The organism is Streptococcus sanguinis SK49 (genome assembly GCF_000212815.1).
In the GTDB taxonomy this organism is placed as follows: Bacteria; Bacillota; Bacilli; order Lactobacillales; family Streptococcaceae; genus Streptococcus; species Streptococcus sanguinis_C.
The window spans coordinates 1484253-1533341 of record NZ_GL890985.1; the positions used below are offsets into that span (position 1 = coordinate 1484253).

48 protein-coding genes, 1 pseudogene and 1 other annotated feature are annotated in these 49089 nt (G+C 42.8%); of the genes and pseudogenes, 4 read left to right on the forward strand and 45 right to left on the reverse strand.

The annotated features are described in order from the left end of the window. Positions 1-91: 91 nt before the first annotated feature. From HMPREF9380_RS03810 to HMPREF9380_RS03645, 36 genes and pseudogenes are all read right to left on the reverse strand, one after another. The gene (locus HMPREF9380_RS03810; protein ID WP_002934021.1) at positions 92-1489 is read right to left on the reverse strand and encodes a polysaccharide deacetylase family protein; all 1398 of its coding nucleotides are present in this window, start codon (positions 1487-1489) and stop codon (positions 92-94) included. 61 nt (positions 1490-1550) lie between these two features. Then, positions 1551-1937, reverse strand: a complete 387-nt coding sequence (gene gloA, locus HMPREF9380_RS03805) for a lactoylglutathione lyase (RefSeq protein ID WP_002895748.1) — start codon at positions 1935-1937, stop codon at positions 1551-1553. Positions 1938-2049: 112 nt separating this feature from the next. Further along, on the reverse strand, positions 2050-2988 hold the full coding sequence (locus tag HMPREF9380_RS03800) for a ketopantoate reductase family protein (protein ID WP_002934022.1): 939 nt from the start codon (positions 2986-2988) through the stop codon (positions 2050-2052). Positions 2989-3003: 15 nt separating this feature from the next. After that, positions 3004-4386: a sensor histidine kinase gene (locus HMPREF9380_RS03795; protein ID WP_002934023.1), complete on the reverse strand. Its 1383-nt coding sequence runs from the start codon at positions 4384-4386 to the stop codon at positions 3004-3006. Further along, positions 4376-5050 (reverse strand): response regulator transcription factor, encoded by a 675-nt coding sequence (locus HMPREF9380_RS03790; RefSeq protein WP_002934024.1) that lies wholly within the window; start codon positions 5048-5050, stop codon positions 4376-4378. Before HMPREF9380_RS03790 ends, HMPREF9380_RS03795 begins: the two co-directional genes overlap by 11 nt. 104 nt (positions 5051-5154) lie before the next feature. After that, positions 5155-5634 carry a hypothetical protein gene (locus tag HMPREF9380_RS03785; RefSeq protein WP_002934025.1) on the reverse strand — a complete coding sequence of 160 codons (480 nt, stop codon included), beginning with the start codon at positions 5632-5634 and terminating at the stop codon, positions 5155-5157. Between the two features lie 305 nt (positions 5635-5939). After that, entirely contained in the window at positions 5940-8480 is a 2541-nt protein-coding gene (locus HMPREF9380_RS03780; protein ID WP_002934026.1) for a M1 family metallopeptidase, read from the reverse strand. Positions 8481-8648: 168 nt separating this feature from the next. Next, positions 8649-8975: a hypothetical protein gene (locus tag HMPREF9380_RS03775; protein WP_002934028.1), complete on the reverse strand. Its 327-nt coding sequence runs from the start codon at positions 8973-8975 to the stop codon at positions 8649-8651. A gap of 8 nt (positions 8976-8983) precedes the next feature. Then, positions 8984-9280, reverse strand: coding sequence for a hypothetical protein (locus tag HMPREF9380_RS03770; protein WP_002934030.1), 297 nt, complete (start codon positions 9278-9280; stop codon positions 8984-8986). 10 nt (positions 9281-9290) lie between these two features. Further along, positions 9291-10628: pseudogene (locus HMPREF9380_RS12165) on the reverse strand (hypothetical protein). Positions 10629-10757: 129 nt separating this feature from the next. Continuing rightward, complete coding sequence (locus HMPREF9380_RS03765; protein ID WP_002934037.1) at positions 10758-11378, reverse strand: hypothetical protein; 621 nt, start codon at positions 11376-11378, stop codon at positions 10758-10760. A 129-nt stretch (positions 11379-11507) separates the two neighbouring features. After that, positions 11508-12104, reverse strand: a complete 597-nt coding sequence (locus HMPREF9380_RS03760; protein WP_002934040.1) for a hypothetical protein — start codon at positions 12102-12104, stop codon at positions 11508-11510. A gap of 153 nt (positions 12105-12257) precedes the next feature. Beyond that, entirely contained in the window at positions 12258-12911 is a 654-nt protein-coding gene (phoU, locus tag HMPREF9380_RS03755; protein WP_002895767.1) for a phosphate signaling complex protein PhoU, read from the reverse strand. A gap of 14 nt (positions 12912-12925) precedes the next feature. Then, the gene (gene pstB / locus HMPREF9380_RS03750) at positions 12926-13684 is read right to left on the reverse strand and encodes a phosphate ABC transporter ATP-binding protein PstB (RefSeq protein ID WP_032907437.1); all 759 of its coding nucleotides are present in this window, start codon (positions 13682-13684) and stop codon (positions 12926-12928) included. 75 nt (positions 13685-13759) lie between these two features. Continuing rightward, positions 13760-14563 carry a phosphate ABC transporter ATP-binding protein PstB gene (gene pstB, locus HMPREF9380_RS03745; protein ID WP_002895769.1) on the reverse strand — a complete coding sequence of 268 codons (804 nt, stop codon included), beginning with the start codon at positions 14561-14563 and terminating at the stop codon, positions 13760-13762. Positions 14564-14573: 10 nt separating this feature from the next. Beyond that, the gene (pstA, locus tag HMPREF9380_RS03740; RefSeq protein WP_002895770.1) at positions 14574-15458 is read right to left on the reverse strand and encodes a phosphate ABC transporter permease PstA; all 885 of its coding nucleotides are present in this window, start codon (positions 15456-15458) and stop codon (positions 14574-14576) included. After that, the gene (pstC, locus tag HMPREF9380_RS03735; protein WP_002895771.1) at positions 15448-16365 is read right to left on the reverse strand and encodes a phosphate ABC transporter permease subunit PstC; all 918 of its coding nucleotides are present in this window, start codon (positions 16363-16365) and stop codon (positions 15448-15450) included. Before pstC ends, pstA begins: the two co-directional genes overlap by 11 nt. Next, positions 16362-17243: a phosphate ABC transporter substrate-binding protein PstS family protein gene (locus HMPREF9380_RS03730; protein ID WP_002897767.1), complete on the reverse strand. Its 882-nt coding sequence runs from the start codon at positions 17241-17243 to the stop codon at positions 16362-16364. Before HMPREF9380_RS03730 ends, pstC begins: the two co-directional genes overlap by 4 nt. A 130-nt stretch (positions 17244-17373) precedes the next feature. Further along, complete coding sequence (locus HMPREF9380_RS03725) at positions 17374-18678, reverse strand: RsmF rRNA methyltransferase first C-terminal domain-containing protein (protein ID WP_002934049.1); 1305 nt, start codon at positions 18676-18678, stop codon at positions 17374-17376. Beyond that, complete coding sequence (locus HMPREF9380_RS03720; RefSeq protein WP_032907439.1) at positions 18679-19449, reverse strand: inositol monophosphatase family protein; 771 nt, start codon at positions 19447-19449, stop codon at positions 18679-18681. Beyond that, positions 19439-19717, reverse strand: coding sequence for a UPF0223 family protein (locus HMPREF9380_RS03715; RefSeq protein ID WP_002912219.1), 279 nt, complete (start codon positions 19715-19717; stop codon positions 19439-19441). The genes HMPREF9380_RS03720 and HMPREF9380_RS03715 overlap by 11 nt, the downstream gene beginning before the upstream one ends. Before the next feature lie 2 nt (positions 19718-19719). Next, positions 19720-20121 carry a Spx/MgsR family RNA polymerase-binding regulatory protein gene (locus HMPREF9380_RS0111085; protein ID WP_002906786.1) on the reverse strand — a complete coding sequence of 134 codons (402 nt, stop codon included), beginning with the start codon at positions 20119-20121 and terminating at the stop codon, positions 19720-19722. 111 nt (positions 20122-20232) lie between these two features. Then, a complete protein-coding gene (locus tag HMPREF9380_RS03710; protein WP_328270562.1) occupies positions 20233-21162 on the reverse strand; it encodes a bifunctional riboflavin kinase/FAD synthetase in 930 nt (309 codons plus the stop codon). Positions 21163-21411: 249 nt separating this feature from the next. Continuing rightward, a complete protein-coding gene (gene truB, locus HMPREF9380_RS03705; RefSeq protein ID WP_002934054.1) occupies positions 21412-22290 on the reverse strand; it encodes a tRNA pseudouridine(55) synthase TruB in 879 nt (292 codons plus the stop codon). Positions 22291-22467: 177 nt separating this feature from the next. Further along, complete coding sequence (locus HMPREF9380_RS03700) at positions 22468-23265, reverse strand: hypothetical protein (protein WP_032907442.1); 798 nt, start codon at positions 23263-23265, stop codon at positions 22468-22470. A 2-nt stretch (positions 23266-23267) separates the two neighbouring features. Further along, positions 23268-23690 (reverse strand): GNAT family N-acetyltransferase, encoded by a 423-nt coding sequence (locus tag HMPREF9380_RS03695; RefSeq protein WP_002934056.1) that lies wholly within the window; start codon positions 23688-23690, stop codon positions 23268-23270. Beyond that, complete coding sequence (locus HMPREF9380_RS03690; protein WP_002934057.1) at positions 23687-24073, reverse strand: hypothetical protein; 387 nt, start codon at positions 24071-24073, stop codon at positions 23687-23689. The genes HMPREF9380_RS03695 and HMPREF9380_RS03690 overlap by 4 nt, the downstream gene beginning before the upstream one ends. Before the next feature lie 5 nt (positions 24074-24078). After that, positions 24079-25347, reverse strand: a complete 1269-nt coding sequence (locus tag HMPREF9380_RS03685) for a DUF2130 domain-containing protein (protein WP_032907444.1) — start codon at positions 25345-25347, stop codon at positions 24079-24081. Between the two features lie 199 nt (positions 25348-25546). Further along, the gene (locus HMPREF9380_RS03680; protein WP_002934059.1) at positions 25547-26521 is read right to left on the reverse strand and encodes a hypothetical protein; all 975 of its coding nucleotides are present in this window, start codon (positions 26519-26521) and stop codon (positions 25547-25549) included. A gap of 98 nt (positions 26522-26619) precedes the next feature. Then, complete coding sequence (locus HMPREF9380_RS03675) at positions 26620-28365, reverse strand: ABC transporter ATP-binding protein (RefSeq protein ID WP_002934060.1); 1746 nt, start codon at positions 28363-28365, stop codon at positions 26620-26622. Further along, the gene (locus tag HMPREF9380_RS03670) at positions 28358-30124 is read right to left on the reverse strand and encodes an ABC transporter ATP-binding protein (protein ID WP_002934065.1); all 1767 of its coding nucleotides are present in this window, start codon (positions 30122-30124) and stop codon (positions 28358-28360) included. The genes HMPREF9380_RS03675 and HMPREF9380_RS03670 overlap by 8 nt, the downstream gene beginning before the upstream one ends. 18 nt (positions 30125-30142) lie before the next feature. After that, positions 30143-30754, reverse strand: coding sequence for a TetR/AcrR family transcriptional regulator (locus tag HMPREF9380_RS03665; protein ID WP_002934066.1), 612 nt, complete (start codon positions 30752-30754; stop codon positions 30143-30145). A gap of 175 nt (positions 30755-30929) precedes the next feature. Next, positions 30930-31346, reverse strand: coding sequence for a GNAT family N-acetyltransferase (locus HMPREF9380_RS03660; RefSeq protein ID WP_002934067.1), 417 nt, complete (start codon positions 31344-31346; stop codon positions 30930-30932). Between the two features lie 50 nt (positions 31347-31396). Continuing rightward, positions 31397-32062: an ABC transporter ATP-binding protein gene (locus HMPREF9380_RS03655; RefSeq protein WP_002904288.1), complete on the reverse strand. Its 666-nt coding sequence runs from the start codon at positions 32060-32062 to the stop codon at positions 31397-31399. Beyond that, positions 32063-33124, reverse strand: coding sequence for an ABC transporter permease (locus tag HMPREF9380_RS03650; protein WP_002934068.1), 1062 nt, complete (start codon positions 33122-33124; stop codon positions 32063-32065). It abuts the gene before it with no gap. A 67-nt stretch (positions 33125-33191) separates the two neighbouring features. After that, positions 33192-33800 (reverse strand): TetR/AcrR family transcriptional regulator, encoded by a 609-nt coding sequence (locus HMPREF9380_RS03645; protein ID WP_002934071.1) that lies wholly within the window; start codon positions 33798-33800, stop codon positions 33192-33194. A gap of 108 nt (positions 33801-33908) precedes the next feature. Here HMPREF9380_RS03645 and HMPREF9380_RS03640 point away from each other — a divergent pair, with 108 nt between their 5' ends. After that, on the forward strand, positions 33909-34634 hold the full coding sequence (locus HMPREF9380_RS03640) for a hypothetical protein (RefSeq protein WP_002934073.1): 726 nt from the start codon (positions 33909-33911) through the stop codon (positions 34632-34634). A gap of 90 nt (positions 34635-34724) precedes the next feature. On the opposite strand, the gene HMPREF9380_RS03635 is transcribed toward HMPREF9380_RS03640, so the two are convergent. Together HMPREF9380_RS03635 and HMPREF9380_RS03630 are read right to left on the reverse strand one after the other, a co-directional pair. Continuing rightward, complete coding sequence (locus HMPREF9380_RS03635) at positions 34725-35762, reverse strand: zinc-binding dehydrogenase (protein WP_002934087.1); 1038 nt, start codon at positions 35760-35762, stop codon at positions 34725-34727. 181 nt (positions 35763-35943) lie between these two features. Then, entirely contained in the window at positions 35944-36414 is a 471-nt protein-coding gene (locus HMPREF9380_RS03630; protein WP_002934089.1) for an SP_0198 family lipoprotein, read from the reverse strand. Positions 36415-36649: 235 nt separating this feature from the next. On the opposite strand from HMPREF9380_RS03630, the gene HMPREF9380_RS03625 reads away from it, so the two are divergent. Both HMPREF9380_RS03625 and HMPREF9380_RS03620 read left to right on the forward strand, forming a co-directional pair. After that, the gene (locus HMPREF9380_RS03625; protein WP_002934091.1) at positions 36650-37117 is read left to right on the forward strand and encodes a GNAT family N-acetyltransferase; all 468 of its coding nucleotides are present in this window, start codon (positions 36650-36652) and stop codon (positions 37115-37117) included. Positions 37118-37249: 132 nt separating this feature from the next. Further along, positions 37250-38395 carry a cobalamin-independent methionine synthase II family protein gene (locus HMPREF9380_RS03620; RefSeq protein ID WP_032907446.1) on the forward strand — a complete coding sequence of 382 codons (1146 nt, stop codon included), beginning with the start codon at positions 37250-37252 and terminating at the stop codon, positions 38393-38395. A 122-nt stretch (positions 38396-38517) separates the two neighbouring features. On the opposite strand, the gene HMPREF9380_RS03615 is transcribed toward HMPREF9380_RS03620, so the two are convergent. From HMPREF9380_RS03615 to trpX, 6 genes are all read right to left on the reverse strand, one after another. Continuing rightward, positions 38518-39345, reverse strand: coding sequence for an alpha/beta fold hydrolase (locus HMPREF9380_RS03615; protein WP_002934103.1), 828 nt, complete (start codon positions 39343-39345; stop codon positions 38518-38520). 144 nt (positions 39346-39489) lie between these two features. Beyond that, on the reverse strand, positions 39490-39882 hold the full coding sequence (locus HMPREF9380_RS03610; RefSeq protein WP_002934105.1) for a YbgA family protein: 393 nt from the start codon (positions 39880-39882) through the stop codon (positions 39490-39492). 184 nt (positions 39883-40066) lie between these two features. Then, the gene (pheT, locus tag HMPREF9380_RS03605) at positions 40067-42472 is read right to left on the reverse strand and encodes a phenylalanine--tRNA ligase subunit beta (RefSeq protein WP_032907534.1); all 2406 of its coding nucleotides are present in this window, start codon (positions 42470-42472) and stop codon (positions 40067-40069) included. Between the two features lie 247 nt (positions 42473-42719). Continuing rightward, positions 42720-43229: a GNAT family N-acetyltransferase gene (locus HMPREF9380_RS03600; RefSeq protein WP_002934107.1), complete on the reverse strand. Its 510-nt coding sequence runs from the start codon at positions 43227-43229 to the stop codon at positions 42720-42722. 45 nt (positions 43230-43274) lie between these two features. Beyond that, positions 43275-44324: a phenylalanine--tRNA ligase subunit alpha gene (gene pheS, locus HMPREF9380_RS03595; protein WP_002904274.1), complete on the reverse strand. Its 1050-nt coding sequence runs from the start codon at positions 44322-44324 to the stop codon at positions 43275-43277. Between the two features lie 318 nt (positions 44325-44642). After that, complete coding sequence (gene trpX, locus HMPREF9380_RS03590; RefSeq protein WP_002934108.1) at positions 44643-45650, reverse strand: tryptophan ABC transporter substrate-binding protein; 1008 nt, start codon at positions 45648-45650, stop codon at positions 44643-44645. A 124-nt stretch (positions 45651-45774) separates the two neighbouring features. After that, positions 45775-46008, reverse strand: a binding site (T-box leader). 172 nt (positions 46009-46180) lie between these two features. On the opposite strand from trpX, the gene fbpA reads away from it, so the two are divergent. Next, positions 46181-47830, forward strand: coding sequence for an Rqc2 family fibronectin-binding protein FbpA (gene fbpA, locus HMPREF9380_RS03585; protein ID WP_002934109.1), 1650 nt, complete (start codon positions 46181-46183; stop codon positions 47828-47830). A gap of 184 nt (positions 47831-48014) precedes the next feature. Here the strand turns inward: fbpA and HMPREF9380_RS03580 are convergent. Continuing rightward, the coding region (locus HMPREF9380_RS03580; RefSeq protein ID WP_002934110.1) for an LPXTG cell wall anchor domain-containing protein at positions 48015-49089 on the reverse strand (1075 nt) is incomplete at its 5' end.

The following is a 49089-nucleotide window of genomic DNA, read 5'->3' on the forward strand; positions in this document are numbered from 1 at the left end:
AAAAAGCTTTGGAAACATTAGATTTCCAAAGCTTTTTTTGCTTTTACTCATTACCAACAATGATTTCCAAAATCTAAACCCAAGGACCGTCTTAGTCTCTGCCGTAATAAATACGATGGGGCTCTAGCTGACCTTCCAGAAGCTCATCGACCGTTACCAAAGTATAGCCGTTACTCTTCAGATACTCGAGGACACTTGGTAGGGCGTCAATACTGGTCTGGTGAATATCATGCATGAGGATAATCGAACCTGGCTGGGTTTTGGCAATCTCTTGCATAATGGCTTTAGTATTGCGTGTCTTCCAGTCTAGACTGTCCACATTCCACATGATAAAGGACTGGTCAACCGAATTTTGGATTGTAGCATTAATAGCTCCATAAGGAGGCCGCGTAATCGTTGGCTTGATGCCTATGACATTGTTAATAGCGGTCTGGGTATCAAGGATTTCTTTTTGGGCTGACTCCAGAGGTAGTTTGGTTAAGACTGGATGGTCCCATGTATGAATCCCAATCTGATGACCTTCATTGTGCACGCGCTTGACGATCGCTTCATTACCAGCAATGTTTTGACCAACCATAAAGAAGGTCGCCTTGGCACCATATTTCTTAAGGATATCCAGAGCCTGCGGTGTTGTCTTAGGATCTGGACCGTCATCAAAGGTCAGAGCAACCATCTTCACATGCTTCTTAGCTTCAAAACTCTGATAAGCTGCCAAGTCATCGCCAGTCAGATAGTCCGCATTGATCTGGTCATAAAAGCTAGACAAAGGAACATCAATGCTGGTTAAGCCTTGCACTTCCTTACTCAGCTTAATAGAAAAATGGCTGTATTCATAGCGGAAGGACCACTGACCCAACTCCGTTCCATTGAGGGTGTTGAGAATTTCTGTCTGCACCGCCTCATCGGCCTGTCTAAAGGTCAGCTGGCTGGATATTTCGTTGATGAAGATTTCCTTAGCTGCATCGGGATCCTGAAAGAGCTTATCCAGAGTGAAACGGCTGCCGTCTGCACCGAGATAGCTGTCAGCAACTTCCCGCTCTTCTCCTTTACTGATTTTCATCTCTTTGACATGATAGTCCTTGCGATGCACCAGTACTTCTTTGACATCCTTCAGGCTCGCTTCTTTTTCCTCAGCATAGTAGAAGGTCAATTCCTCAATCTTATCGCCCTTCTTCTGATTATCCTTAATCGTCTGGCTATCTGCGTCCATCTGCTCCTTGACGCTTGCCATAACCTGACCATCCAGCAGAGGATAGAAGGACTCCACATAGTGGCTGCCAATCATCTTGCTCTGCTTTTCAGTTTTTTCAGCGTGGTATGTCTCTTCTTGAGCAATCAAGACACTAACTTTCTCTTGAAGTTCTTTTTCTTGGAAAATAGCGTAAATTTTTACAGCACCCAGAAATAGAGCAGCAACAAAAGCTAAAGCTAGCAAGCTGAGAACAATGAGTGTTTTCTTACCGTGTTTCTTGTTATTTTGTCTTTTCATACACCTGTCCTAAATGAATAAAAATCATCATTTATCTTGCAAAATTAACTGCAGCTAGATGTTAGAGACTCTTCTCACGAATGACTTCCACCTTGTAGCCATCAGGATCTTTTACAAAATAATAATTAGGCGGGTTGCCAGGAAGACCCTTTGGATCTGTCACTTCATAGCCTTTAGCCTTGTGCTCAGCGTGCAGACCTTCCAAGTCTGGCGTGCTAAGTGCCACATGAGCAAAACCGTCCCCAATCACATAAGGACCATGGTCATAGTTATAGGTCAGTTCCAGCTCATAATCATCACCTTCCAAACCTAGATAAACGATAGTAAACTGATAATCTGGAAAATCCTTGCGGCGCAGCTCTTTAAAACCAAAAGCCTCTGCATAAAAAGCGATAGACGCTTCCAAATTCTCCACACGCAAACAAGTATGTAACATTTTTGATGCCATAATTTCACCTTATTCTTTCTTGTTTATTATTATACCCTATTTTGGGAAAAACTTATATTAAATTTTTAAAAAAGTAAATGAAAGTATATAAAAAGCAAGCCATTAAGACCTGCTAAGAATTGTTTTTCAAAAACTGTTCGATAAAGTCGCTATACGAATTCCATTGAGGCATGGGAATGCTTTCTTTCTCAGCACTTCTTTTGATTTCAAAATATTGATCAACCCACTCGGCATAGCCTGAATGCATGTGATTTGTGACCATTTCGGAAACCAAAGGCTGACTCAACATGAACTTCATTACTGGAACCAAGAGAAATAGGGGCAGGGATAGATATTTAGTAGGTTTATAACGATGTTTAGGAATTCCATATCGCTGACAGAGTTCTAAACCTTCTCGCCAAGCGCAAATCATCTTTCGAATTGCTTTTTTATCTTTCAAGAGTGCATCAAAACTCCCCGCTTCTGCAACTGCACCTGCCATTACCGCCTCCTGAAGGCAGTGAACCTTCATCCAAGAAGCCAAGTCAGGCATAGCATCAATGTCTATCCCACTAGCTGTGAAGATAGGAGACAACTCTGATGTGTAAGAATCATCATCAAGTAAGGTAGCTTCTTTGAAAATGATAGCTTGGATCCGACCATCACTCTTTCGCCCTCCTCCAACAGAAGAAGGAAAAGCTAACGACACCTGCTTTCTGTCCAAATAAGAAGGAATCTTGGAGTTGATATTCCAGTTATTCTGTAAAATAAGTAAATGAGCTTTTTCCTTTATAGCCGCTAAATGATTCAATGCCTGCTCTAGTTGCAAACTATTTACCGTTAAGAGAATCAGGTCATAGTCTTGATCAATACTCGTCACCAATGGCGGCTGGAAATGATGTTCTTTATAGACCTGTTCGTCTTTCCTTAAATCTTTAATAGAAAGTGTGAAGCCTTGCTCTAAAGTCGACAGCTTATGCTCTCTAACTAAGACAGTAACTTGATGTTGATTAGACAGTAACCAAGCGTATGTCAAACCGATTGTGCCAGCACCATAAACCAAAATATTCATATTAGGCCTCTCCCGCTATTTAACAGAACGCTTTTTCGTTTCTTTCAGTAGCAGTTTAACTTCAAAGACCGTACCTTTTGGTTTGTTGTCCTTGACATAAATAGAGCCCTTGAAAGCATCGACAATCTGCTTGGCTAGAGAAAGTCCCAGACCAAAGCCACCTTTTTGACGGGTCCGAGCCTTATCTACCCGATAAAAGCGATCAAAAATCTTCTTCTTATCTTCATCGCTGATACCAGGACCATTGTCCGCCACTCGGAAAATAAGGTAACGATCTGTCGAAGTAGCCATGACACTGATTACGCCATCATCATCTGTATACTTGATAGCATTGTCAAATAGAATGGTCATCAGTTGTTTGAGAAAAATTTGATCGGTCACAATAGGGTGCTTGATCATATTTTCTGAATGAAAGGCTTTTTTATTCTCCCTTGCGATAATGCAGTAATTAGCAAAGGTGGTATCAAAAAATTCTGGTTCAACTTCACCATATTGTGGCTTAATGCCATCATCGCGACGGGCCAGGTTGAGCAGATTGGTTGTCAGCAAGCGCATATTCCGTACTTCATCCAAGCTAGAAGCAATATTTTCACTGCTCTGCATAATTGTAGCTTCAGGCTTACGAAAGAGCGTTTCTAAGCGGCTCTGCAATACTGCCAGAGGAGTCCGTAGTTCGTGACTTGCATTTTCCACGAAAGCCTTCTGCTTCTGGATACTTTCCAGCAGAGGCTTGACACTCATCCGAGCCAGATAAATACTGGCAATCAGGGAAATTCCCCAAAAGCTGACCATGACCATGGCAATTAATTTCTCGTGCTTCTCACTAGTTTGCTCTAATTGACTAGTACTAGTCATAACTACTGCATATTTTATATCAGGATATTCATCATCAGGATCAATATCAAATAAATATGCTCGATAACTTTCTGACTGACCAAAACTATTGCTTATTGAAATTTCTTTAATTTTGTTCAAATAAGATTTATTAAATTCTAGCGAGTTAAAATCTAAGAAACCATCGCTCTTACTAGTCGAAATATTCTTATAATCATCATCCAAGAGTAAGGCAAAAGTATTCGAACTTACATTAGCTAGCTCAGGATTAACAGGTTCTTTATCGTGCTCTGGTTCTCCAGAATCATTTTTACCATTCCTACTATTCGGCTTATTCGATGGATTAGACTGCTGCCCCGTTGTTCTATAAGCGATGTCAGCAACTGAGCTAGGACTCTTACCCAACATTCTTAAATTATCATCGACCGTTGTATAAAGAATGGAGCGCATGACTTGAATAATAATCAAGGTCATGGCCGAGAAGATTAATGTGAACAACCCAAAATAGCGAATGAAATAAGAGAAATCATCCGCATAAAAGGTCTTCTTGATTTTATTCAGCATCTTTTAAAATGTAACCGACACTACGAAGCGTATGCAAATTTTTCGCAAATGCCGTTCCTTTCAGTTTTTTACGTATCTTAGAAACGTACACTTCAACAACGGAAACAGTAGTATCGCTATCAAACCCCCACAAACGGTCAAAAATTTGAGTCTTTGGCAAAATTACATTTTGATTTTGTAGGAAATAAACTAAGAGATCAAACTCTTTACCCAACAATTCCACTTCTTTATCTGCTACTAAGGTAGAATTAGTAGATAAATTAACAGAAACTTCACCATAAGAAAGAGTATTCTCGTTGAATTTACCAGCGCGTTTCAAGAGAGCTTGGATCCGCATTTTCAGTTCTTCTAAATAAAAAGGTTTTGTCAGATAGTCATCAGCCCCAAGTTCAAAGCCATGCCCTTTGTCATCTAAGCTTTCCTTAGCTGTCATGATAAGAACAGGTGTTGCGACTCCTTTGGCTCGAAGATCTTTAAGCACTTGGAAACCATCCTTTTCAGGCAACATGAGATCCAGTAAGATGAGGTCATAAACACCGCTTTCTGCTTCATAAAGACCTTCTTCGCCATCAAAAACTTGCATTACATCAGCAAAATCATCTAAGAAATCAAAAACTGAGTTTGACAGTCCAAGATCGTCTTCTACCAACAGAATTTTAATCATTTTTCTTTCCTCCAATAAAACTTACCAAGATTATGTCTTTTGGTTTTTGTTTTATTTGCTATTCTTATTATATCATGACTTGGGTCAAAATCAGTAAGTTTTTTCTACGACTGCGACGTTTTATTTTCTTTTGTAGACTTATTATTCTTGTCCGATTGTTCATTTGTGTTCGTTGAAGACTTTTTCTTATTTTTCTTCCCGTTGTCATTTTGCTGAGCAGAAGAATTCTTGCTCTTGTCATTGTCAGACTGCTGGCCGTCTTGAGGCGGCATTCCTTGGTCTTGACCGTTCTGTCCTGGACCACCATCCTGCGGCGGCATTCCATTGCCTGGTCCACCATTTTGACTATTCTGACCTGGTTGTGGTGGCATTCCATTTCCTGCATCCTGGCCATTCTGACCCTGCTCCGGTGCTCCAGGCATAGCAGCTGGCTGTTGAATAGCTGATTGCTGATTGTTTGTTCCGTGAATAGCTGTCGCTAGACCATAGCCACCTAGAAGTCCGACTGCTAGAGCACCACCCGTCGCAACCGTCAGCCACCATTTAGTACTTTTTTCTACAACAATCATTTTTTCCATATCCATTTAATACGTTCCCTCTTTCTTTTGTTAATTTATCAATCTGTTTCTATCAAACAAGAAGCTAATGCAGCTTACAAGTCATCCCATACACATCCTTTCACTTGAATAGCATTATCATATAGATTTTTACTTAAACAGGACTGAATTTTTTCTTAAAAAAGGCTGAAAGATAGGGAAAATGGATATAAAGTTCTTTATTGTCATTCATAAAAAGTAATAAATTGAACTTTCATTTTCGAAATTTTATAAAACAAAAAGCCTGAGATAATATAATATCTCAGACTTTCTTCTCAATTTAATTAAAACTATCAGATCGCAGCTCGAATTGCTTTTTCTACTGCTTCTTTCTCACGCTTCACCAATTCAACACGCGCAGCGATTTCCTTGATTCCCATGCTGATATTCCGGCTAATCGCCATATCATCCAACTGAGGCTCAAAGAAGGCTTTGTATTCTGCCAATCTCTTCTCTGTCTTGAAGACCACTGCTGGGCTAATGACAAAGCTATCAAAGCTCATGTCGCCACCTAATGCAGCCTTAATCCAGTCCCAATTCTCACGCGCCCAAGTCCACACCGCTTCTTGAGTAAAATCCCGGCTGAGGAAACGGGCATACCAAGCTGACAAATCCTGCGGTTTCACAGTAAATTTGTCCTTCCAAGTCGCTAACAGTTCATCCAAGGTTTCCTTGTTCTTCGTATAAGAAAGAGCTGTAGAAAGAGCATTTTTGAAGCTTCCATCATTTGAAGCGACATAGAGTTCCAGATAAAGCTTAGTCAGCTCCTTGCTTTCATGATGCTTGATTTGGTTGACCAATACCTGCAGACGAATAGCGGCAGGGAGTTTTTCCAAATTATCACGATAGCGGTCAAAAATCTGGCTAGCTTGAGCTTTAGCCGTTTCATCGTCAGCCTTAATCATATTACTCACAATGAGCTGACGAACCATCTCATCCTCATCACTTTCGCCTGCCTGTTTTTCAAAACCAAGACGGTCGAAATTACTTTGACTGAGAATTTTCAGCAAGGCTTTGTAATCTTCTTCTGTCTGACTGCCTTCATCCACAAAACGATTCAATCCTTCCAGAACTTGGGAAACAGCTGAAACTACCATATAAGAAGTTTCGTTTGCCAGCTTACTGATGACTGGCAGCAGGTCCGCATAAGAAATCTTACCTGACTCTGCTAGAAGTCGGCGCTCCTGCACGATTTGCAGTTTACTAATATTGTCCAAAGAGCTGAGATTATTCAGAAGAGCATCCAGCAACTCACCCTGATAATCTGTAATATAGTGGGCAGTATTTTCTGTATTGAGGCGCAGGGCTCCTTCATTTTGCGCTGCCAAGGCTGCATAATTAGGAATTTCCAGTCTTTCTGTCGTCAGAGTATCAGGAAGTCCTTGCCAGTTACTGTTAAGAGGCACTGGCCATAGACGACCTTTGTCTTCGTGCTCTCCAATGAAAAACTGCTTCTGGGTCAAAATCAAGCAGTCATTTTCGACCTTTGCAGTGACAACTGGATACCCCGGCTGCTCTAGCCAAGCATCCATAAAGGCTGCTACATCACGGCCAGAAGCTTGAGAAAGAGCATCCCAAAGGTCACGACCGATGGTATTTCCATACTGATGCTTCTCAAAGTAGGCGCCTAGCCCCTTACGGAAGGCATCGTCTCCCAGCCAACGACGCAGCATGTGCATGAGACGGCTACCCTTGGCATAGACAATGGCTCCATCAAAAAGAGTATTGATTTCATCAGGATGCTTGACCTCTACATGGACTGACTGGACGCCATCAGTCGCGTCACGCTTGAGGGCATAAGGAGCTCCACTGGTCTGGAAATCTTCAAAAATCTTCCAGCTAGGCTCAATCGCATCAACTGAGACATACTCCATCATATTGGCAAAGCTTTCATTGAGCCAGAGGTCGTCCCACCACTTCATTGTCACTAGATTTCCGAACCATTGGTGAGCTAGTTCGTGTGCAACAACCAAGGCAACTGTCTGACGGCTCAAGGCTGTTGAATTTTCATCCACCAGCAGATAGATTTCCCGATACGTTACCAAGCCCCAATTTTCCATAGCCCCAGCAGAAAAGTCTGGCAGGGCCACATGGAGGGACTGAGGAATAGGGTACTTGACTCCGTAGTATTCCTCGTAAAATTCAATACAGCGAACCGCAATGTCCAAAGCAAACTCTAGATTGCTGGCTGGGTGGGCCTTGGTCGCATAGACTCCTACCAAGGTTCCATTCTTGGTTTTAGCAGTAATTCCTTGCATATCACCTGCAGCAAAAGCCAAGAGATAGGAAGACATACGTGGAGTCGTTTCAAACTTCCAAACGCCAGTCGCTTTGCGGTTTTCAACATCAATTTCTGGCATATTAGACAGAGCCAACTCACCCTCTGCTTGGTCAAATTTCAAAGCTAAATCAAAAGTTGCCTTAGCCTCTGGCTCATCCACACTCGGAAAGGCTTCGCGGGCAAAGTGACTCTCAAACTGCGTAGAAATAATCTCTTTTTTCACACCATCAACCGTATAGTAAGATGGGTAAATCCCAGTCATATTGTCCGTAATCTTACCAGTATAAGTTATTGTCACCACTACAGGCCCAACCGCTTCCAGCTCGATATAAAGAGCTTCATTGTCCTTATCAAGAGTGAAAGGACGAGCTTGGCCAGCTACCTCTACAGCTTCAACTGTCAAATCTTTTTGATGTAGGGAAATCTTACTCGTCTTAGCTTCCCCGGTAATGGTCACTTTGCCTGAAAAAGTCTTGTCAGCACGATTCAGATCCAAAAAGAGATCATAGTGCTCAGGAACAAAAGTTTCAATAAAATGTTTAACTGCTTGCATAAGCTTCTCCTCATCTAACGAACATCATGGCAAGATTACTCCGCCATACTTGTCCGCTTATAATCTGTTATTATTGTATCATATTTAAAAGATTTCGTTGCAAAATAAATGCAAGCAAAAAGACAGGGGAATAACCTGTCTATGTAGTTTATGAAAATGGAAGAAAGGTCAAGAGTTCTTCTTTTCTTTCTCAAGTTCCTCTAATTTTTTATTATAGATTCGATTTTCTTCGTGATAAGTTTTGTTTAGCCGTTCTTCATAACGCTGAATTTTTCTCTCAAAAATTTCTCTATTTTCTTCTATTTGTCTTAATTCATATGAGGGCACGGTATCAGGACTATTACGACAAAAAGATAATATCCATTCGCTCATTTGCTCTGAAACATTTTTAGCCTCTCGTCTCATATCTTGGTAATCCCATTCATACTCACTAACTTTCTTACGAAAGGCTATGTGATCATCATCAAGACGATCAATCTTTTTTTGAATTTCCATAGAGCCTCCTATAAGATAGGGCTGGTCAAACTAGGCTTAGGAACAGCACCTAGTACCTCCTTGATTGAATCTGCTGCTCCACCTGTGAAAGCTCCTGATAAGTCAGCAGGTACTTGAGTGGAGGCAAAAGTTTTCATAGCCTCAGCTTGACTATCTAGCCAACTCTGCAAAGCTTGACTTTCTTCAAGAAGGACAGCTCTTTTAGCTGAAATCAAAGCGCGAATGGCAGTACGTTCCTGAATCTTTAAATATTCTTTTTTTATACGTTCGGCTTCAGCTCGATCTTCTGTATTTGGTTCAATCATGCATTTCCTCCTATTTATTTGTAAAAATCTGGACACCCTTTTGATCAATCGCTACGATATTATCAGCTGCCTTGTTTAAATTACCAGCAATCTCCGTCATTTTAGTCGTATATGCACTTGCTGAGGCGAGAGTTGAGGCTGCTGTCCCCCCATTCCAAGCTTTGGATAAGGTCAGTTCAGACAAGAGATCTTCCACTTCACCAGATGAAAGGTTGTGAGCAAGGGTATGAGCTGCATTACTTAATTCAGATATATGTTCCTCTACTTTTGATTTTGCACTTGCTAACTTATCTTTAATCTCTTGCTCATAGACCTCAGCTTGAAGCAGAGCAGTTTGAGCACTTGTGCGAACGAGTTCCTCTCTTAAACTAATTTTTTTGTCGCCAGAACTAATTCTTAAAGAAGCATGCAATTCATCAATGTATCTCCTATTTATGGAGATTAAATCCTGCTTAGAAGGCTCAGGAGCGAAGCCTCCATATTCTTTTAGATACTCAAGAACATAATGTTCAGGATCTTTTTTAGCATAGTCTAATCCAAAATTTGCGGTTACTGGATTTATTTCGTACATTTTTGCTTTATGTTTTGCAATCTTTCTGACTTGCTTTTCGGTCATACCTGAGCAAAAGAGACCATTTTTTCATACCATTCAAGATCTGGGCTATTCCTTTAATCTTTGGCAACCCAGCATTATGATGTTTTCCCTCTACGGTAAATACTTTTCCATACGTAATGATCCCACCATGGCCATCCCAACTTGTTAAATCCTTCCCCTGATCACTGTATGAATGTAAGTGTTTATTAAGATAATCAAATTCTTCATCACTAATACCTCTATAATCAGTCGTATTTTTTGTCAACGAATTCCACGCACCCCAGTCCATGAAATTTGTAATCTTCTGGACTTTCATTTCCGCAGCTACTTTAGCAACTGCTGGTCCAGCTTGACTGAATCCCGACATATTACTAATATCAACTTTTTGTCCTTCTCCAGCCATTTTTTTAGCCTTAGATAATGATTGGTTATAAAACTCACGAACGTCCTTTGTCTGTTCTGTTAATTGATTTCTAGCTAGTACCGCATTAAATACTGATTCTGTAACATGGTTATTATTTTCATTATTAGGTGATTGAGTACCAGCAACAACTATGGTAGTTTGAGTGTAATCAACATTCCCATTAATAATTGGAGCTACTGTTACAGCTTGTGTAGTTTTGTTGATTTCCTTTATTACTTTATATTCAATACCACTCTTATCAGTAGTATAAGTCTGACCTTCATTTTTTCATTAATTATGTCAAGAACTTGAGTTTGCAGTTCCTGAATTTCCTCGTCTGTTAACGCCATTTGAAATGATCTCCTTTCCTAATTTGAGTATTAAATTTCACTTCAGCATTAGGACTTCCGCTTTCATTCTTTACCTCTTTCTTAAGATCTAACTACATTCTTCAAACCTCTTGATCAGACAAAGCCATATCATCCTTCCTCTTTACTTAGCTTAACATTGTAAAAGATTTTAGCTTCTGGGCTTCCCTTTTCATCCTTAATAACATCCTTTAACTGACCGTATTCAACTAATAATTCCATATTCAAATCAATCCCTTTAGCTCTTGTGAGTTTAGCTTCATCAGGTAAATGTTGCGCGTTAGAAACATCAATGTTATTCCCGTTTGAGTCCTTTAAATCTATAGCTTCATTTCCACCTCCATCAAAATTAAGAATTATATGTGAGACGATACCAAAGCTACTTGGATACACATTATTAACTTTAGTGCCAAGAGTGGCTTTATTTCCATGCTTATCATAAATAGTTGGACGGATATAGACATTTGAGAAAGTTGACCCTTCCTCAGTAACGTAGATTGGGGAAAACTCAATCTTTTCAACCCCTGAGTAATGCTCTTTTATATAAGTTCCTAGTTGCTCTTCCAGAAGTCGAAAGCCATGCTGATAGAGTTTGGCTGTTTTGGAACCTAAGTTAGGTTTTGTTAGTTTGTTGTATATATAGATTCCGCCTGAAATTACAATGAATAGAATTGTTAAAACAATAATAATCTTCTTTTTCACTAATATACCTCCATTATAACGCGTTTTCATAGTTCTTTTCTAATAGAATAGTATAATATATTGGTATTGTCATATAAAATATTTTTCATTATTTTTGGCAAACTTCTATCCTCAACTACCTAAGAAAATAGTTGTCTTTGTCGCTTAGTTCACGCCACATCATCCTTCCTCTTTGCTTAGTTTAACATTGTAAATAATCTGTGCTTCTGGGCTTCCTTTTTCATCCTTGACAACATCTTTTAGCTGACCGTCTTCTACTAACATTTGAATATTTATATCTATACTTTTTGCATCTGTTAATTTAGCTTCTTCAGGGAGTTCTTTAGCATTTGAGACATCAATACTATTATCTTCTGAATCTAACAACTCAATTACTTCATTACCACTCCAATCAAAATCAAGAACAAGATCCGCTTCAATCCCAAAACTATTTGGGACATATTTTTTTATTTGTGTACCCAAAGTAGCTTTATTCCCGTATTTATCATATATAGTCGGACGTACATAGGCGTTCAACATAGAAGAATCCTCATCTCCAGTCACATAAATTGGAGAAAATTCAATTTTTTCAATACCTGAATATTTTTCCTTAATATAAGTGCCAATTTGCTCTTCTAAGAGTCGAAAACCTCGCTGATAGAGCTTGGTTGTTTTGGGACCTAAGTTAGGTTTGGTTACTTTGTTGTATATATAGATTCCGCCTGATACCAAAACAAGAATAAGAGCAAGTGTCGTAAAAATTTTTTTCTTCATCATTTTCTCCTAAATTATTCATTATGAAAATACATTACATTTTTTATATTCTTATAGTGTAACATAGTCGGACTCAAGTTCCAATGAAAAACAGGATACTTCAGTATAGTCATGAATATACAAAAAAGACACGAAAGAAATCGTATCTTTTGTTCATTACAACTCAATAATTTTACCTGTTTCAAAGTAAACAACCCATTCACAGATATTCTTGGCATAGTCGCCGATTCGTTCCAAGTAAGAAATAACTTGGAAATAATCGCGGCCAGTCACAATCAGTTCTGGATTTTGTTTGATTTCCTCTGTAGCAAGATCGCGAATATCATCGAAGTATTGGTTGATTTTCTCATCCATAGCTGCTACGGCATAAGCTTGGTCTACATTTCCATTGAGGTAGACGTTCAGGGTTTCTTCGACGAAATTCTTAACATCGCGCCCCATCTTGCTGATGGCATCTTCTACAGACTCGATGCGAACTTCTCCCTTCATCCGAACAGTGGCTTTGGCGATAGATACAGCGTGGTCACCCATCCGTTCCAAGTCACTGCTGGCCTTCAACACGGTGATAACGGTCCGCAAATCCTGAGAAACAGGTTGCTGAAGGGCAATGATTTCTAAAGATTTCTTCTCCAGTTTCACTTCGTATTCATTGACTTCAGCGTCGTCTTCAATTACCTGACGAGCCAGTTCACGGTCATGCGTGACAAAGGCACGAACCGTCCGGTTAATCTGCGATAGGACTTCGTTTCCCATCGCGTAGAATTGATTATGAAGTTTTTCTAAATCTTCTTCAAATTGTACTCTAAGCATAAGATTCCTTTCTGTTATCCGAATTTACCAGTAATGTAATCTTCGGTCTCTTTATGGGCTGGATTGAGGAACATCTTCTTGGTTTCATTAAATTCAATCAAGTCTCCACCAAGGAAGAAGCCGGTCTTTTCAGAAATCCGAGACGCCTGCTGCATGGAGCGAGTGACCAAAAGCATGGTATATTTGTCTTTCAGGCTGTAGAGGGTTTCCTCGATTTTCCCAGCAGAGATTGGATCCAAGGCTGAAGTCGGCTCGTCCAAAAGAATAATCTTAGGACTAGTGGCAAGCACACGAGCCACACAGATTCGTTGCTGCTGACCACCGGAAAGACCGATAGCGGAATCATGCAGACGGTCCTTGACCTCGTCCCAGATAGAAGCACCAATAAGGGAACGCTCTACTGCTTCGTCTAAAACTGCCTTGTCCTTAACACCATTAATCCGAAGTCCATAGACCACATTTTCATAGATAGTCATAGGGAAAGGATTGGGCTGCTGGAAGACCATTCCGATTTCCTTGCGAAGCTCCACTGTATCTGTCCTCGGACCATAGATATTGTGACTGTTATAAATGACCGTTCCTGTAGTTGTTACTTCCGGATTCAGGTCGCCCATTCGGTTGATGGCCTTAAGCAAGGTTGACTTACCTGAGCCTGACGGTCCAATCAAAGCCGTAATCTCATTTGGCATGAAATCAAGTGAAACACTATTAAGGGCTTTCTTTTTATTATAATAAACCGACAAGTCCTTGACTTGCAAAATAGGTTCTGTCATACGTTTTTCCTTCATTTTATTTTACATTCAACCAAAGACTAAGCTTGTTGAATCGTGATGAATACGGACAGCTGCTTAACCAAAATGACCTGAAACATAGTCATTAGTGGACTGAAGCTTAGCGTTTTGGAAAATATTAGCCGTCTTATCATACTCAATCAAGTCGCCCAGATAGAAGAATCCAGTGTAGTCACTAGCACGGGCAGCCTGCTGCATATTGTGGGTCACAATGATAATGGTATAGTTATTCTTAAGCTCAAACATGGTTTCTTCCAGCTGCATGGTCGCAATCGGATCCAAGGCTGACGCTGGCTCATCCATGAGGAGAATGTTTGGTTTGACTGAGATAGCACGGGCAATGCAGAGCCGCTGCTGCTGACCGCCAGAGAGTGTCAGGGCTGACTTGTGCAAATCATCTTTGACCTGATCCCAAAGAGCTGCTTGCTTAAGCGAGGTCTCCACAATCTCATCCAAAACCTTTCTATCTCTGACACCAGCCCGTTCATGAGCAAAGGTAATATTTCGATAGATGGACTTGGCAAAAGGATTTGGCCGTTGGAAAACCATGCCAATATGCTTACGCATTTCATAAACATTGATTTCAGGCCGGTTGACATCAATCCCCTCGTAGAGAATCTCTCCAGTCACATTGGCAATATCAATGGTATCGTTCATGCGGTTAAGGCTGCGAAGATAGGTTGATTTCCCTGATCCAGACGGGCCAATCAAAGCAGTGATTTTGTTTTTTTCAAACTGCATATCAATGCCCTTGATGGATTCCTTTTTACCGTAGTAAACATGCAAATCCTTGGTCGACAGGGCTACCTTTTCTTCAGGAAAAGTAATGATATGTTTTTCATTCCAATTATATTCTGTCATTTCTTCTCCTTTAAGCAGAGGTTAATTTCTTATGCAGATAGCTGCCCAGTTTGCGGGCTCCCAGATTGAAAATCAAAATAAAAATCAGGAGAACTGCTGCTGAACCAGCAGAAACAGCCGTTCCATCAGGAATAGTTCCTTCACTGTTGACCTTCCAGATATGGACAGCCAAGGTTTCAGCCTGACGGAAGATAGAGATAGGACTAGTGACGCTGAAAATATTCCAGTTGGACCAGTCAAGAGCTGGAGCTGATTGACCTGCTGTATAAATCAAGGCCGCTGCTTCACCAAAGATACGACCAGAAGCCAGTACAATCCCTGTTACAATACTAGGCAAAGCTTCCGGGATGACCACATGCAGGACCGTTTCCCAGCGGGAAATTCCCAAGGCTAAACCAGCTTCACGTTGCGTATGATGGACATGGCGCAGGCTATCTTCGACGTTCCGCGTCATCTGAGGCAGATTAAAGACGGTCAAGGCCAAGGCACCAGAAATGATTGAGAAGCCATACTCAAACTGGACAACAAAAATCAAATAACCAAAGAGCCCAACTACTACCGAAGGAAGTGAAGACAGAATTTCAATACAGGTACGGACAAAGTTTGTCACTGGGCCTTTCTTAGCATACTCTGACAGATAAACCCCAGCCCCCATAGAAAGAGGCACAGAGATAATCAGAGTAATCACTAGCAGGAAGAAGGAATTGTATAGCTGAATCCCAATGCCACCGCCAGCTTGGTAAGAAGAGGATTTCCCTGTCAAGAAAGACCAGGAAACATGCGGCAGACCTCTAACTAAGATATAAAGTATGAGAGAGGCAAGGATGGCAACAATGATACTCGCTATTGTATAGAGAACACCAGTCGCCAATTTATCTAATTTCTTAGCGTGCATAGTTTTTCTTACCTCTTTCTTTTGTAATTAGTTTAATCACACTGTTAAAGGCTAAGCTCATCATCAAGAGCACCAGAGCCAGTGACCAGAGAACGTTATTGTCCACTGTTCCCATAACGGTATTTCCGATTCCCATGGTCAAGACAGAGGTCAGTGTAGCTGCTGGTGTTGTCAAAGAGGTTGGAATCACCGCAGAGTTACCAACGACCATCTGGATAGCCAGAGCTTCACCGAAGGCACGCGCCATTCCAAAGACTACAGCTGTAAAAATACCTGATCGAGCAGCCTTGAGTGTTACCCGCCAAATGGTCTGCCAGCGCGTTGCGCCCATAGCTAGACTAGCTTCACGGTAGTGACGTGGCACAGCACGCAGACTGTCCGTCGTCATAAAGGTTACTGTCGGTAAAATCATGACAAAGAGCACAAAAATACCAGACAAAATTCCAAAACCAGTACCGCCAAAGACTGTACGGACAAAAGGAACCACGATTTGCAGACCGATAAATCCATAAACAACAGACGGAATACCAACTAAAAGTTCAATCGCTGGTTGCAGTATCTTTGCTCCTTTTGGAGAAACTTCTGTCATAAAGACAGCTGCACCAATCGCAAAGGGAGTTGCTATCAGAGCAGACAGAATGGTAACGATAAAGGAGCCTAAAATCATTGGCAGGGCACCAAATTCCTTACCAGAAGGATTCCAGACACCACCAAAAAGAAAATCAAAAACATTAACTCCGTTGACAAAGAAAGTAGATAGACCTTTCTGAGCAACGAAGATTAGAATCATAGCCACAATCACCACAATCAGTGACAGACAGGCAAAAGTCAGATAGCGGCCAAACTTCTCCAAGCGAGAATTTTTAGAAGGCGATAACAACTTTTTGGTTAATTCCTCATTTTTCATTTTGAATCTCCTTCTATTGCTGTGACATTCCCATCAGCGTCCTTGCTGACTTTCATATCGTTGATTGAGATATAGCCCATGCTGGTAACAACGCCTTTTTGAACATCATCAGACAACATATAGTCTAGAAACTCAGCTGCTAAACCAGTCGGCTTGCCCAGTGTATACATATGCTCATAAGACCAGAGCGACCAATTATTAGTAGCAACATTTTCTGCTGTTGGTTCGTAGTTATTGAGTTTCAAGGTTTTTACAGACTCATCAACATAAGCAAAGGCTAGGTAAGAAATCGCACCAGGAGTTTGCGAAACGATATTTTTGACCATACCGTTGGAATCCTGCTCTTGACTCTGCACAGCTGATTTCCCATCCATGATGACACTGTCAAAGGTTGCGCGGGACCCAGAGCTAGCCGCACGATTGATAATCGAAATCTCCAAGTCCTTACCGCCCAGCTCTTTCCAGTTGGTGATTTCACCAGTGAAAATTTTCTGCAGCTGCTCGGACGTTAGATTATCCACATCAACTTCTTTATTGACAATCACAGCAATACCAGCCACAGCGACCTTATGGTCCACCAAGTCAGACGCTTTTATTCCTTCCTTCTCTTCAGCGAAAACATCAGAGTTCCCGATTTCAACAGCTCCTGACTGCACTTGAGATAGACCTGTACCAGATCCACCACCCTGAACATTGACTGTTTTACCGATGTTGTTAGAGCCAAAGTCATCAGCTGCCGCTTCAACTAAAGGCTGCAAAGCAGTTGACCCTACTGCTGTCATAGATTCACCACGGTCAATCCATGATGAACAAGCTGATAAGGTGAGTCCTAAGCCCAGAGCCGTCAGCGCTAAAGCAAATTTTTTCAATTTGTTCAAAAGATTTCTCCTTTAATAAAATCAAGAGGATGGGAAGTATCTTTAGTATTTCTTACTTAGCAGAAAGAAGCTTTTTTCAATACATTCACATCTTCAACTATATCATATAATACCAGCTTTTCCTAATATTTTATCTAAATCTCAGGCCTTTTGGGAAATAATTTTTCAGGGTTTGTCCAGTGACTTTTGCAAAGCCCAAACCATTACCGCCAAGGACTAGTTGGTACCAGCCGTTTAGCCGCGGTTCTGCCAGTTCAATCGTCTCTCCTGCCGCATATTTCTTGAAGTCCTGATTATTTATTTCAACTCTATTTAGAACTTCGCTGGGCTTTATAGCCAAGCCTAGGGCAAAGCTAGGCTCAAAGCGATTCTTCTTAAACGTTCCTAGATGCAAACCGTTACGGGCAATCTTTAGCTTGGAGAGGTCTGGCAATCCAGCTGGCAACAAATAAAGATTGTCCCCAAAGGTCTGCAAGTCTCCAGTCAAGACTGTTTTTAAATGCTTTGTCTCGAAATCCTGCCAGAGTTTTCTTTGCTCGCTCGTCAAGCGATGCTTAGCTGATTTAATCTTCTTGCAGCTATTCTCACCAGTAAAGCGAAAATGGGCTGCAAACTGACCTTCACCTTTGAAGCGATGCGGATACATCCGAGCTGTCTCAGGAAAGCCAATTCCTTCAGTCATCCCGTTTATCTTAGAAATATCAATCAGTTCAAGTGGAAATTCTTCCAGCAACCAAGCAACGATGTCTTCATTTTCCTCAGGAGCCCAAGTACAGGTCGAATAAACCAGACGACCATCCTTAGCAAGCATGCTCATAGCAGCTGTTAAAATCTCTCGCTGGAGCTGGGCGCATTGGGCTGGATAATCCGGAGTCCAATACTGGGTAGCATCCGGCTGCTTACGAAACATGCCCTCGCCCGAGCAAGGTGCATCTAAAACAATCAAGTCAAAATATCCGCTGAAAACCTGAGCCAGACGGTCAGCAGATTCATTGGTAACAAGCACATTTCTAGCACCAAAGCGCTCAATATTCTCCACTAAGATTTTAGAGCGTTTGCTGTTGATTTCATTGGAGACCAGTAGGCCTGTATTGTCCAAAAAAGATAAAAGATGAGTTGACTTGCCACCTGGTGCTGCCGCCAAATCTAAGACTTTCATCCCCTTAGATGGTGCTGCTATCTGAGCCACCATCTGAGCTGCTGGCTCCTGCGAATAAACCAGACCAGTCACATGCTCAGCAGACTTGCCAGACACCTTGCCATAAAAGCCCCAGTCTGTCTGAGGAATGGCATCTGAGAAATTCTGCTGGCCTTCTTTCAGAGGATTGCTGCGAAAGGCCGAAATCGGCTCCTCGTCAAAGGTCGCAAAAAAGTCCGCCGCTTCCGCGCCTAAAATCTGCTCATATTTTTCTTTAAAACCTTTAGGAAAGTCCATCTACTGCTTCCCCTTTTCTAAATAAGGCTTCAGAGCCGATATTTTGCACTTAGGCGCCATCATGACAGGCTGCCGAGTCTGGAAATTTAGCTGACTGTCATCCAAGGTCTGGACGATAAAGCCTAGCTTCTCCGCCATAATCGAAGCCGCCGCATAATCCCAAGGCCAGTTGTAGGAAAAATAAGCCAAGAGGCCGCCAGACATCACCTTGCTAAAGCTAATCCCAGCACTGCCATAAACCCGAACCCCTAAACATTCCCGGGCCAAGTCTGCCAAGCCCCAATCATTGGCTTGCAGAATACCGGCATTAGAAGCCATGAGAAAATCTTGAAAAGGCCGGTCCTCAAAAGCAGGAAGTTTCCGGTCATTACAATAGACGTCAAAGTCTCCGCCACCATGATAGAGCTGGTCTCTAGTCACATCATAAATCAAGCCAAAACGACCAATGCCCTCTTCAAAATAGGCAATCATAACGGCAAAATCAGCCTTCTGAGTAATAAAGTTGGTGGTTCCGTCTATTGGATCAATCACCCAGACATTACCATCAGTAATATCATGTCGGAGTCCATTTTCCTCCGCTAAAATAGCATCCTGCGGATAGCGGGCAAGAATCTTAGCCACCAAATCATCCTGAACCTTCCGGTCCATCTGGGTGACCAAGTCAGTGGCACTGGTCTTTTGACTCACATCCAAATCATCATAGAGATGTTCCCTCAAAAAAGCACCAGCTTGGTAGATGATTTCTTTAGCAAAATGAAATTTATTTTCCAAGAGAAATGCTTCCTTTACCTTTACTTTTTGCCTCTTGAACAGCATGATAAAGCGAATAACCGCTGACGTTTTCAAACTCACGGCCGATTCGCTTCTCTTGGCCCTTGCTAGGAACAACTTGCTTGAAAGCCGCATAGGACTTCAAGAGCTTTTCCGCTTGGACTTTCTGCTCATAAGCTGCTTCTACATCATTAAAAAAAGAGAGCACCGAAGCAAGCTCTTCAGTGCTCCACGATAAATCTAGTGGGTAACTATAATTTTTGTTCATCTTTACTGAATATCTGCCCGCATGGTTGCGGATCTTAACTCTTCCTTACGATAACTACGAGGTAGGAAAGCACGAATTTCATCCTCGTTAAAGCCGATTTGCATCCGTTTGCCGTCTAAAATAATTGGGCGTCGCAAAAGACTGGGATTTTCCTCAATCAACTGAATCAAGGTTGAAATGGACAAATCCTCCACATCCAAATCTAATTTCTGAAAAATTTTTGAGCGAGTTGAAATAATGTCGTCTGTACCGTTCTCTGTCAAAGAAAGAATGTGTTGCAATTCGGGAGCTGACAGAGGGCTCGTCATGATATTATGTTCCTGAAAGGGCACTTCATGATTTAGCAGCCAAGCACGCGCCTTACGGCAAGAAGTACAACTCGGCGATAAAAATAATGTAATCATGCGTTTCTCTTCTAATTCTGTATAATAACTACCTCTATTATACTAAATTTTATTTGGCTTGACTATATTTTTTTGAAAATTACTGCCGAATGTCATGAAAATATAAATTTTTCAACTATTTCGATAACCAGTCCAACTTCTAGCGATCCGTTCATCACTCTGCAGCTGAGCAATCAAGCTGTCAATACCATCAAACTTAACCATCTCGCGAATCTTATCCAGCCAGAAAATCCGAATGGTATCGCCATAGATGTCCTGAGAAAAATCAAAGATATTGACCTCAAAACGGAGTTCATCACCGTCAAAAGTTACATTTTTCCCAACACTAGCCATACCACGATAGCGCTGACCATTGTGCTCAACGTCTGCTACATAGACGCCATCTCCTGGAAGAAGGACTCGATCCAAGGGAGCTAGATTGGCTGTTGGATAGCCAATCGTCCGTCCTCTGGCATTGCCATGAACCACAATGCCACGAGTAGACAGAGGGTAGCCAAGCAGCTCATGTGTTTTCAGCATATCTCCGACAGCAATCGTCTCCCGAATCCGAGTGGAAGAAATCTTCCGATTATCCAGATTAACCGAGGGAACGATAACAATCTTGCCATTAAAATAATCTCTCAGCTCATGTGACTCTTTGCGGTCTGAGCCAAAATGATAGTCGAAGCCAGCTACCACGGCTTTGGCACGCAGACGAGACACGTACTTCTCAAAAAAGTCCCGAGCTGTATTCCCCGCAAAATGGCTAGTAAAATCAATCAGGTAAAGATAGTCAACACCCAGACTTTCCAGCTGTGCCATTCGGTCTTCAGGACTAGCCAGATGCAGAATGAGCTCAGGCTGATAGCGGACAAAGGCCAGCTTAGGAGACTCTGGGAAAGTCATCACGGCAATCTTTAGACCTTGCTTATCGGCAATCTCTCTCGCTTTCTCAAAGAGTGCCTGATGGCCCTTATGCAGCCCATCGAAATAGCCTAGAACAAGGACCGTATCTTCTGTCTGATCAATCCCTTTTTCATCTATAATTCTCTTGGTTATCATCATTTCTCTATTTTACTACGCATTTGCTATTTTTACAATATCCGTTCCGCTCGAAACCGCAAAATATTCAAAAAGATTTTTACCGTTCTAATGCAGGACGTTTGTCAAAAGCTGAAAAATGTAAAACAAAAGGACAGCAGTTGTGCAGTTGCTGTCCTTTTGTGAGGTTTAATGAAATTATTATAACATGCAAGCGCACATTTCATATTACAAAAGAATAACAATCTTTTGACAATTCTACTGTTAATATTAAAGGAAGACTTTGCGGGGCTTGTAGGCTGCTTCCCGCTTTTCCAAAACGACTACTAACTTCTCCTTATAAAAGCCAGCTAGCTCAGCTTCATCTGACATCAAGCTGATAAAACGACCGTTTCTCACATCCTCGACCTGCTCGTCTGAGAGCTCAACTCTCACTAAATCTCCGATTCCTAATTCGAGTGGTTGGAGGAAGGAGAAATCATCTACTGCTACTCGCTCTGCTATTTCATCCAAGGTCAAGGCATCATCTAAGCTCATACCTGCTGAGGAAGTCCGTGTCAGCTGGGACATATGACTGGCAAAGCCAAATTTGGCTCCCAAGTCAACAGACAGGGTTCGGACATAGGTCCCCTTGCTACATTTGACTCGAAAACAAAAGCGGGCTTGTTCATCTTCGTAGGAAATCGGACTGGTGCGCTCGAAACTATAGATGGTCACCTGTCGCTCTGGCCGCTCCACTTCTTGACCCGCTCTTGCATACTCATAAAGCTTGCGGCCATTGACCTTGACTGCAGAGTACATGGGCGGAATCTGGCGAATCTCACCAGTCATAGACTCCATCACTTCATCGATAAGGGCTTCTTCTAAAAGCTCTGTCACCGGCGTCCGCTCTAGGATGTCTCCACTGGCATCCTCTGTGGTTGTTGAGCAGCCCAGGGTAATCTCCCCCTCGTAGACCTTGCCTTCCTCCTGCATAAACTCGACCAAGCGTGTCGCCTTGCCGACTGCAATCGGAAGCACCCCTACTACATCTGGATCCAAGGTTCCCCCATGACCGATTTTCTTGATTTTTAAAATCTTGCGCAGCTTAAATACCGCATCATGCGAGGTCATGCCCGCTTCTTTTCTTAAGTTGATAATTCCGTTCATTGATTAACTTTCTAAAAATACTAAAACTCTCTTTTGGAAATCCTTGTCTGCTCTTGCATCATATTCTTGACAGGTCTGAGCCTTAATCAGCAGTCACTTTCTGTTCTTGATTTTCTCCAAAAATTCCATCAGTTTATATGAATGCTAATGATTGACTAGAAAGACATAACGAAACAGTCACACTTCTATCCGACTTTCAAAAATCTGATAAAGCTGTTCAAGGCGGTAGTCCTCAGTAGTCACCATTTCTTCCTCCGATAGGAGAACATTTTCCAATATCGGAAAAAAACCTTGAGCCAGTTCCCGACTGTTCAGCCAATCTGTCATCTGATGGTTAAAGGCAGGATTGTCCGAAAAAATATAGTTAAAGCGGGCATAATCCTTGGTGTAATAGTAGTAAATCTCGTCCAGAGCAAGTAGTGCCTTGATGGGATCAGCTTCCTCCAGCCAAAGACTCTTATCTAGCAAATGGCTGGTTTCAAGGCCAGCCAGATCAAACATAACCAAATAAACCGCTACACCATCAGCTTGACTGGGTCTAAAATTAATCGTATCAAGGATAAACTGACGTGAGAAGCGCCGCATAAAATCTAACTCCTGTGGCTTCCAACTGTCACTTTCAAAGTGACACCGATCCAGATTAAGAGAGTCATCGACTCTGATTTCAATGTAGTGAGCAATCATCTCTAAAATCCGAGGCAGAAAATGCCTGATTTGGTAGTCGTCATCACTCTTATTAACCACCGCATTGAGGTATTCATAGATTAACGCCTCACTCAGTTCCCTGACAGGTGTGGTTTGCAAAGCTCTGAGATTCTCCTCGGAGAGGCAGACAGGGCAGGTACAAAGGGTCAGAGGAAAGTGCAATTCGCACTTAAACAGGGTATAAGCCTCTTCTAAAAGGGCCTGCATAGCAGGGCTGAGGTCGGGCTTCTTCGGTATTTCCGGTCTAGTCTTAGCTTTTTTCTTTCCCATGCTCATCCTCCTCTACGTTCCTCGCAAAAAGCTAGGCTAGTCTGACGAAAGACATAATTTTGGTAAAAAGCATACGCAGCTAACCGTTCATCATTGGCACCATCTTGACTAGCTATCTTCTTGACCTTGTCCATCAGAGATGTCGCAATTCCTTGCCGCCTGGGATTTCGACTGACCGCCAGAGCTAAGATCTGATAGTAGAAAGCTGTGGACACGAAAAAGTAAAGCTTGGCATAGCCAATAAAGCCAAGAATCTGAGATTCTTTCTCAGCAACTAAACAACCGTAAGCTGGATTAACAAGAATATCCCTGAGTCTGCTTTGCAATTCATCTTTTTCTGCTGAATAGCCCAATACTTTATACAGGGGCGGCAGAACTTTTGTGTCTTCTTTCTGATATTCTTGAACAGTCAATTGATCTATCATTTTTCTATTTTTCTTTCAAAATACTGCTTATAAATAGTTACCGCTATCTGACGTTTTTTCTTAATAACCAAGTCAGTCGGCTCTTCATCGTCCATAAATCCAATCCCTGAAAAAACTAACAAACCCAGTCCAAGATAAGGTAAATCCTTAACAGATAAGGACATCCCTTGAAAAAAGACTAAATAGCAAAGTACTAAAAAATAAACTACATTAGCTAACAGTACTTGTTTGCCTCGTTCAATCCAAATTTCTTTACGTAATTCTGAAGAAGCAGCCTGCCATTGCTGATAAAAAATTTCCTTCCCTTCTTGTGGCAGTCTTTCTATAATTCGATCAATCTCAGCAAATTTGGTTGATTGTATCCAACGGGTTGTTAAGTCCATTTTTCTCACTCTTTCAAAGCTTCAAACTTAGCTTTCATGGTAGGGTTTTTACGTGTCAATTTTTTGACAGAGACATCGTCCAGTTTGTTGTTTGCCAATCGTAGCTGGTTTTCAGAGGTCGTCAGGAATTTCTTGATTTCTTCCATCCGGCGGATGGCCTTATCAATCTCCTCGATAGCCTTGCCAAAGTTGGTCGAAGCGGACTGATAGTTCTTGGCGAAAGCTACTTTAAAGGCATCCAAATCTTCCTCAAAATGTGTAATATCAATATTCTGCTCCCGCACCAAGGCCAGTTCCTGCTTATACTGGAGCGAGTTGAGCGCAGCATTACGCAGGAGGGTAATCATGGGCAGAAAGAACTGAGGCCGGATAACATACATCTTCTCATAGGCATAGGATACATCGACAATACCCGAATTGTAGAGCTCGCTGTCAGTCTCAAGAAGTGTCACCAAAATGGCATACTCACAGCCTTTCTCCCGCCGATCCTTATCCAACTCTTTGAAGAAATGCTCGTTTTTCTTCTTGGTCGCTGTCTCATCGCCTTCATTTTTCATCTCAAACATGATGGAGAGGATTTCTACACCATTTTCATCCACCTCACGGTAAATGTAGTCACCCTTGCTACCGGTTCTGGCATCATTGTCCTTGCCAAACTCAGCTCGTGGGAACATAGCCATGCGGTTCTTGTTAAACTCGTACTCGCAGTGCTGTTCCAAACTCTCGCCAATCATCTTAGTAGATTGCTTGGCTTTGAAATCCTTGTAAAACTCTATGGTCTCATCTTTCTGCCGTAGCTCTACCTCATAGCGCTCTTTGAGGGAGGTCTGAGCCAGCGCTGCTTCCTTTTCTTGTAAGACTAGCTGATTCTTAACCTCGTCTCGCTCTTTTTCCAGCGCAGATAAGGTCTTTTGCAGTTGATTTTCATGCTCCAAGCGCAGAGTAGTCAACTGACTTTCCAATTGCTGAACTTCCTTTTCCTTCTCCTGCAATTGAAGACTAGCTGCCTGCTCCGCCTCTTTCTTTGCCAATTCCTGCTGGGTCTCAAACTGAGCAATTTGACTTTGAAGGTTGCTAATTTCCTGCTCTTTCTGCGATAGCAGAGCTTGTTGGGCATTCTGGGATTTTTGCTCTGCTAAAGCCAGTTCCTGCTCAATCCGAGCATGAATCTCCTTGTCAAACTCTGCAGTCCGAACCTGCGACAAAAGCTCACTGTACTGGCTATCATTAACAGTAAAAACCTCCCCGCAGTTGGGGCATTTGATTTCATTCATGGGGTACCTCTTCATTTAAAATTAAAAATTTTATTCCTTTTCTTTTCCAAGTTGATAGATTATATCGCTATCATTTATTCTTTGTTATTCTTTTTTCAATATTCTCCCAAATACACTAATCTACTTCTCACAACTATCAACTATTATACCATTCCTGCCAATAAATGAAAAACAGCAAGCCAAACGGCTTGCTCGATTTTCACGGAATTAAAATGCTATGTCCATGATCCTCTGGGAGGTAATAAGATATGTTCCCTGCACTGCTTCCTAGTCTACTCTTACTAAAAATGGAATATAGCTTTGAATCATTCTCAGAATCAATGACAAAACGTCCATTGTCAAAACTTATAGATGCAGACGCTGAAGAATCTTGAAAGATAGATTGTTCACTCTGAGAACGAACCACTCCTTTTATGGTTGCAACTTCTTCAGGGTATTTTTCAAAGGATATATCAAAACTAAGTTCTCTAGAAGAAGATGGAAAATAGGCTTGATATTCACTCAGACGAATACTTTGAATCTCTCCCAATGATTGTTCGAGTTCTGGAAGTTCCCTATACAGTTCTGATTGAATCGCTGATTTGAAATTTTCCTGATGTACTTGCAGCCATTCATTAAAGAAACGAGTCGCCCTTTCTTTTTGAACTCGATACACGATATTCTCTCCTGAGTCAGCAAGAGCATTCGAAAAATTATACACGGCTTCCTTTGCCTCATCCTGCTCTCGCTTCCAATCCCAAGAAGAGTCTTCCGATATTTCAATTTCGCCCATATACCAGGTACTCATATCCTGACTTTTGTCTTTATAAGGGTTAGGATGGATAAAAGTAAAGGGTGCAATGCCAGCATCTGGAAAAGACAATTCAGTTCTTAATGATTGTTCTTTATTATCATTGACATAGGCTGAAAAATAGATATGATAATTCCCACTCACGTCACCGCCATTGTCATACTCTCCGCTAGCAGAACCTGGCAAAAGTGTCACAGATTTTATGCGTTTCTTTTCGAAATCCAAGTTTTCGATAATTTCTTTTTTGATAGAATCTTGATGTTCAAGAATAAACTTACCATCGTTACTATATTGAGGCTTAGTCAAAAATGGTAGATTTATAATAAGAATCGGAAGGGCAATAACAATGAAAAGAATAAAAATCCACTTTTTCGATTTAAACATGGGTCCCCCTCTTATTTTGATTAGCAAAGATAGTTTTATTATACCATTCTTTTCTCAGATGAAAAACAGCAAGCCAAACGGCCTGCTGTTTCAGGTTATCACTCCTCCATCTCAATCCGCCAGCTGGCGGCTGTTTTTCTTTCTTGGATAAACTTACTGTAAATGCCTTGTTTGACTAGTAAGTCTTGGTGTTTCCCTTGCTCGACAATGCGGCCTTGATCCAGCACCAAAATCTGGTCTGCATGCTCAACCGTCTTGAGTCGGTGGGCAATCATGATAATGGTCTTATCGCGAGTCAGAGCCTGAATAGCCTGCATGAGGGCTTCTTCGTTTTCTGGGTCAACATTGGCTGTTGCTTCATCCAGAATGATAATAGGCGCCTCCTTGATAATAGCCCGAGCAATGGAAATGCGCTGACGCTCACCTCCAGAAAGACTAGCACCTCCTTCACCTATCTTGGTATCATAGCCATCAGGCAGTGAGAGGATAAAGTCATGACAGGCTGCTTTCTTGGCAGCCTCTATCACTTCTTCCTGACTGGCCTCCGGCTTGCCAAAACGAATGTTATTAGCAATGGTATCCTCAAGGAGATAGACGCTTTGAAAGACAAAGCTGAAATTACGAATCAGGCTGTCATAGCTGTATTCCCTAACATCATGCCCGTCTAGACTAATACTTCCCTGGTCCACATCCCAGAAGCGGGCAATGAGGTTGCAAAGCGTTGTTTTGCCTGATCCAGATGGTCCGACCAAGGCAGTTGTCGTTTTTTCTGGAATGGTGAGGGAAACTCGGTCAATGATTTTCTTATTTCCATAAGAGAAGCTAACATCTCTCAGCTCAATACGACTGCTCTTAGGCTCAATATCCTGACCACTGATGTCCATCGGCTGGATAGCCAAGACTTGATTGACCATATCAACCGACAAATCAACAATGCGCAGGAGAGAAGAGAAAGAGCCAACGCCGTCTAGATTTTCATAAATCATAAAACCACTGACAATCATCATAATGGTTACCAGAAGCTCCATACTGCCATTGAGATAAAAGTAGATAGAGAAAAGCCCCATAAAGAGACCGGTCAGCTTAGTCACCATGCCCTGGAGGGCAATGTAAGGTGAGGTCACAAGTGTCATTTTGGTATCTAGCTGACTCTTGCCTTCAATAGCCTTGGACAGCTTCTTGGCAGAACGGTTGACCAGATTGTAGTTCTTTACTTCAGCAATTCCTTGGCTGTACTCCAAAACAACGGCTACTAGGTCCATATCCGCCTGATACTTGGCATCAGAAACCTTGCCAACTTGCCAACGCATGAGGGTATTGGGCAGGAGAAAGAGGACAAGACCCACCAAAAGAACTAGTCCAACCCGCCAGTCATAGAGAAAGACCAAAACGGTTATGAGCCCAGTCGTCAGAAAGCCCTGCACAGTCATCATAACCACTCGCGTAGCTACATCAGACAACCCTTCCAGCGTATTGGTCGTAACACTGGTAATCTTGCCCAAGCTATTTTGATTAAAGTAACCTATGGGTAGATAGCGCATGTGCTCGGCAATTTCAATCCGCTTCTGAGCACAGGTATGATAGCCCGCCTCCGTCTGCAGCATGGTGATTTTCAGGGTAATCCAGACGTTTAGAACAGTGGATACCAACATGATACCCAGAGCCAGCCAGAAAGTCTGCATAGAGAGATTCTTCTCAATCAGTCCCATAACGACTAGGCCGATTGCTGGAATACGCAGAGCAATGATAAAGGACTTGATGATGCCCAGATAAATGGATTGATAAAATTTCCTACGGTCCTCGGCCGTACAGAAATCAAAGAATTTCTTCAGTATATTAAGCATGAGTCAGCCCTCCTTCCATCTCATCACTATCCCTAGTAGCTATATGGGCCTGCCACATAGAAGCATAAAGCGGACTGGCTGCCAGCAATTCTTCATGCCGACCTCTAGCTTCAATCCGACCATCATTGACCAAGACTATCTGGTCTGCACTCATAATAGTAGACAGCCTGTGGGCAATGACAATCAAGGTCCGTCCCTCAATCAAACGAGCTAGACTGGACTGGATCCGTGCTTCATTTTCCGGATCTGTATAAGCAGTCGCTTCATCCAAAATAAGAATCGGCGCATCCTTAAGCATGGCACGGGCGATGGCAATCCGCTGACGCTCCCCACCAGATAGATGACTGCCGCCAGAGCCTACTTGAGTTCCAAAGCCGTCTTCTAAGTTCATGATAAAGTCATAACAGCCACAGCGACGGGCAATTTCTATGACCTCTTCATCAGAAGCTGCTGGATTTCCCATCCGGATATTTTCCATAATAGTCTCGTCAAAGAGATAGTTATCCTGGGTCACGTAAGCAATCTGCCGACTGTAATAGTCTAGCGGAAGCTGACGAATGTCCAAGCCACCATAGGTAATCTGACCAGAACTGACATCCCAGAAAGAAGCTAGAAGCTTGGCAATTGTAGACTTACCTGAGCCTGATGGGCCGACTAAAGCATTGATGCTGCCAGCCTTAATATCTAGCGAAATACCATGCAGTACTTCCTCTTCATCTGTATAGCCAAAGCTGACATCTGTCATGACCAGATCCCTTCCTTTTGGAAGTTCTCGCAGCTCCTGAGGCCTTTTCAAATCAGGCTTTTCCAAAATATCAATGACTTGCCCAAAAATAGTGCTGATTTTCCGTAAATCGTCCATGTAACTAGCCACTAAAATCAGAGGAGTCAGAAGACTGAGCGAAAGAATAATCATCAGAATAAAATTGCTGGCAGTCAAACTGCCTTGCAGATAGAAATAACAGCCAGCCGGCAGCAGAAAGAGCAAGCCTGATGGCAGAAAAGCAGTCACAATGCCCATCTCCAGATTGAACTTGCGCATCCACTCAATAAAGCAGTCTGCTCCTTCTCTAGCAGCCGTAACAAACTTATCATAAGAAAATTTTTCCTTGCCAAAAACCTTGATAACCTCAATCCCATTGATGTATTCCACCGCTGTATCATTGAGTTTTTTGGTCTTGACCAGAGTATTTTGATAGTCTGCTTCGCTATTGACAGCCATCCGCATATAGGCCAGCGCCACGATGGGAATAGTCAGGAGAGACAGCAAGGTCAGCCGCCAATCGATGACCAGCATGGCAATGAGAACAATAATCGGACCAAAAATCCCAGCAGTAAACTCTGGAATCAGGTGAGCCAAGGTCGTTTCGGTCGCATCCACCCGCTCAACGATAATGTTTTTATAACTGCCTGATGACTGACTAAGCACTGTACCTAGAGGCAGCCTAGCTAGCTTGTCTGTCAGGCGGCGCCGCATTTCCGCTAGAATCTTAAAAGTAGCCGTATGCGACAGCATGGTGGAAATACCGTGAAATCCCCAGTAGCCAATCCAGGCCAGACCTGCCCAAACTGACTGCTGCAAGTAGAAATTCCAGTTTTTATTGCCAGCCAAGAGCTGATTAATCATTCCACCAATAAAGAAATAAGGTAGAAATCCTGAAATCACAGAAGCAAAGGCAAAGATCAGACTGAGCACAAAATATGTCTTATGAAGGGAAACAAAGTCCCAGATCCAAGTAAGAACAGATTTTTTCTTCATAGAACTTCCTTCTTTCTATCAAAAACCTAGCAAACCTCCCCAGTCAAACAAGTCCATGATGGAATGGCAAAATTCCAGCGCCTGCTCTTGGGGCCAGTCTTGAGCCAAGGGCTCAAATACAGCTGTGTAATAAGCTGTCATGCACGATCGCAGAAACTCGTGTTTGACCAAATGATTGATCTTCCCCTCTTTGTAAGCTAGCTCCAAATAGCGATAAGTCTCGTCTGCTGCCAAATGAGGCAGACGCATCCTGAAGTCCGCTTGCGAAGAACCCTGAGATTTAAAGAGCAAGAGCTGCATAATATCCTTATGCTCATAGAGAATCCTCATCAGGGACTGGAGATCTTCCAAGCGATGGGCCCACATATCAGACAGGTGTCCCTCTTCTAGGAAAGCATAGTCACGTCGCTTCTGCTCTTGTCCATACTGATCTAAGGCTGTCAGAGTAGGATCAAGCAGAGCTGTAAAGAGACTGTCCTTACCCTCATAGCGCTTATAAAGAGCCCCAGTCGTCAAGCCAGCAGCGCGACAAATTCTCCGCAGTGAAGCATTCTGATAGCCATAAGCTAAGAACTCACTCCTCGCGCTTTCCAAGATTTTTTCGTTTAACTCATCTGTTTCTTTTTTCATGGTTTTTTAATTTGATAACACTGTTATCATCTTTCTTCTTTTATTATAAATTCTGACAATTTAACTGTCAAGGAAAAACAAAAGAGATCGAGAAATATTTTCATCGGTCTAGTTCTATTCCTTTTCCTCCTGTAAACATGGCAAAAGGAGCTTGCGAACAAGCTCCTCTAGAATTTTATTTTTTATTGGGTGCATAAATCATGCCAGTACAGTCGAAATCTTCCTGTCGGCGAAAGCCGAGCTCTCGATAAAAAGCTAGATTTTTATCTGACTGCTCCGTTGCCAACTGGATTTGGTAAACATTCTTAAATCTTTCCAACGTCTGCTGAAGAAGGCTCCGGCCAATCCCCTGACGCTGGTACTGCGGATACACCAACAAATCCTGAATAAAGACAATGGTAAGCCCATCTCCGACCACTCGGATCAAAGCAACCAACTTGTCTTCGTCATAGGCCGCCATCACAGACAAGGACTGATGGAAAGCCTGCTCTAACTGCTGAGGACGATTGGTGTAATTGCTCCAACCCACCGAAGCGTAGAGGTCTAGCACTGCCGCAAAATCTAGCTGAGGATTTATTTTATAATGAATCATGGCTATCTCCTTGTTTTTTTTCTGTTTGATTGCCTAAAGCTTCTAACGCTTTATCGAACTTGAGTCAGTACTCCGTCTTGCATCTCATAGACCTTGTCAACCTCGTCCAGCAAGCGGGTATCATGAGTAATCATGACCACACTCTTATGGAATTTCTGGGTCACCTCTTTGAGCAAATGGACCACGCGCTTGGCCCGCTCCGTATCCAGACTAGCTGTCGGCTCATCAGCCAAGATAATATCTGGGCTATTGTAAAGTGCTCGAGCAATAGCAGCCCGCTGCCGTTCCCCGCCGGACAATTCTTTCGGATACTGCTTGAGAGTTCCTTTAAGATCCAGCAACTCAATCAGACTGTCTAGATCTGTTCTTTCCTTTTTAGATAAGCGGTCAATCAGCTGGAACTGGTCTTCAATTTTCAAAAAAGGAATGAGATTGGAAGCCTGCAAAATAAAGCCAAAATCATTGAAGCGTAGAGCAGCTCGTTCCTTTTCCTTGAGCTGGGAAGTATCTTTCCCATGCAGCAGAATCTGTCCTTTTGAGGGAGTTTGCAAATGCCCTAGCAAAGTAAGAAAGGTTGTTTTACCCGAGCCTGACGGCCCAATAATAGCTACAAACTGCCCCGCTTCCAATCGGAAATCAGTTGGTTTCAGGGCTTGGACCAGCGTATGCCCCTGACCATATTCTTTTGTAACCCCTTTTAGTTCTATGATTGACATTTACTCACCTCCAATCGCTGTGATAGGGTCAATTTTCAGAACCCGATGAATGGACAAAAGTCCGCCAGCCAGTGACATGAAAATAATGAGGATAATTAAACCAGCATAAGCTCGCCAGTCACTGTAAAAAGGCATAGAAGCCGGCAAGACTAGCTGGGTTCCCAAGAGAGCCAAGACAGCTAAACTGATTCCCAGAGTGGACAGGATGAAAATCTGCCAAAAAATAGAGGCAATAATCTTCCCACTCGCAATTCCTTGGGCGCGCATAATACCGTAAAGATGCGTCTTTTGGATGGTAATGATGTACATGAAAATTCCCAATACCAAAAATGTAATCAGAACCATGGCCCCAATCATAAAGGAAAAAGTCAGTACCTGAGGCTGATAACCAGGGATATTTTCTATAAAATCACTCATAGGGAGCTGACTAAGTCCTGCTTCTTCAATCTTCTGACCATCCTTGACCACAAGTGCGCTGATATTCTTAACCTGACTTGAGCCGTACTTTAATTCCCTGAAATCATCTAGATCCATAAAAATTACAGGTTGCGTAAAGAAGCTATTATCCTCTGTGAAACCAACAACCTGATAGAGGCGCTCACTGCCATTGAGCTGAAGCTGGTCGCCTAGTTTGACACCTTTTTGCTGGAGACGCTTATCCACAATGACTTCATAAGCATTCTCCGCAGGACGTCCCTCAATAATGTCAGGCGCTAGAAAACTATCCCAAGAGAGACCAAAAACCTGAGCATTGAGTTTATCAGCCCCATCTTCATAATTGGCCACTGCTGACGTCTGTCCCAAAGCCGCAATTGAGTCCCCTTGAAACAGGCGGCTATACTCTTCTTCCTTGAGAGTCGAAGCTATTAGATTCTTATTGGCGTACTCTGACAAAACGATCGACTCAGCCTGCCATTGGTCCAAAGCCAAGCGATTGAGCCTAGCCAAACCGACGGAAAGACTGGATAAAAAGAAAACCATATAGGTAATGAGAAAGACCACAGCAACCACTAAACGATAGCGTCCGCGACTGTAGACAATCTCTTTAAAAGCTAAAAACAAAGCTGTCCTCCTTTGAGATATTCGAGACTATTATACCATAAAGAAGCAAGCTGGAAAAACTATCCTGTCAATCCCCCTCCATATGCTCTCTGACAAAGCCCGCCAGACCGACAGCGGTCACCCTAGCATGAAAATCACTCATTTGCTGAGCCTTATAGCAAGGATGAGCCAGCCAGTAAGTCAGGGTTCCCATAAAGGACGCGGCTTGATGATTCAGGAGCAAGTCCACCTCAACCTCCTCTAAATGTGGATCAGCCAAGGAAATACTCTGCGAGAAAATCTCCCTCAAAGCTTCCTGCAACCGCAGCAAACTAGTTGGACTGCCATTTGGCCCCAAAAGAATGGCTAAGTCTTCCAAGTAAGGCTCAAAAAAATGAAAAAGATTTTGTTTCTCATGGATATAGTCTTCCACTTTAAAATCCTTTTCTAACTTGAACAAGCAGGCAGATTCTAGAGACTCTTGATAATAGACCTGCAAATCACCTAGCAAGCGATCTTCTATCTTCTCCAGTAGATCATATTTATCCAAATAATGCCGATAAAAAGTACTGCGATTCACCTCTACTAAGTCAATAAGCTGGCGAATACTGATAGTATCAAAAGTCTGCTCCTTCATCAGCTGCAGCAAGCTAGTCTCTATCTGCTTTTCTGTCTTTCTTCTTTTTTTCTCATACATGCCATTCACCTCAAAATGCAACAGTCTCTCTAAAATTGATGCTTGTCTACCATCCAGCTCCCACTATATAATAAATATAAGCAGAAGACAAGAACAAGAGGATTAAAAATGAAGATTATTATCAATCAAAAGGAAGTCAGTCAAGAAAGAATTGAGCACTGGCGGAAGCAGAGAATCCATAAAGCAGCTAAGATTCTTAATCTACAGCTACCTAATACTGACAACACGGAGATTTTAGACCAAGCCCTACTGGAAGCAAAAATGAAGCTGACATACGAAGAGCTAATCCAGCAAATCGGAACCAAACTCAAATGGAGCCAATATTTAATGAAATGGGCGGCCAAATGGTCCAAGAAACCACGAAAAAGAGCTGTTGTAACGATTTTTGCAAGTGGACTGACTGCCGCTTCTTTCAGTATAATGCTAGAAAAGTTGATGTTAGAAAAGACAAATGTTCATAAACGAGTCAATCTTGGTGCCTGTCCAGACCATTATGCCATGCAGCCACACGGGGACAAACTTGAAGTCATTGAGACGGCAGGAAACAGCCCGCTGCCGACACAGTTTTTTCTTGACCTTGGTGGTGAAGCTGAGATAGAGGAGCCTCGTGATGCGTCTTATCCCTTCCAAACTGTCGGTGCCGCCAGTCTAGCGAATGGTTGCAATATCGGTGGTATTCGCCATCAATTTCGCGACACAGAAAAAGGCTTAGAAGCCCGATTCTGCGTTGAATTCCCCAGCCTTTGTCCAGACAGCCTTATCAAAGAACACCAGCTCCATCTTGCCGCCGAATGGTCAAGATGGATAACTTGGTGCAAAGAGCATAAAGAATGAATTTCCTTTCATGAAAAGAACTACCAAGCCATGCAAAAACAGCCTACTGCCATCTTAAAGAGACCGCAGCAAGGCTGTTTTCTTCTTTACCTAATCAAAGACAATCATGGACTTAATGGTCTTGCGTTCATCCATATCTTTATAAGCTTGATCGATATCTTCCAGTTTGTAGCTTGAAGTAAAGACCTTGCCCGGATTAATATCGCCGTCAAGAACTGCCTTGAGCAAGATTTGCTTGTCGTAAGTCGTGACAGAGGCTGCTCCGCCTGCCACTGTAATATTTTGAGCAAAGGTAGAACCAAGTGCTCGGTTATTATAGTGTGGCACACCGACAAAGCCTAAGCGACCACCGTTGTGAAGAACTCCCAGAGCTTGATTAACAGCTGCTTCTGTTCCAACACATTCCAGAGCTGCATCTGCACCACCACCAAGGATTTCACGGACCTTGGCAATTCCGTCTTCGCCACGTTCTGCAACAACAGCTGTCGCACCGGATTCCAAGGCCATCTTTTGTCGATCTTCGTGACGGCTCATAAGAACGATTTGGGAAGCACCACGCATTTTAGCAGCGATAACAGCGCATTGTCCCACAGCCCCATCACCAATCACGACCACTTTATCACCAGGCTTGACGTCTGCCACTCGCGCAGCATGGTAGCCAGTTGGCATGACATCAGCCAGTGTCAAGAATGATTTGAGCATTCCTTCTGTATAATCAGAAGGCTGACCCGGAATTTTGATAAGTGCCCAGTTAGCAAATTCGAAGCGCATATATTCAGCTTGCACCCCATTTGACCAGTTATTCCCAATATGAGAATCACAAGTGCCATCAAATCCTGCCCGACAGGCATCACATTGCCCGCATCCATGAGTAAATGGAGTAATAACAAAATCGCCAGGTTTAACAGTCGTTACTGCATCCCCGATTTCTTCGACAATTCCAATCGCTTCATGCCCACTATTTTGATGGCCTGCTTCAATATCTGGACTGCGGTAGCGCCATAAGTCAGATCCACAGACACAGGTCCGAACAATCCGAATAATGGCATCATCTTCCTCAATAATTTGCGGACGATCAATGTCAGCGAGCCCAACTTGGCCCGCTTTTGTATAAACTGCCAATTTCATCGTTTCTTCTCCTTTGATATCTTTATTGCAACTATTATACAACTTAAAGCACCCTTCAAGTCAAATATTTGACATCATTTAAGATAAAATTTTTATAAAAAAAGGAAACTCCATTCTTAGAGTTTCCTAGTTTGATTCCCTCACTGCTCATCCTGTTGTCCTGAGCAGAATGAGAAGCGCTTTACTGCTTGGTAAAGGTCAGAGTATCTGGATCATCATCCAATTCGTCCACAATCAGCTGATTGCCATTTTGGCGATAGCTTTTAGCATCATCACCAACCATCAGTCTTTGGTTAGCAGCATCAACTTGTACCTGCTTGATTTCCTTACTGCCATCTACCTCGGTCTCAGTCCAAGTACCAGTCGTACCATTGATTTCTAGGACATGCTGGTCACCATCATGGTCGGTTGCTTGATAGCGCCCGTCTAGATTAGTAGCCTGCCCTGCATTTGATGATGATGAAGGCTGATTAGAGGATGATGCAGCTGATGACTGCGAAGTCTGATTTTGTGCAGATTGTGATGTTTGGCCTTGTGTATTCTGTGATGAACTAGTATTCCCTCCTTGGTTGGTATTGCCTGAGCAGGCAGCTAATAGGACTGCTGCTGTCAGAGATAGAATTCCGATAAAGGCTTTTTTTGTAATAGTCATATCGCTTTCTCCTTTTTTCTACATTTGTAGTTTATACTTATATTCTACACTTGTCTGTTTCATTTGTCAAGAAAAAGCAGTTTTTATTATAAGGAAAATACATATAAAGGAAATGACGCACTCTGATTGACATTTGCTATTTAGACGCTACTTGTTCTGTTAGTATTTCCGAGCTCGCTTGACAAAATGACCTTCGCTCGTATAATGATTCTATAAAAGATAAAAGGAGAAGATTATGCCAATCAGAAAAGCCCAAGTCAGCGATATTCCTGCACTCCAAGAACTCCTTCAGCAAATTCTGCTTGTCCATCATCAGGCTCGTCCGGACATTTTCAAGGCCAAGGGCAGCAAGTTTAGCAATGAAGAGCTAGAGAAGATTCTGAGTCAAGAGTCCACCCCTATTTTCGTCTTTGAAAGTGAATCCGGAGAAATCCTCGGTCATCTCTTTTGCTCCATCAAGGAACCTGTCAGTCCTGTACTCAATCCCATCAAGACACTTTTTATCGAGGACTTATGTGTAGATGAGAAAGCCAGAGGGCAAAAGGTCGGCGAGCAGCTTTATCGCTTTGCAGAAGACTATGCTCGGGAAATCGGTTGCTATAATCTGACTCTCAATGTTTGGAACGACAATGTTGGAGCCCTGCGTTTCTATGAGCGGTTAGGACTTCAACCTCAGGAAACAGTGATGGAGAAGATTCTTTGATCTTGAAAGACAAATTCCAGGAAGCGCTAGCAATAGTTTTCGGCTATACCCTACCGGTATAATTAACTATTTTATTTGCCGAGGAATTTTCGATACAATAGACCATAATCCCTAATGAAAGTGAGAAATCTTATGACAAAATCAAAATTTCAACTGGTTGGATCTCTTCTGCGCCCAGAAAATCTGCGCCAGTATAAAACAGAAATTGAGCACCACGATGATATTCAATACCCCTTCTACGACAGCTTCCCAGGCTACCATGAGACGGAGACAGCTGACATCAAGGAGATTATCGCTGAGCAAAAGGCTAAGGGTATTGACATCCTGACGGATGGAGAATACTCCAAGTCTATGTGGCATCTGGACTTTGTCTGGGGACTTAAGGGAATCGAGCGCTACATTGCTGACCACGGTTATACCTTCAAGGACCACGACGGTGGGCAATACGAGACCCGTAAGGATATTGGTATCCGTATCACAGGACCACTCTCTGGTAAAAATCACCACTTTATCGAGATTTATAAGCTAGTCAAGGAAGAGGCTGCTGGTGAAGATACCAAGCTGACTGTCTGGGGGCCTGCCCATGCTTATACTGAGTTAGCTGTCTTTGACCGCTTGGCGGGACCAGGACAAGTTTATGAGACCAATGAAGATTTGAAAAAAGGTTTGATTCAGGCCTATAAGGAATTTTTGGACGACTATAAGGCTGCTGGCGGACAGATTATCCAGTTTGACGACTGTCTCTGGGAGCTTTTTGACGAGTCCAATCCTGCCAGCTTCTTTGCTGAAGGCAATGCTAGTCTGGCTGACCTGGCAGACGAGTTTGTCGCTATTAATAACGAAGTTGTAGACTACGCTCATGAGCTAGGACTGACTGTCTGGACCCACAACTGCCGTGGCAACTACGAAAGCCGTTCTGCTGCTGAAGGTACCTACGAAGCTATCGCGGAAAAATTCCTGCGCGACCAACACTATGATCGCTACTTCCTAGAGTGGGACAGCGATGTAGCTGGTGATGTATCAGCCCTAGAAGCTTTGAAGGACAAGAATGCAGAAGTCGTTTTAGGACTGCTCTCTAGTAAGACGACAGGCTTGGATGATGAAAAGCGTGTCCTAGACCTCCTCGAGAAAGCAGCAACCGTTCTACCAAAAGAGCGTCTCCTGCTCTCCCACCAATGCGGCTTCGCCTCTTGTGACTCTGGAAACGAACTCACCATTGAGCAACAATGGGCCAAAATTAAACAAGGCCAAGAAATCGCCCAGAAATTCTGGGGATAATAAGCAAAAAAGCGGTATGACCGCTTTTTTCTATGATTTTAAAATCAATTGTGGGCTGAATAGATTTCTTTGATGAACTCCAGTTTCATCTGCATCTGTTCAACATATTAAATCTTGTAGTATCAGGAAAGTTCAATTCGCTTGAGCCAATTTTCAACCAAGGCCGTAAAGAGAGCCTCTTGATCTATCTGTGCATTGTGGCCAGCAAGATCCATTACAGCATGAGTCGCCCTTGGATAATAGTGAGACAGCTGGGCTAACTGCTGGAAGCCCACGACTTGGTCCTGCTTTCCAGCTATAAAAAGACTGGGCTTGTCATAGCTCTTTTCCTGTATCTCTTGATCCACTTCAAACGAAAAAGCATAGTTTTCTTGCAGCTTTTGGACAAAGGGAGAATTCATCATCTGAAGACCTACTAGGATTTCTTTTGCAAACCGTTGATAAGTTTCTTTAGTCTGTAAAACCGCTAAATCAACGAAATCTTTGCTTTTGCCTGCTATATCAAAACCTACCTCTCTAATTAACAGGCTGTCTTTTGGCAGAATTCTTTCTCGCGGATTGGGTGCAACTACTGGACAAATAAGCAGCAAACCATCAATCTCCGACTTTTTCTTAGCCAAAATTCCTCTAGCAAGATAGCCACCATAAGACTCTCCAGCTAAGAGAAAGGTGTGTCCGCTGATTACAGTCTCTATAAAGTTTAAGATCATCTCTAAAATCGCATCCGCACTTGCAAAAGCAGGATTGGCATCAGACCTACCCATGCCAGGCAAATCTAAATAAATCCTTTTATAGTCAGCATGTTTCTCAAAAATAGGTTCCAAACATCCTTCCATCAATTCAGATGAACAGCCCAAACCATGAATTGCCAAGACTGGCTTTCCTTGACCAATCACTTTATAATATAATTTATTTCCCTGATAAGTAAAAAACATTTTTTCTCCAATCATACCTTAAAGACACGTTTTGCTCGAGGTGGAGCCTTTATCGAAACCAGTCAAAATAATATTGTTTATGAGCCTAACAAATTATTCTTATCATCTACACCCCTCAAAGCTACTAAAGTAACAATCTTTCACCTGGATTTCAGTTACTCATTCTTCATCCCCAAATAACAAAGTCGATTTTTGCAGATATGGATTGGGATACTTGACTAGCAAGTCCCTTACAGCTCTTACCAAGTCTTTTTTCTCAGCCTGACCGGATTGGTAACGAAGCAAAAGATGCATAAAATCTTCTTTTTCAGTCGTACTCGCTTTTTTCTTAAAATAGCCCCAAACATGCTGAAAGGCATTGCTGACCTGACCCCGGTTTTCAGGCAGGGCTACCGCCTGATCAATCAAGTCTTGAACACGTGCTGCTTCTACCGAGTCACTTTTCAAATACTGGCGAATTTCCAGATAGATCTTACTGGAATGACTGAGAACCAGATATTTATTTCTAGCCCAAAGAGTCTGACATTGGGATATTTGGTTTAAATTTTCCATAATTACTTTTCCTACTGATTTTCAATTTCGAATACTTCTCGTTTCGTCTACATCATTGCTCGCAACCCAGTAATAAGTTTGCCAAGACAGAAAGCTAAGCGAAACTGCAAATCAACTATGATTGGAATAAGATTTCGAAGAGTATGAATCAAAATCCCCAATCACATGACTGGGGAATAGTTCATTAACGTACCTCTGCGCCGAGTTTTTCGGTCAGAGATTTTTCGATTTTTTCCATATATTTAGCCACTTCTTCGTCGGTCAGGCTAGCTTCTGGATTTTGGAAAGTCAGGCTGTAGGCCATAGATTTGAGGCCAACACCCAGCTTGTCACCAGAGAAGATATCAAAGAGCTTAATATCTGTCAAGCGCTTCACACCAGCTGCTAGGATTGCATCAAGGACCTCTTGGTGAGTGATTTCAGCCTTGAGCAAGAGGGCCACATCACGGCTGACAGCTGGGAATTTAGTGATTTCTGTAAATGGCTGTTCTGGCTGGAGCTGCTCTTCGATAGCAGACAGGTTGAGCTCAGCCACATAAGTTTCAGGAATATCGTAAGCCTTGGCTGTCGCAGGATGGACTTGACCGACAAAGCCGACAGGCTGGCCATTGATAGAGATTAAAGCAGTCCGTCCAGGATGCAAGCTCTTAATCTGGTTGCTAGCCGCGTATTCAGCTGTTAGGCCCAACTTAGCAAAGAGTGCTTCCACTACACCCTTAGCATAGAAGAAATCAACTGCTACTGGCTTGGTCTGGAAGTCTTTTTCATTAACCAGACCTGTCAAAGCAAAGGCAAAGCTATTGATTTCATTTGGCAGGTCTTCCTTAGGATTGCCAGTCTGCTCAAAGATTTTTCCAATCTCATAGAGAGCTAGATTCTTATTCTTACGAGCCACATTGTAGGCTAGGGAGTCCAAAATACCGGAAACCATGTTCTGACGAAGAACAGAGCGCTCCACTGTCATTGGCCACATGAGCTCAGTCAAGTTGCTAGGATTGAGAGTGAACTCAATCGCCTTTTCTGGCGTCGTCAAAGCATAGGTGATGATTTCTGTCAGTCCAGCTCCTTCTGCTAAAGTCCGCACTTGTCGGCGCAGTTGTTGCGTTGCAGTCAATTCACCAGCAGTTCCGTCATCTTTTGGCAGGCTAGCTGGCAATTTGTCATAGCCGTAAATGCGGGCAATTTCTTCATAGAGGTCTGCTTCGATTGAAATATCCCAGCGACGGCGAGGCACGCTGACAGTGAACTGTTCAGCATTTCCTGACAAGCCAAAGCCAAGTCTGCGGAAGACATCCACAATATCTGTATAAAGCAAGTCTGTTCCCAAAACTCGGTTGACATCCGAGAGACTAGACACCACTTCTACATCGCTAGTGTCTAAGCTACCAGCTGATACAATCCCAGCCTGAACAGTCGCTCCTGCCAAGTCCGCAATCATACTTGCTGCCGCGTCCAAAGCTTCATTGACAGTTGCCACATTGATGCCTTTTTCAAAGCGGGAAGATGATTCTGAGCGCAGGTTAAGGCGACCGCTGGTCTTGCGGATTGATTTACCATCAAAGACTGCTGCCTCCAGAACAACACGAGTGGACTGGCCAGAGATTTCTGTTGCTTGCCCCCCCATAACACCTGCAAGGGCTACTGGTTTGTCCGCGACAGTGATAACTAAATCGCTGACTTCCAAATCCCGCTCTTCGCCATCCAGTGTCACCAGTTTTTCACCAGCACGCGCTTCCCGCACGACAATCTGGTCACCATCAAACGTATCCAAATCAAAGGCATGCATGGGCTGACCAAAGTAGAGCAGAATATAGTTGGTCACATCCACTACATTGTTAATCGGACGGATTCCTTCGTTCATGAGGAGATTTTGCAGCCACTGAGGACTTGGGGCAATAGTGACATTTTCCAAGATACGAGCCGCATAGTAAGGGGCTTTCTCTGTCTCAAGGGCTACTGAAAGACTGGCAGCTGCCTGCTTTTCATTTTCCACCAGCGGAAAATCTTTGAAATGTACTGACTTGTCATAGATGGCAGCCACTTCATGAGCCACCCCACGCATAGACAGAGCATCTGCCCGATTTGGTGTGATGGAAAGCTCGATAATCTCATCGTCCAAGTCCAGATAAGAGAAGACTTCCTCACCTGGCACTGCTTCTTCAGGCAGGATTTGAATTCCATCCGCAAATTCCTTTGGCACGACAGAATCAGAAATGCCCAGCTCACCGAGAGAGCAGATCATGCCCAGTGACTCTAAGCCACGGATTTTCCCTTTTTTAATCTTATAATTGTCGGCAATACGAGCACCTGGCAAAGCCACCATGACCTTGATGCCTGCGCGAACATTTGGAGCACCACAGACAATCTGACGGTTCTCCTCTTCTCCGACATTGACTTGACAGACATGCAGGTGGGTATCAGGAACATCCTCACATGATACCACCTCACCAACAACAATTTTAGACAGGCCAGCAGCTGGTGATGTCACACCTTCCACTTCAATTCCTGTCGTTGACATTTTCTCAGCCAGCTCAATGCTCGCCACATCAATGTCTACTAACTCTTTTAACCACTTATAACTTACTAGCATATTTAAGATACCAAGGGCGTCAAAAACGACTGAAAAATAGGAGATTTGTTCAAGCATTCGATGAATGCTCGCAAATCTATCTTTTTTCCGAGTTTTTAGCCCGGGTTCAATTCCTTTCTCTATTCTATCGCTGAGGAACTTGACCAACCAAATTTTAGGGACTTGTCTGAAAGCCTGATTTCAGAAACAAATCATCTAAATTTAAAGCTTTTAGGTCGTATCATTTCCTCTCTTTAAATTTTCTTTTTTATTTCAATTTCTTGCGCAGCAGCCAGTCTGTATCTACTGTCTCACCAGTGATATAGTCGTGCTGGCTGAATTTTTCAAAGCCGTATTTGAAGTAAAAATCTTGAGCTCTAAAATTCTTTTCCCAAACGCCCAGCCAGACCCAGTCAAAGCCTCGTTTCTCAGCTTCTTCTAAGGCAAATTCAAACATTTTCTTGCCCAAACCTTGACCATGATAAGCTTTCAAAACATAGATTCGCTGAACCTCAAAGGCTTGTGGCAGTTCTTGCTCCGTTTGAGCATGTCCCCAGTTAAACTTGAGAAAACCAGCAATTTCACCGTCTTTGACAACAAAATAAGTCTCTGACTCAGGATCTGCCAGTTCCTTTTCGATAGTTGCAAGCGACAGCTCATTGTCAAAATAATGAGCCATATCAGCTTCCTTGATAAATGGACCAAAGGTTTCTTGATAGGTCGCGACTTCCAACTCCCGAAGGAGGCTCGCTTCTTCTCTTTTTACTCTGACTAGCATACTGCACTCCTTTCTCAGAAAAGCTGCATCTATGAATACAGGTTTCTACTTAAACTGCTGAGAAAAACGAATATCTCCTTGGTAGAAGCCACGAATATCGTTGATACCGTAGCGAAGCATAGCTACCCGCTCTTGACCAAGACCAAAGGCAAATCCAGAGTATTTCTCTGCATCAATACCGCTCATTTCCAGCACGCGCGGATGCACCATACCAGCTCCCATAATTTCAATCCAGCCGGTCTTCTTGCAGACATTACAGCCAGCACCGCCACACTTAAAGCAGGAAACATCCACTTCAACAGACGGCTCTGTGAATGGGAAGTATGACGGACGCAGACGGATACTGCGGTCTTGGCCGAACATCTTCTGGACAATCAGTTGCAGCGTTCCTTGCAGGTTGGCCATGGAAATATTTTCTCCAACCACCAGGCCTTCAATCTGATGAAATTGGTGAGAGTGAGTCGCATCATCGGTATCCCGACGGAAAACGCGCCCCGGTGAGATCATCTTGAGTGGCCCTTTAGAAAAGTCATGAGCGTCCATAGCCCGCGCCTGTACCGGACTGGTGTGGGTTCTGAGCAGGATCTCCTCTGTAATGTAGAAAGTGTCCTGCATATCCCGTGCAGGGTGGTCCTTAGGCAGATTCATCCTCTCAAAGTTGTAATAGTCCTTTTCCACTTCAAAGCCGTCCACGACCTGATAGCCCATCCCGATGAAAATATCTTCAATTTCTTCACTAGTCTGGCTGAGAATATGTCGGTTGCCTACCGGAATTTGACGACCTGGTAGGGTCACGTCTAAGGATTCCTCAGCCAGTTTCAGAGCTACTAATTGCTCTTCCATCTCTTGAGCAGTCTTTTCAAAGGCTGCTGTCAGAATATCACGCGCTTCATTGACGTGCTTCCCGATAATCGGCCGCATTTCTGCAGAGATATCCTTCATCCCTTTCAGGACTTCAGTCAGCGAACCTTTCTTACCCAAGACAGCTACACGCAAGTCCTGCAATTCCTTTTGATTCTCCGCCTTGAGCTGCTTGAGAGAAGCTAGAGTCTCTTCACGCAGGCTTTTTAGTTGTTCTTCAATCGTTTTCGTCATTTTCCCTCCAAAATAAAAAGCGCGCCAATCTCCATAAGCGGAGCGTTGACACGCGGTACCATCCGTTTTTTATCTGGCAAGCCAGACCTTACTTATCAATCCTAGAGCAAGTGAATTCGCCTAGCTTTCATCTAGAGAGCTTTCAGTCGCTGGCTCCCCTCCCTGTTAAACTTCCCCTAGGTTACTGGTCTTGCGGATTGCTATTCAGTTATACTTCATTCTAACAGATTTCTAAACATTTCGCAAGCTAAGTTAAAGAATTTACAAGAAGAGACTATCAAGAAAAAGAAGCCTGTCAAACAACAGACTTCCTTCTTTCTATTTAATCACTTGTCCTGCTTCTTTCAGAACATCTTCTGGTACAGTAATGCCAAGTTCTTTGGCATTTTTAGTATTGATTACAGATTTACCTGTGTCGAAAATATCTACTGCAGTGTCAGCAGGTTTAGCACCTTTAAGGACTTTAGCAGCCATTTTACCTGTCGCAACACCTAGATCATACTGGTCTACAACAACAGAGGCAAGGCCTCCTTCTTCTACCATGGCTGTCGCACTTGGATAAATTGGTTTCTTAGCTTCTTTATTGCTGGACACAACTGTCGCAAAAGCTGAAGCAATGGTATTGTCAATTGGAATCCATATAGCATCAACCTTGCCAGTCATGACATTCATGGTTGAAGCAATTTCATTGGTCGAAGGAACAGAGTATTCCTCTACCTTGTAGCCTGCCTCTTCAGCTAATTTTTTGAACTCTTCTACCTGAGCTTTGGAGTTGTCTTCGCTGCTAGAGTAGAGCGCACCGATAGTTTTGACATCTGGAGTTAATTTTTTAATCAGCTCTAGCTGTTGCTTAGCTGGATTGCGGTCAGAGACACCAGTGATATTGCCACCTGGCTTGTCCAGATTTTTCACTAGATTTGCTCCAACTGGATCTGTGATAGCTCCCATGACAATAGGCTTGTCCTTAGTAGCTGCAGCTAGTCCTTGAGCAGATGGAGTCGCAATCCCAATCAGCACATCGTTGTCATTGGAAACCAGCTGCTTACTCATAGTAGAGACCTTACTCTGATCTCCCTCAGCATTCATAAAGTCAATCTTAATCTTGTCTCCCTTATAGCCTTCCTCAGCCAAACCATCCTGAATCCCCTTGTAAATCAAATCTAGCGAAGGGTGGCTGACATACTGCAGCACGCCTACCTTGACTGTCTGACTGTCACTGTTAGTCTTCGTGGTGTTGCCTTTGCTGTTCAAGCTGGAATAGACAATCCCACCGATTGCCAAAACGGCCAAAAGGCCTAAGATAGTTACTAATCGTTTGTTTTTCATGTTCTTTCTCCATTTCTATGATTTATATTTTCTATCAATCCCTAGGGACGCCATCGTTTAAACATAGGCAATTCTCCTTGTTTTTTTATAATAAGCAACAAAAAATCCTCACACAGGTATTCTGTGTGAGGGCGAAAATCGCGGTGCCACCTCAATTATGGAAAATAGCTAATATTCCCCATGTCTCTATCTTGTCATCAAACAAGCTGCACTGTAAGGTGTGCCTACCGAATTCTTATTGTTTCAAATTCATTTTATCCATTAGCCCAATTTCGTAAAGATTTGCTGCTCATTTCCACCAACCACAAGCTCGCTAAAAACAAATACATCTACTACTTTTCTAATTTCCTATATTTTAAGTTTTTCCTGAAAGGATGTCAAGACCTTTTTGAAAATTTTTATAAAATGTTCGGATTTGGTTTATAGAGGCAGTTATAGGAAAAAATTAAATTGCTTTTTGCCGAGACTTTAGAAGCTTTTAGCTTGGTTTTTTGTTATAATTTTCTGTAGCAACTTTCAAGGAGAAAAACATGTCTTTCGACGGATTTTTTTTACACCACATGACAGAGGAGCTCCGCCGCGAATTGCTGGGCGGCCGTATTCAGAAAATTAATCAGCCCTTTGAGCAAGAGCTGGTTTTACAGATTCGAAGCAACCGCCAAAGCCACAAGCTGCTCCTGTCAGCCCACTCGGTTTTTGGGCGTGTCCAGCTGACAGATACCACGTTTGAAAATCCAGCTGTTCCCAATACCTTTATCATGGTCATGCGCAAATACCTGCAGGGCGCTGTTATTGAAGCAATCCAGCAGGTAGAGAATGACCGGATTTTGGAAATCAGCGTCTCCAATAAGAACGAAATCGGAGATAGCGTTGCTGTGACTCTGGTTATTGAAATCATGGGCAAGCACAGCAATATCATTCTCTTGGACAAGGCTAGCGATAAGATTATTGAAGCCATCAAACATGTCGGATTTTCACAAAATAGCTATCGAACTATCCTGCCGGGCTCAACCTATGTCGCACCGCCTCAAACAGGCAGCCTCAACCCTTTCACTGTGGGCGACGAAAAGCTCTTTGAAATACTTCATACTGAAGACTTAGAGTCCAAACGCCTGCAGCAGATTTTTCAGGGATTGGGCCGAGATACGGCTACTGAGCTCAGTGGCCGTCTGACAGCTGACAAGCTCAAAACTTTCCGTGCATTTTTTGCCAGTCCGACTCAGCCTAGCCTGACCGAAAAATCCTTCTCTGCTCTGCTATTTTCCGATAGCAAGACCCAAATGTCCACGCTATCCGAGCTTTTGGACACTTTCTATAAGGACAAAGCAGAGCGCGATCGGGTCAACCAGCAGGCCAGCGAGCTCATCCGCCGAGTAGAAAATGAGTTGGAAAAGAACCGGAAAAAGCTGGGCAAGCAAGAGGAAGAGCTCCTAGCAACGGAGAATGCAGAGGAATTCCGCCAAAAAGGGGAACTCTTGACCACCTTTCTCCATCAGGTACCCAATGACCAGGAACAGGTGGAATTGGACAATTACTACACAGGTGAGAAGATTAGCATCTCGCTTGACAAGGCCCTAACCCCCAACCAAAATGCCCAGCGCTATTTTAAACGCTACCAGAAGCTCAAGGAAGCCGTCAAACATCTGACCAGCTTGATCGAGGAAACACGGACTACGATTCTCTATCTAGAGAGCGTGGAAACAGCCCTTGCTCAAGCCAGCCTGACTGAAATTGCGGAAATTCGGGAGGAACTAATCCAGACTGGCTTTATCCGCCGACGCCAAAGAGAGAAAATCCAGAAAAGACAGAAACCGGAGAAATATTTGGCAACAGATGGCCAAACTATTATCCTAGTTGGACGCAATAATCTACAAAATGACGAGCTGACTTTTAAGATGGCTAAAAAAGATGAGCTTTGGTTCCATGCTAAGGATATCCCAGGTAGTCACGTGGTCATCACAGGCAATCTTCAGCCCAGCGATGAAGTTAAGACTGACGCTGCTGAGCTAGCGGCCTACTTCTCCAAGGCCAGACTCTCTAATCTGGTCCAAGTAGATATGATTGAGACTAGAAAACTCAATAAACCAACTGGTGGCAAGCCAGGATTTGTCACCTATACAGGCCAGAAAACCCTGCGCGTCACACCGAATGAAGAGAAAATTAAAAGCATGAAAATGTAAAAATGTCCTTTTTAACTATGAAACAGACTCAGGAGCATGACAGTCATTAGCTAGCTGAAGCTTTCTATTATCTCCATCAACTTTAATAATTTTTTATAAAAAACAGGTAGAACATAAGTTCTACCTGTTTTTGTGCTCTACCAAAATTCTTCTAGTTCATTAATAGAATTTCTTCAAGCCTATGTTAGTCCTCAGACTTTTTCTTTCTCTTCGATAAACCTAACAGTCCTAAACCAGATACTCCAGCAAGTAAACTTGCAGTCAAGTATGAGGTTTGCTCAGTACCAGTCTTAGGAAGAGTTTTAGATGCTTCACGTCTAGAGAGAACAGGTGGTACAGGCTGTACTGGAACAGGAAGCTCTGTCACAGTAGGAACGTAGGATGCAGTAATGGTGTTACCATTACGATCCTTACGAATTACAACTACTCCTTTTGCCTGACCTACAAAATTGGATTCAGGAACAAATGTTACAGTACCATCAGATGAAATAGTGTAGGTCCCTTCTCCAGGAACAACTTTTTCAGTAGAACCGTCTTCAAATGTTGGAGCTACTGATAAGTCAATATCTCCATCAAAAATCGGCTTACCAGTCTGCGTTTGACCTTTGAGACCTTCTGATGTTGCATTCTCAACTCGTGTTTGTCCAATAACTGTTGGAGTATAGATAGCAGTAACAACATTTCCATAAATATCTAGACGTTTTACAACTACCCCTTTAGCAGTTCCAACAAAGTCTGGTTCTGGTGTAAACGTAATCTTACCATCTTTATCAATAGTATAGGTTCCTTCACCTGGAACGACCAGTGTCGTATTACCATCCTCAAAGGTTGGTGGAACTGTACTATCGATATGTCCTTCAAACACTGGCGTTGCTACTTGTGTTTGACCTTTGGCTCCTGTAGAGGTTTTATCTCGTCCAGTAGATGGATCCACAACTGTTGGAAGATAAGTAGCCGTTACTGAAGTTCCGTTCTTATCCTTACGAATAATGATTACACCAGTCCCTTTACCTACAAAATCAGATTCTGGAGTGAAAGTTACAACTCCCTTATCATCAAGTTCATACACACCTTCACCAGGAATAACTTTCTTAACGCTACCATCATCAAATGTTGGTAAGACAGTCTCATCGATTGGAACTAATGGATGTCCTGCTTCAAAGATTGGGGTGCCAGTTTGAACCATACCTTTAATATTTGCAGAAGAAGCATCATTTCCAGTTGGAGTCACCTTAGTAAACTCTGGGCTGTAAGTCGCA

Excerpts from the sequence above, each read along its gene's own strand:
- HMPREF9380_RS03810 (WP_002934021.1), bottom strand. The coding sequence starts at position 1,489 with ATGAAAAGACAAAATAACAAGAAACACGGTAAGAAAACACTCATTGTT.
- gloA (WP_002895748.1), bottom strand. The coding sequence starts at position 1,937 with ATGGCATCAAAAATGTTACATACTTGTTTGCGTGTGGAGAATTTGGAA.
- HMPREF9380_RS03800 (WP_002934022.1), bottom strand. The coding sequence starts at position 2,988 with ATGAATATTTTGGTTTATGGTGCTGGCACAATCGGTTTGACATACGCT.
- HMPREF9380_RS03795 (WP_002934023.1), bottom strand. The coding sequence starts at position 4,386 with ATGCTGAATAAAATCAAGAAGACCTTTTATGCGGATGATTTCTCTTAT.
- HMPREF9380_RS03790 (WP_002934024.1), bottom strand. The coding sequence starts at position 5,050 with ATGATTAAAATTCTGTTGGTAGAAGACGATCTTGGACTGTCAAACTCA.
- HMPREF9380_RS03785 (WP_002934025.1), bottom strand. The coding sequence starts at position 5,634 with ATGGATATGGAAAAAATGATTGTTGTAGAAAAAAGTACTAAATGGTGG.
- HMPREF9380_RS03780 (WP_002934026.1), bottom strand. The coding sequence starts at position 8,480 with ATGCAAGCAGTTAAACATTTTATTGAAACTTTTGTTCCTGAGCACTAT.
- HMPREF9380_RS03775 (WP_002934028.1), bottom strand. The coding sequence starts at position 8,975 with ATGGAAATTCAAAAAAAGATTGATCGTCTTGATGATGATCACATAGCC.
- HMPREF9380_RS03770 (WP_002934030.1), bottom strand. The coding sequence starts at position 9,280 with ATGATTGAACCAAATACAGAAGATCGAGCTGAAGCCGAACGTATAAAA.
- HMPREF9380_RS03765 (WP_002934037.1), bottom strand. The coding sequence starts at position 11,378 with ATGAAAACGCGTTATAATGGAGGTATATTAGTGAAAAAGAAGATTATT.
- HMPREF9380_RS03760 (WP_002934040.1), bottom strand. The coding sequence starts at position 12,104 with ATGATGAAGAAAAAAATTTTTACGACACTTGCTCTTATTCTTGTTTTG.
- phoU (WP_002895767.1), bottom strand. The coding sequence starts at position 12,911 with ATGCTTAGAGTACAATTTGAAGAAGATTTAGAAAAACTTCATAATCAA.
- pstB (WP_032907437.1), bottom strand. The coding sequence starts at position 13,684 with ATGACAGAACCTATTTTGCAAGTCAAGGACTTGTCGGTTTATTATAAT.
- pstB (WP_002895769.1), bottom strand. The coding sequence starts at position 14,563 with ATGACAGAATATAATTGGAATGAAAAACATATCATTACTTTTCCTGAA.
- pstA (WP_002895770.1), bottom strand. The coding sequence starts at position 15,458 with ATGCACGCTAAGAAATTAGATAAATTGGCGACTGGTGTTCTCTATACA.
- pstC (WP_002895771.1), bottom strand. The coding sequence starts at position 16,365 with ATGAAAAATGAGGAATTAACCAAAAAGTTGTTATCGCCTTCTAAAAAT.
- HMPREF9380_RS03725 (WP_002934049.1), bottom strand. The coding sequence starts at position 18,678 with ATGGACTTTCCTAAAGGTTTTAAAGAAAAATATGAGCAGATTTTAGGC.
- HMPREF9380_RS03715 (WP_002912219.1), bottom strand. The coding sequence starts at position 19,717 with ATGAACAAAAATTATAGTTACCCACTAGATTTATCGTGGAGCACTGAA.
- HMPREF9380_RS0111085 (WP_002906786.1), bottom strand. The coding sequence starts at position 20,121 with ATGATTACATTATTTTTATCGCCGAGTTGTACTTCTTGCCGTAAGGCG.
- HMPREF9380_RS03710 (WP_328270562.1), bottom strand. The coding sequence starts at position 21,162 with ATGATAACCAAGAGAATTATAGATGAAAAAGGGATTGATCAGACAGAA.
- truB (WP_002934054.1), bottom strand. The coding sequence starts at position 22,290 with ATGAACGGAATTATCAACTTAAGAAAAGAAGCGGGCATGACCTCGCAT.
- HMPREF9380_RS03700 (WP_032907442.1), bottom strand. The coding sequence starts at position 23,265 with ATGGGAAAGAAAAAAGCTAAGACTAGACCGGAAATACCGAAGAAGCCC.
- HMPREF9380_RS03695 (WP_002934056.1), bottom strand. The coding sequence starts at position 23,690 with ATGATAGATCAATTGACTGTTCAAGAATATCAGAAAGAAGACACAAAA.
- HMPREF9380_RS03690 (WP_002934057.1), bottom strand. The coding sequence starts at position 24,073 with ATGGACTTAACAACCCGTTGGATACAATCAACCAAATTTGCTGAGATT.
- HMPREF9380_RS03685 (WP_032907444.1), bottom strand. The coding sequence starts at position 25,347 with ATGAATGAAATCAAATGCCCCAACTGCGGGGAGGTTTTTACTGTTAAT.
- HMPREF9380_RS03680 (WP_002934059.1), bottom strand. The coding sequence starts at position 26,521 with ATGTTTAAATCGAAAAAGTGGATTTTTATTCTTTTCATTGTTATTGCC.
- HMPREF9380_RS03675 (WP_002934060.1), bottom strand. The coding sequence starts at position 28,365 with ATGCTTAATATACTGAAGAAATTCTTTGATTTCTGTACGGCCGAGGAC.
- HMPREF9380_RS03670 (WP_002934065.1), bottom strand. The coding sequence starts at position 30,124 with ATGAAGAAAAAATCTGTTCTTACTTGGATCTGGGACTTTGTTTCCCTT.
- HMPREF9380_RS03665 (WP_002934066.1), bottom strand. The coding sequence starts at position 30,754 with ATGAAAAAAGAAACAGATGAGTTAAACGAAAAAATCTTGGAAAGCGCG.
- HMPREF9380_RS03660 (WP_002934067.1), bottom strand. The coding sequence starts at position 31,346 with ATGATTCATTATAAAATAAATCCTCAGCTAGATTTTGCGGCAGTGCTA.
- HMPREF9380_RS03655 (WP_002904288.1), bottom strand. The coding sequence starts at position 32,062 with ATGTCAATCATAGAACTAAAAGGGGTTACAAAAGAATATGGTCAGGGG.
- HMPREF9380_RS03645 (WP_002934071.1), bottom strand. The coding sequence starts at position 33,800 with ATGTATGAGAAAAAAAGAAGAAAGACAGAAAAGCAGATAGAGACTAGC.
- HMPREF9380_RS03640 (WP_002934073.1), top strand. The coding sequence starts at position 33,909 with ATGAAGATTATTATCAATCAAAAGGAAGTCAGTCAAGAAAGAATTGAG.
- HMPREF9380_RS03635 (WP_002934087.1), bottom strand. The coding sequence starts at position 35,762 with ATGAAATTGGCAGTTTATACAAAAGCGGGCCAAGTTGGGCTCGCTGAC.
- HMPREF9380_RS03630 (WP_002934089.1), bottom strand. The coding sequence starts at position 36,414 with ATGACTATTACAAAAAAAGCCTTTATCGGAATTCTATCTCTGACAGCA.
- HMPREF9380_RS03625 (WP_002934091.1), top strand. The coding sequence starts at position 36,650 with ATGCCAATCAGAAAAGCCCAAGTCAGCGATATTCCTGCACTCCAAGAA.
- HMPREF9380_RS03620 (WP_032907446.1), top strand. The coding sequence starts at position 37,250 with ATGACAAAATCAAAATTTCAACTGGTTGGATCTCTTCTGCGCCCAGAA.
- HMPREF9380_RS03615 (WP_002934103.1), bottom strand. The coding sequence starts at position 39,345 with ATGATTGGAGAAAAAATGTTTTTTACTTATCAGGGAAATAAATTATAT.
- HMPREF9380_RS03610 (WP_002934105.1), bottom strand. The coding sequence starts at position 39,882 with ATGGAAAATTTAAACCAAATATCCCAATGTCAGACTCTTTGGGCTAGA.
- pheT (WP_032907534.1), bottom strand. The coding sequence starts at position 42,472 with ATGCTAGTAAGTTATAAGTGGTTAAAAGAGTTAGTAGACATTGATGTG.
- HMPREF9380_RS03600 (WP_002934107.1), bottom strand. The coding sequence starts at position 43,229 with ATGCTAGTCAGAGTAAAAAGAGAAGAAGCGAGCCTCCTTCGGGAGTTG.
- pheS (WP_002904274.1), bottom strand. The coding sequence starts at position 44,324 with ATGACGAAAACGATTGAAGAACAACTAAAAAGCCTGCGTGAAGAGACT.
- trpX (WP_002934108.1), bottom strand. The coding sequence starts at position 45,650 with ATGAAAAACAAACGATTAGTAACTATCTTAGGCCTTTTGGCCGTTTTG.
- fbpA (WP_002934109.1), top strand. The coding sequence starts at position 46,181 with ATGTCTTTCGACGGATTTTTTTTACACCACATGACAGAGGAGCTCCGC.